The 57671-nt window shown below is 39.6% G+C and carries 51 protein-coding genes and 1 other annotated feature (1 of these 52 running past the window's edge); of the genes, 20 read left to right on the forward strand and 31 right to left on the reverse strand.

The features are described 5' to 3' along the window. Window positions 1–332 precede the first annotated feature (332 nt). The 4 genes from qoxA to qoxD are packed head-to-tail and all read left to right on the forward strand — an operon-like array spanning window position 333 to window position 4170. On the forward strand, window positions 333–1301 hold the full coding sequence (gene qoxA, locus V7266_RS08165) for a cytochrome aa3 quinol oxidase subunit II (protein ID WP_335467387.1): 969 nt from the start codon (window positions 333–335) through the stop codon (window positions 1299–1301). Beyond that, a complete protein-coding gene (gene qoxB / locus V7266_RS08170) occupies window positions 1301–3280 on the forward strand; it encodes a cytochrome aa3 quinol oxidase subunit I (protein ID WP_420491351.1) in 1980 nt (659 codons plus the stop codon). The genes qoxA and qoxB overlap by 1 nt, the downstream gene beginning before the upstream one ends. After that, window positions 3270–3875, forward strand: coding sequence for a cytochrome aa3 quinol oxidase subunit III (gene qoxC / locus V7266_RS08175; RefSeq protein ID WP_335467391.1), 606 nt, complete (start codon window positions 3270–3272; stop codon window positions 3873–3875). Before qoxB ends, qoxC begins: the two co-directional genes overlap by 11 nt. Window position 3876: 1 nt before the next feature. Continuing rightward, window positions 3877–4170: a cytochrome aa3 quinol oxidase subunit IV gene (qoxD, locus tag V7266_RS08180; protein WP_215046172.1), complete on the forward strand. Its 294-nt coding sequence runs from the start codon at window positions 3877–3879 to the stop codon at window positions 4168–4170. Window positions 4171–4263: 93 nt separating this feature from the next. Here the strand turns inward: qoxD and pssA are convergent, their stop codons facing one another. The 3 genes from pssA to V7266_RS08195 all read right to left on the reverse strand — a co-directional run bounded on the left by pssA (window position 4264) and on the right by V7266_RS08195 (window position 7768). Continuing rightward, window positions 4264–4965 carry a CDP-diacylglycerol--serine O-phosphatidyltransferase gene (gene pssA / locus V7266_RS08185; RefSeq protein ID WP_335467393.1) on the reverse strand — a complete coding sequence of 234 codons (702 nt, stop codon included), beginning with the start codon at window positions 4963–4965 and terminating at the stop codon, window positions 4264–4266. A 229-nt stretch (window positions 4966–5194) separates the two neighbouring features. After that, window positions 5195–5968 (reverse strand): TerC family protein, encoded by a 774-nt coding sequence (locus V7266_RS08190; RefSeq protein WP_335467395.1) that lies wholly within the window; start codon window positions 5966–5968, stop codon window positions 5195–5197. 255 nt (window positions 5969–6223) lie between these two features. Continuing rightward, window positions 6224–7768, reverse strand: coding sequence for a carboxypeptidase M32 (locus V7266_RS08195; protein ID WP_335467397.1), 1545 nt, complete (start codon window positions 7766–7768; stop codon window positions 6224–6226). 241 nt (window positions 7769–8009) lie between these two features. Here V7266_RS08195 and V7266_RS08200 point away from each other — a divergent pair, with 241 nt between their 5' ends. Continuing rightward, window positions 8010–10079 (forward strand): peptidoglycan D,D-transpeptidase FtsI family protein, encoded by a 2070-nt coding sequence (locus V7266_RS08200; protein ID WP_335467399.1) that lies wholly within the window; start codon window positions 8010–8012, stop codon window positions 10077–10079. 37 nt (window positions 10080–10116) lie between these two features. Here the strand turns inward: V7266_RS08200 and V7266_RS08205 are convergent, their stop codons facing one another. The 5 genes from V7266_RS08205 to V7266_RS08225 form a co-directional block, all read right to left on the reverse strand. After that, window positions 10117–10572 carry a (2Fe-2S)-binding protein gene (locus tag V7266_RS08205; RefSeq protein ID WP_335467401.1) on the reverse strand — a complete coding sequence of 152 codons (456 nt, stop codon included), beginning with the start codon at window positions 10570–10572 and terminating at the stop codon, window positions 10117–10119. Window positions 10573–10589: 17 nt separating this feature from the next. Beyond that, window positions 10590–11426 carry an FAD binding domain-containing protein gene (locus V7266_RS08210; RefSeq protein ID WP_335467403.1) on the reverse strand — a complete coding sequence of 279 codons (837 nt, stop codon included), beginning with the start codon at window positions 11424–11426 and terminating at the stop codon, window positions 10590–10592. A 2-nt stretch (window positions 11427–11428) separates the two neighbouring features. Beyond that, a complete protein-coding gene (locus V7266_RS08215; RefSeq protein ID WP_335467404.1) occupies window positions 11429–13744 on the reverse strand; it encodes a xanthine dehydrogenase family protein molybdopterin-binding subunit in 2316 nt (771 codons plus the stop codon). A gap of 23 nt (window positions 13745–13767) precedes the next feature. After that, window positions 13768–14784: an XdhC family protein gene (locus V7266_RS08220; protein ID WP_335467405.1), complete on the reverse strand. Its 1017-nt coding sequence runs from the start codon at window positions 14782–14784 to the stop codon at window positions 13768–13770. A gap of 357 nt (window positions 14785–15141) precedes the next feature. After that, window positions 15142–15750 carry a LysE/ArgO family amino acid transporter gene (locus tag V7266_RS08225; RefSeq protein WP_335467406.1) on the reverse strand — a complete coding sequence of 203 codons (609 nt, stop codon included), beginning with the start codon at window positions 15748–15750 and terminating at the stop codon, window positions 15142–15144. A gap of 91 nt (window positions 15751–15841) precedes the next feature. On the opposite strand from V7266_RS08225, the gene V7266_RS08230 reads away from it, so the two are divergent. Next, complete coding sequence (locus tag V7266_RS08230; RefSeq protein ID WP_335467407.1) at window positions 15842–16192, forward strand: hypothetical protein; 351 nt, start codon at window positions 15842–15844, stop codon at window positions 16190–16192. A 9-nt stretch (window positions 16193–16201) separates the two neighbouring features. Here V7266_RS08230 and V7266_RS08235 read toward each other — a convergent pair whose 3' ends face one another. Together V7266_RS08235 and V7266_RS08240 are read right to left on the reverse strand one after the other, a co-directional pair. Continuing rightward, entirely contained in the window at window positions 16202–17632 is a 1431-nt protein-coding gene (locus tag V7266_RS08235; protein ID WP_335467408.1) for a PAS domain S-box protein, read from the reverse strand. A 179-nt stretch (window positions 17633–17811) separates the two neighbouring features. Further along, window positions 17812–18561 carry a C40 family peptidase gene (locus V7266_RS08240; RefSeq protein ID WP_335467409.1) on the reverse strand — a complete coding sequence of 250 codons (750 nt, stop codon included), beginning with the start codon at window positions 18559–18561 and terminating at the stop codon, window positions 17812–17814. A gap of 365 nt (window positions 18562–18926) precedes the next feature. Here V7266_RS08240 and V7266_RS08245 point away from each other — a divergent pair, with 365 nt between their 5' ends. Continuing rightward, window positions 18927–20108 (forward strand): TIGR04053 family radical SAM/SPASM domain-containing protein, encoded by a 1182-nt coding sequence (locus tag V7266_RS08245; protein WP_335467410.1) that lies wholly within the window; start codon window positions 18927–18929, stop codon window positions 20106–20108. Window positions 20109–20142: 34 nt separating this feature from the next. On the opposite strand, the gene V7266_RS08250 is transcribed toward V7266_RS08245, so the two are convergent. Genes V7266_RS08250 through V7266_RS08260 form a run of 3 tightly spaced genes read right to left on the reverse strand, consistent with a single transcriptional unit; the run spans window position 20143 to window position 23665 of the window. After that, a complete protein-coding gene (locus tag V7266_RS08250; protein ID WP_335467411.1) occupies window positions 20143–21243 on the reverse strand; it encodes a Ger(x)C family spore germination protein in 1101 nt (366 codons plus the stop codon). Beyond that, complete coding sequence (locus V7266_RS08255) at window positions 21240–22337, reverse strand: GerAB/ArcD/ProY family transporter (RefSeq protein WP_335467412.1); 1098 nt, start codon at window positions 22335–22337, stop codon at window positions 21240–21242. Before V7266_RS08255 ends, V7266_RS08250 begins: the two co-directional genes overlap by 4 nt. After that, a complete protein-coding gene (locus tag V7266_RS08260) occupies window positions 22337–23665 on the reverse strand; it encodes a spore germination protein (protein WP_335467413.1) in 1329 nt (442 codons plus the stop codon). Before V7266_RS08260 ends, V7266_RS08255 begins: the two co-directional genes overlap by 1 nt. A gap of 146 nt (window positions 23666–23811) precedes the next feature. Between V7266_RS08260 and V7266_RS08265 the strand changes: the two genes are divergently transcribed. The 5 genes from V7266_RS08265 to V7266_RS08285 all read left to right on the forward strand — a co-directional run bounded on the left by V7266_RS08265 (window position 23812) and on the right by V7266_RS08285 (window position 28459). Then, window positions 23812–25245 carry a hypothetical protein gene (locus V7266_RS08265; protein ID WP_335467414.1) on the forward strand — a complete coding sequence of 478 codons (1434 nt, stop codon included), beginning with the start codon at window positions 23812–23814 and terminating at the stop codon, window positions 25243–25245. Window positions 25246–25322: 77 nt separating this feature from the next. Beyond that, complete coding sequence (corA, locus tag V7266_RS08270; protein ID WP_335467415.1) at window positions 25323–26273, forward strand: magnesium/cobalt transporter CorA; 951 nt, start codon at window positions 25323–25325, stop codon at window positions 26271–26273. Window positions 26274–26409: 136 nt separating this feature from the next. Beyond that, complete coding sequence (locus V7266_RS08275; RefSeq protein WP_420491352.1) at window positions 26410–27432, forward strand: M42 family metallopeptidase; 1023 nt, start codon at window positions 26410–26412, stop codon at window positions 27430–27432. Window positions 27433–27577: 145 nt separating this feature from the next. Next, window positions 27578–28162 carry a hypothetical protein gene (locus V7266_RS08280; protein ID WP_335467417.1) on the forward strand — a complete coding sequence of 195 codons (585 nt, stop codon included), beginning with the start codon at window positions 27578–27580 and terminating at the stop codon, window positions 28160–28162. A gap of 81 nt (window positions 28163–28243) precedes the next feature. Beyond that, window positions 28244–28459: a twin-arginine translocase TatA/TatE family subunit gene (locus V7266_RS08285; protein WP_335467418.1), complete on the forward strand. Its 216-nt coding sequence runs from the start codon at window positions 28244–28246 to the stop codon at window positions 28457–28459. 304 nt (window positions 28460–28763) lie between these two features. On the opposite strand, the gene V7266_RS08290 is transcribed toward V7266_RS08285, so the two are convergent. After that, on the reverse strand, window positions 28764–29309 hold the full coding sequence (locus V7266_RS08290) for a hypothetical protein (protein ID WP_335467419.1): 546 nt from the start codon (window positions 29307–29309) through the stop codon (window positions 28764–28766). Window positions 29310–29581: 272 nt separating this feature from the next. On the opposite strand from V7266_RS08290, the gene V7266_RS08295 reads away from it, so the two are divergent. Continuing rightward, window positions 29582–30814: an NAD(P)/FAD-dependent oxidoreductase gene (locus tag V7266_RS08295; protein ID WP_335467420.1), complete on the forward strand. Its 1233-nt coding sequence runs from the start codon at window positions 29582–29584 to the stop codon at window positions 30812–30814. Window positions 30815–31081: 267 nt separating this feature from the next. Here V7266_RS08295 and V7266_RS08300 read toward each other — a convergent pair whose 3' ends face one another. The 4 genes from V7266_RS08300 to hmpA all read right to left on the reverse strand — a co-directional run bounded on the left by V7266_RS08300 (window position 31082) and on the right by hmpA (window position 35421). Continuing rightward, complete coding sequence (locus V7266_RS08300; RefSeq protein ID WP_335467421.1) at window positions 31082–32062, reverse strand: ABC transporter permease; 981 nt, start codon at window positions 32060–32062, stop codon at window positions 31082–31084. Further along, a complete protein-coding gene (locus tag V7266_RS08305) occupies window positions 32055–32969 on the reverse strand; it encodes an ABC transporter ATP-binding protein (RefSeq protein WP_335467422.1) in 915 nt (304 codons plus the stop codon). Before V7266_RS08305 ends, V7266_RS08300 begins: the two co-directional genes overlap by 8 nt. A 12-nt stretch (window positions 32970–32981) precedes the next feature. Continuing rightward, window positions 32982–33758, reverse strand: a complete 777-nt coding sequence (locus tag V7266_RS08310) for an SGNH/GDSL hydrolase family protein (RefSeq protein ID WP_335467423.1) — start codon at window positions 33756–33758, stop codon at window positions 32982–32984. Between the two features lie 448 nt (window positions 33759–34206). After that, entirely contained in the window at window positions 34207–35421 is a 1215-nt protein-coding gene (gene hmpA / locus V7266_RS08315) for an NO-inducible flavohemoprotein (RefSeq protein WP_335467424.1), read from the reverse strand. Between the two features lie 233 nt (window positions 35422–35654). Here hmpA and V7266_RS08320 point away from each other — a divergent pair, with 233 nt between their 5' ends. Then, window positions 35655–36503: a DegV family protein gene (locus tag V7266_RS08320; RefSeq protein ID WP_335467425.1), complete on the forward strand. Its 849-nt coding sequence runs from the start codon at window positions 35655–35657 to the stop codon at window positions 36501–36503. Between the two features lie 32 nt (window positions 36504–36535). On the opposite strand, the gene V7266_RS08325 is transcribed toward V7266_RS08320, so the two are convergent. Further along, window positions 36536–37201, reverse strand: a complete 666-nt coding sequence (locus tag V7266_RS08325; RefSeq protein ID WP_335467426.1) for a vWA domain-containing protein — start codon at window positions 37199–37201, stop codon at window positions 36536–36538. 132 nt (window positions 37202–37333) lie between these two features. Here V7266_RS08325 and V7266_RS08330 point away from each other — a divergent pair, with 132 nt between their 5' ends. Continuing rightward, window positions 37334–37921, forward strand: a complete 588-nt coding sequence (locus tag V7266_RS08330) for a YdcF family protein (RefSeq protein ID WP_335467510.1) — start codon at window positions 37334–37336, stop codon at window positions 37919–37921. Window positions 37922–37954: 33 nt separating this feature from the next. Here V7266_RS08330 and V7266_RS08335 read toward each other — a convergent pair whose 3' ends face one another. Together V7266_RS08335 and proS are read right to left on the reverse strand one after the other, a co-directional pair. Then, on the reverse strand, window positions 37955–38515 hold the full coding sequence (locus V7266_RS08335; protein ID WP_335467511.1) for a GNAT family N-acetyltransferase: 561 nt from the start codon (window positions 38513–38515) through the stop codon (window positions 37955–37957). A 142-nt stretch (window positions 38516–38657) separates the two neighbouring features. Beyond that, a complete protein-coding gene (gene proS, locus V7266_RS08340; RefSeq protein ID WP_335467427.1) occupies window positions 38658–40088 on the reverse strand; it encodes a proline--tRNA ligase in 1431 nt (476 codons plus the stop codon). Window positions 40089–40189: 101 nt separating this feature from the next. After that, window positions 40190–40409: a binding site (T-box leader), on the reverse strand. Window positions 40410–40771: 362 nt separating this feature from the next. Here proS and V7266_RS08345 point away from each other — a divergent pair. Further along, a complete protein-coding gene (locus V7266_RS08345; RefSeq protein ID WP_335467428.1) occupies window positions 40772–41665 on the forward strand; it encodes a cupredoxin domain-containing protein in 894 nt (297 codons plus the stop codon). A 41-nt stretch (window positions 41666–41706) separates the two neighbouring features. Here the strand turns inward: V7266_RS08345 and V7266_RS08350 are convergent, their stop codons facing one another. The 6 genes from V7266_RS08350 to V7266_RS08375 form a co-directional block, all read right to left on the reverse strand. Further along, the gene (locus tag V7266_RS08350) at window positions 41707–42309 is read right to left on the reverse strand and encodes a PepSY-associated TM helix domain-containing protein (protein WP_335467429.1); all 603 of its coding nucleotides are present in this window, start codon (window positions 42307–42309) and stop codon (window positions 41707–41709) included. A 253-nt stretch (window positions 42310–42562) separates the two neighbouring features. Continuing rightward, complete coding sequence (locus tag V7266_RS08355) at window positions 42563–43828, reverse strand: sensor histidine kinase (protein WP_335467430.1); 1266 nt, start codon at window positions 43826–43828, stop codon at window positions 42563–42565. A 9-nt stretch (window positions 43829–43837) separates the two neighbouring features. Next, complete coding sequence (locus V7266_RS08360) at window positions 43838–44509, reverse strand: response regulator transcription factor (protein ID WP_335467431.1); 672 nt, start codon at window positions 44507–44509, stop codon at window positions 43838–43840. An 89-nt stretch (window positions 44510–44598) separates the two neighbouring features. Beyond that, complete coding sequence (locus V7266_RS08365) at window positions 44599–45765, reverse strand: ABC transporter permease (RefSeq protein WP_335467432.1); 1167 nt, start codon at window positions 45763–45765, stop codon at window positions 44599–44601. Then, window positions 45743–46453, reverse strand: coding sequence for an ABC transporter ATP-binding protein (locus tag V7266_RS08370; protein WP_335467433.1), 711 nt, complete (start codon window positions 46451–46453; stop codon window positions 45743–45745). Before V7266_RS08370 ends, V7266_RS08365 begins: the two co-directional genes overlap by 23 nt. Beyond that, complete coding sequence (locus V7266_RS08375) at window positions 46453–47403, reverse strand: efflux RND transporter periplasmic adaptor subunit (protein WP_335467434.1); 951 nt, start codon at window positions 47401–47403, stop codon at window positions 46453–46455. Before V7266_RS08375 ends, V7266_RS08370 begins: the two co-directional genes overlap by 1 nt. Window positions 47404–47854: 451 nt before the next feature. Here V7266_RS08375 and V7266_RS08380 point away from each other — a divergent pair, with 451 nt between their 5' ends. Beyond that, entirely contained in the window at window positions 47855–49318 is a 1464-nt protein-coding gene (locus V7266_RS08380) for a TerD family protein (RefSeq protein ID WP_335467435.1), read from the forward strand. Window positions 49319–49368: 50 nt separating this feature from the next. Here V7266_RS08380 and selB read toward each other — a convergent pair whose 3' ends face one another. After that, window positions 49369–51252: a selenocysteine-specific translation elongation factor gene (selB, locus tag V7266_RS08385; protein ID WP_335467436.1), complete on the reverse strand. Its 1884-nt coding sequence runs from the start codon at window positions 51250–51252 to the stop codon at window positions 49369–49371. A gap of 184 nt (window positions 51253–51436) precedes the next feature. Here selB and V7266_RS08390 point away from each other — a divergent pair, with 184 nt between their 5' ends. After that, a complete protein-coding gene (locus tag V7266_RS08390; RefSeq protein WP_335467437.1) occupies window positions 51437–51859 on the forward strand; it encodes a hypothetical protein in 423 nt (140 codons plus the stop codon). Window positions 51860–52055: 196 nt separating this feature from the next. Further along, a complete protein-coding gene (locus tag V7266_RS08395) occupies window positions 52056–53360 on the forward strand; it encodes an Nramp family divalent metal transporter (RefSeq protein ID WP_335467438.1) in 1305 nt (434 codons plus the stop codon). 153 nt (window positions 53361–53513) lie between these two features. Here V7266_RS08395 and V7266_RS08400 read toward each other — a convergent pair whose 3' ends face one another. Both V7266_RS08400 and V7266_RS08405 read right to left on the reverse strand, forming a co-directional pair. Beyond that, a complete protein-coding gene (locus V7266_RS08400; RefSeq protein ID WP_420491354.1) occupies window positions 53514–53897 on the reverse strand; it encodes a hypothetical protein in 384 nt (127 codons plus the stop codon). A 190-nt stretch (window positions 53898–54087) separates the two neighbouring features. Beyond that, window positions 54088–54600 carry a hypothetical protein gene (locus V7266_RS08405; protein WP_335467440.1) on the reverse strand — a complete coding sequence of 171 codons (513 nt, stop codon included), beginning with the start codon at window positions 54598–54600 and terminating at the stop codon, window positions 54088–54090. A gap of 195 nt (window positions 54601–54795) precedes the next feature. Between V7266_RS08405 and V7266_RS08410 the strand changes: the two genes are divergently transcribed. After that, complete coding sequence (locus V7266_RS08410; protein ID WP_335467441.1) at window positions 54796–56454, forward strand: FAD-binding dehydrogenase; 1659 nt, start codon at window positions 54796–54798, stop codon at window positions 56452–56454. Between the two features lie 66 nt (window positions 56455–56520). Here the strand turns inward: V7266_RS08410 and V7266_RS08415 are convergent, their stop codons facing one another. Beyond that, window positions 56521–57671, reverse strand: partial view of an SMC family ATPase gene (locus tag V7266_RS08415; RefSeq protein ID WP_335467442.1) — the 3' end only. The gene runs 1987 nt beyond the window's last position; the window shows 1151 of its 3138 coding nt (coding positions 1988–3138); the start codon falls outside the window, past its right edge — the gene reads right to left on this strand; its stop codon occupies window positions 56521–56523.

Consider the following 57671-nt stretch of genomic DNA (forward strand, 5'->3'; position numbering starts at 1 on the left):
CTAAAATAGACAGTGTAAAGTGTCTAACTCCCCCTTAGATTCAAGGGAAATCGGAGAATTCACTAACACGTTTCCAGTTCATTTCCATTTCAGCATTATAAATCCTTAACAAATTTGTCACAACTTTTTCAAAAAACCTATATAAACATCATGGCGTAATTGTTAATATTGTGATATCGAAATAAAGTTGCTAATGAATATTAGTTAATAATGAATTTAATATCAATTGCTTGTAATTTTAAAGTAAATGTATTATTCTAATGAAGTTTGTGAATACATTCACGTTAAAATTGTGAACAAATGAACAAATATTTTGGAGGGGAAATTCGAACATGTTTAGAAAGATCTTTATTGTTCCACTATTGGCTTTATTGCCCGTGCTGCTCCTTAGCGGTTGTGATTCAAAAATGGTTGTTTTTGATCCAAAAGGTCCGGCAGCAAGAGAAATTCTTGGCTTAATTAACTGGTCATTAGTCTTTATGGCACTTGTGGTAGTTGTGGTAGTTGGTTTATTCGGATATATCGTTTGGAAATACCGTGCCACAGATGCGAATAAAGACTATGAGCCCCCAGAGGAACACGGCAGTACAAAATTAGAGTTAATTTGGACCTTTATCCCAATTCTAATTGTCATTGCCCTCACGATTCCTACTGTCAAAACGATTTACAAGCTTGAAAAGGTTCCGGCTGGTTATGAAAATAAAAAGCCGATTACGATCAATGTGACCTCAGCTGATTGGAAGTGGATTTTTAGTTATCCGGAACAAGGTATTGAAACTGTCAATTATGTAAACATTCCTGCCGGCACACCAGTTAAATTCAAATTAACCTCTGCAGGCACGATGCAATCGTTCTGGGTTCCGCAATTAGGCGGGCAAAAGTACACCATGAATAAAATGGAAACAGAATTGTATTTAACTGCTGATGAAGTAGGAGAATACTTAGGCAGAAATACGAACTTTAACGGAAAAGGCTATGCGGATATGGAATTTACCGTAGAAGCTAAAAGCACAAAAGACTTTGAAAAATGGGTTAAAGATGTAAAATCTAAGGCTCCTAAATTAACAGAGAAAAAATACGACGAATTGTTGAATCCAACACATTTAGGTCGTGAAACTTACGTAGGTACACATTTGCAGTGGGTTGACCATGGAAAAATGAACTCAAAAACTTATACGAATCCAAAATTATATGAAGTTCATGGCGTGAAAGGTCAAATCTTTAAGGATGAAGAACCATCCACTGAAACTTCAAAAGACACATCGAATACGACTGATAAATCAAATGGAGGTGAACAATGATGAGCAGAATAAATTGGCATGATTTCTTTATCGTCGGCAACCCGCTCATCCTAGGTTCCCAGATTGCTATTTTACTAACGATGATTGGTATAGTAGCCGGAGTTACTTATTTAAAAAAATGGAAGTGGCTTTGGCGCGAATGGCTGACCACTGTAGACCATAAACGAATTGGGATTATGTACATCCTTTCGGGTGTGTTAATGTTTTTCCGCGGTGGTGTCGACGGACTATTAATGAAAGCCCAAACCTCACGTCCGGAATTAAAGTTTTTAGATGCACAGCATTACAATGAAATTTTTACAACACATGGCGTTATCATGATTCTTTTTGCAGCGATGCCATTATTAATTGGGATTATGAACGTTGTGGTTCCTTTACAAATTGGCGCACGTGACGTGGCGTTCCCTCAATTGAATGCACTAAGCTTTTGGTTATTCTTTGCAGGTGCAATGCTATTTAACATCTCATTTGTTATCGGCGGATCTCCTGATGCCGGTTGGACGGCTTACTTCCCTCTTGCGGGTAAGGAATTTACTCCAGGGATCGGGAACAACTATTATGCGATCGCCTTGCAGATTGCGGGGATCGGTACCCTGATGACAGGGATCAACTTTGTAGTAACAGTTTTAAAAATGAGAACAAAAGGCATGGGTCTTATGAAAATGCCAATGTTCACTTGGACCTCTTTTATTGCGTCTGTAATCATTGTATCAGCCTTCCCAATATTCACAGTTGCCCTTGCGTTGATGACTTTTGACCGTATTTTTGGTACTCACTTCTTCACGCTAAGCGCAGGCGGTATGGATATGATGTGGGTTAACCTATTCTGGTTATGGGGACACCCTGAGGTATACATCGTGGTACTACCAGCATTCGGTATGTTCTCTGAGATTATTTCAACTTTCTCTCATAAACAGCTTTTTGGTTACAAATCAATGGTATTTTCCATTGTCGGAATTGCTGCATTAAGTATGTTAGTTTGGGTTCACCACTTCTTCACAATGGGTTCAGGCCCTGCGGTAAACTCTGTATTTTCCATTACCACAATGATGATTGCGATCCCGACAGGGGTTAAGATGTTTAACTGGTTATTTACAATGAGAAAAGGTCGTATTCAATTTACGACAGCCATGCTTTGGGCTCTAGCGTTTGTTCCTTGCTTTATTATCGGTGGTGTCACAGGTGTCATGCTTGCCATGGGTGCAGCGGATTATCAATATCATAACACCCTATTCCTTGTTGCTCACTTCCACTATGTATTAATTCCTGGTGTCGTGTTTGCGGTATTCGGGGCGCTATATTACTGGTGGCCAAAAATGTTTGGACATATGTTAAATGAAAAGCTTGGTAAAATTCATTTCTGGTTATTCGTGATTGGTTTTAATGTTACATTTATGCCAATGTTCTTCCTTGGACTTGATGGTGCAGTACGTCGTGCGTACACCTTCTCTGCTGAATCAGGATTTGCTCCATTGTTCTTAGTATCTGCTATTGGTGCGGTTATTTTAGCCGCTGGTTTCGCGGTTCTTTGCTATAACATTTACTGGAGTGCTAGATATGCAGACCGCAATATTTCTAACGATCCATGGGATGCTAGAACACTAGAGTGGGCAACTGCTTCACCTGTTCAATTCTATAACTTTGCTAAACAACCAGAAGTAAAGTCAATCGATGCTTTCTGGTATATGAAAAAGAATAATGAAGGTCTTACTTTGAAAGAAGAAGAAATTGAAGAAATTCATATGCCTAGCAATTCGGGCTTGCCATTCTATATGGGCGTTATCTTCGGAATTGCCGGTTTCTTACTTGTCTTTGAATGGAAAATCGCTGCCCTTGTGGCAACGGTTGGAATCCTTGCAGGCTTAATCGTTCGATCTTTCGATTATAATGATGGCTTCCATGTAAAAGTAGATGAAATTAAACAAATTGAAAAGGCATGGCGCGGTAAAGATAAAGGGGTGAACAACCATGTCAGCTAATGTAAATACAGCTTTACCACTTGAATATCAAACAGAACAAAACCGTATGAACATTCTTGGCTTCTGGATTTTCCTAGGAGCTGAGATCATTCTCTTTGGAACACTTTTTGCAACATTCTCAGTTCTTAATGCCAGATATGCTGGCGGCCCTACTCCACATGACCTTTTTGAAATAAAGGGTGTCATGATTGAAACCATACTGCTATTAACAAGTAGTTTTACCATGGGTCTTGCTATTTTTGAAATGCGCCGGAGCAATCGTAATGGGTTAATTCTCTGGTTTGTCATTACCCTGCTGCTTGGTGCAGGCTTCGTATTCTTTGAAGTAACTGAATTTATTCAATATGTACATGAAGGTGCAACATGGACAACAAGTGCCTTCCTATCAAGCTTCTTTGTCTTGCTTGGAACCCACGGTCTTCACGTTAGTATGGGTATTGGCTGGGCAACAATGGTTATTATCCAATTACTGAGAAGAGGTTTAACACCTGTTACTGCACGAAAGACGTTTATTATCGGGCTATACTGGCACTTCTTGGATGTTGTTTGGATTTTTATCTTCACATTTGTGTATTTAGCAAGGATGGTGGCATAAGATGGCTAAAAATACAAAAGGATTTCCTTTAACTCACGTATTGGGCTTTATCGCTTCATTGGTACTCACCTTCGTAGCCCTTTTCGTAGCATTAAAAACATCCCTTTCCTTCAAAACGATTATTTGGGTGATTGGCAGCTTAGCCGTCATCCAAGCTGCCTTGCAGCTCTTCATGTTCATGCACTTAAACGAAGGTGAAGACGGCAAATCCAATATTATCAACATCGCTTCCGGAGTATTCATCGCATTCGTAGCGGTAGCCGGATCCATCTGGGTCATGTCATTTGGAATGTAAACATGACATTAGAATAATGTAAACAGTAATAAAGGTGACAGGCACCATGTGATTTATTCACATGGCGCCTGTCACCTTTTCTTATGCCTATATTTATTTTGTGGTGTGCTTTCTTTTTGTCCGGACCATTTGGTAACCGATGAAGGCTACATAAAGAGGTATTGCGACATAAATGAAGTATGGGAATCTGTGCTGTTCCTTTTTAAAGACAATGTAGAGTGCATATCCCAAGAATAGAGTGATAATAATTCCATACTTCGGCAGAGGTATTTCCTTTAAGCTTGGGATTTTAATGGTACTAACCATTAAAAGGCATAAGGCGAAAAAGGCAATCACAAAAACGAACCCTGGCATCTTTAATTGAAATAAGGTTAAAAGGGTTAATACCCCGCCTGCCGCAGTAATCGGAACACCAGTAAAATGTTTTAACGAAGATTTAACAGCGTTGATATTAAACCGGGCTAATCGATAGGCGCCAAATAACGGAAAAACTCCAGCAACAGCCATCCCAAGAATACCAAAAGATGAAAAGTACGAATAATAGGCCATCATCGCAGGTGCAACTCCAAAGGTTACAATGTCAGCCAAAGAGTCCAATTCCTTGCCTAGTTCACTGTCTGCCCGGAGCATTCTGGCAATTCGGCCGTCCATGCTGTCAAGCATCATTCCAATTAGAATTAAGATGGCAGCATTCTTGTAATCCCCTTCTGCAGAGTTCATGACTGATAAAAAACCAAAAAATAAATTTGCAAGCGTAAATAAGTTAGGAATACTGTTTCTGATAATATGTATCACTCCAAAAAAATTAAAAAATTTGGCAGAGCTCTGCCCTGTTTACTTCTTATTATAACGCTTTTCTTTGTAAATTTGGAAAAACAAAATGATAGTCCTACATCAGTCACTGAAAAGATACTTTTAATCCTATCTATAATATCTCTAATACCTTGAATAGTATGTGAAACAGAAACTGACACTAATATTGTGAATAAAGAAAAAACCCGCCAATTGGCGAGTCCTTCCTAGATTAGATATTGGCTTTTTTTGTTTGTTTCTGTTCTTTAGAAAAATACCATCCTGCTGCTGCAATCCCAACTAATACTAAATAGAAGCTTACCTTCCATTCGGTTGAATGCGCAAATTCTTCATTTAATATAGCCAATGATGGGTGTGAAAGTGTGTAAACGGTAAGCTTCACCCCTACCCAGCCAACAATCGTAAAGGCTGCAATTTCAAGACCGGGTCTTTTTTCCAAAAGTTTTACGAATTGATTGGCAGCAAAGCGCATAATCACCAAGCCGATGATTCCACCTGCAAAAATCACCAGGAATTTACCGCCATCGAGCCCACCGATATTTGGCAGCGGCGTATCCGGAAGAACCACCGCCATCGCTACTGCGGCCAAGATTGAATCAACAGCAAACGCAATATCGGCCAATTCCACCTTTAATACTGTTGTCCAAAATCCACTGCTCTTTTTAGATTCCATTTCATTCTTTTCTTCTGCTTTTCCTTTTATCACTTTCCGGAATATATGGTTAGCGGCCATAAAGATTAAATATAGTGCTCCAATCGCTTGAACCTGCCACACGTCTACGAGGAATGAAATCACAAATAAAGAGGCAAAACGGAACACAAACGCCCCGGCCAAGCCGTAGAATAAAGCTTTTTTTCGTTCTTCTTCCGGAAGATGTTTTACCATAATAGCGAGAACGAGGGCATTATCTGCTGCTAATAGGCCTTCTAAAGCCACCAAAATGAGTAGAACCCAGCCGTATTCCAGTAATAAAGTAAAATCCATGAAAAATTCCTCCTAAGTGATCGATTTTTTTAAAATACTCCCTCAGGCCATAAAAAAGGCCTTTACTGTTACAGTAAAGGCCAAAAAAACACAGAAAAGACCTTTACAGTAAAGTAAAGGTCTTGCTAACAACGTCCACGTTGCCAATAAAGCCGGAGAATACAATTCTCGAAATGACGACTTTATTGTAGCAGCTACTCCCCTTTAAAAGGAAATATTTAATTACTATTAGTATATTAAACCTCAATAAAAATGTCAACGTTTATCTAATTGGTAAACCTCTGCATATTTTTTCTCAAGATATTCTATCAGGTAATCTGCATTTAATGCCTCGCCTGTCACCATATGGATTAACTCATTTGGTCGATACAGCTTTCCATATTGATGAATATTCTCCTTCAACCAATCTTGAATGATTTCAAATTTACCATTTTCAATATGATGATAGAAATCTGGGATAGCCTTTTGAATGGTACGCAGGATTTGTGCAGCATAGAGGTTCCCTAAAGAGTATGAAGGAAAATATCCAATTCCACCGAATGACCAGTGAACATCCTGCAAGACTCCATCTGTATCGTTTCCTGGGGTTATACCCAGGTAATCCTTCATTTTTTGATTCCAAATGGCCGGTAAATCCCTCGCTTCAATCTCTCCGCCAATTAATGCTTTTTCAATTTCATAGCGCAGCATAATATGCAGATTATAGGTTAGTTCATCTGCCTCCACACGGATCATGGACGGCTGAACGGTATTAACCGCACGATAAAATTCCCCAACCGATACATCTTTCAATTGTTCTGGAAAATACTCTTTTAGTTTTGGAAAAAAGAAATGCCAAAATTCCTGGCTGCGTCCTATCATATTTTCTAAAAATCTTGATTGTGATTCGTGAATTCCAAAGGATGCACCGCTCTGCAGAACGGTTTCTTCATAAATAGGATTAACTTGCTGTTCATATATACCGTGTCCTGCTTCATGGATCGTCCCAAACAATGCCGAGCGAACATTTTTTTCTAAGTAGCGCGTTGTTAAACGGACATCGCCAATATTAACAGTTTGTGCAAACGGGTGAACAGTCTCATCAAGTCGCCCTGCCTGCATATCAAAACCAATTAGAGGTAAAATAAACCGATTAAAGTCCTTTTGTTTATCAATGTCAAAGGATTGCTCAAACACTTCTACTTTTGTAGGCAGTCCATGTTTTCTAATTCGATTTAAAAGTTCCACACTAGATTTACGTAATTTAGCAAATAAAGGATCCAGTCTTTTCACGGTTAATCCTGGCTCAAACTCATCGAGCAAGGCATCATATGGATGTTCATCATAGCCAAATATCTCAGCAAATTGCCGCTTGTAGTCAATAATCTTTTCTAAGTAGGGCAAATAACTGGCAAAATCATTTTTATCCCTAGCTTCTTCCCAAGCATCGTTTGCTTGTGCCGTTAAAATACTATAGTCCTTAAATAGATCAGCAGGTATAGCTTTCGATTTTTGATAATACTCCTTATACTCCCTGACCTTTGCCCGTGTCACTTGATCCAATTGTAGATAATGATTTTCAAGAGTAAGTGCTTCTAACAATTGACCCATTTCCTGTGAAACCGATAATTGAAAAATTTCAGTTCGTAAAGTTCCAGTTGCTTTGGAAAATATGTTCCTTCCTTTTTTGGGCGCCATCACCTTTTGGTCCCAGTCCACTAAACCCAGGATACTTGAATAGTGCGTAATTTTCTCGTCGAGCTGGATAAATTCTCCTAGTGCCTTCTGTAATAATGATGGTGAAACCATTTTCTGCTCCATTTTTAGACCCCCTGCCTGATCTTCAAGATCTCATTTATTATAAAGGAAAATTCCCAATAATGGTAAAGTTTTGTAAATTATATCTTTTTCTAATTTAGCATCCATCCACTCTCTCAGCTAGAAAAATAGTTGTCTTAAAAAATCAATTTTCCCTGTATTTTTAAAATCTAGTGTAGTACCAATATTTCAATTAGGCATAATAAGAAAAGAAAACTATTTAGGAAAAAGGTGTGTGACCAACTTGGACAAGCAGAAAAAGAAAAAGTCTCATTTTCCTTTTCGCTTAAATATTCTTTTTTTTAGTGTGTTTTTTTTATTTTCTATCTTGATTCTGCGACTTGGTTTTGTCCAAATTGTTTATGGAGAAAACTTTAAAAGAGATTTGGAAAGAAAAGAGGACATTACCGTAAGTAATCCTGTTCCAAGGGGAAAAATTTATGACCGAGATTACCGGGTGGTTGTTGATAATATTCCTAAAAGTGCCATTACCTTTACTAATGTAGGTTTTAGTCAGGTGGAAATGTTGCAAACAGCTAAAAAATTAGCGCATCTCATCGAGAAAAAAACAGATATGCTCACCGAAAGAGATAGGCGGGAGTATTGGATGATGAAATACCCTGAGCAGGTTAACGCTAAAATTACAGAGGAAGAAAAAGCTTTGTATCGTGCAAAAAAACTAACCGATAGTGACCTCTATCAATTAAAACTAGCTCGAATCACAGCGGCAGAATTAAACCAATTGACAGAAGAAGATCTTGAAATTTTAGCCATATATAGGGAATTCAGCAAAGGCGTTAAATTTATTCCGGTTATCGTCAAGAACGAAAGTGTTTCCGATAAGGAATTCGCTGTTGTAAGTGAGAATCTCCAATCCCTCCCTGGTGTTGAAACAACTACAGATTGGGACCGCTCCTATGCCTATGAAAATACGTTAAGATCTGTTTTAGGCAACGTGACCCGCTCAGGGGAAGGGCTCCCGGCAGATCAATTAGATTATTATCTAGCTCGAGGTTATAGCCGTAATGACCGGATTGGGAAGAGCCAGCTGGAGATGCAATATGAAGATGTCTTGCACGGAAATAAATCAAAGGTGAAAAATATTACCGATAAAGAAGGCAATGTGATTGAAACCGAAACCGTGTTACCAGGAAATAAAGGAAAAGACCTCGTTTTATCCATCGATATGGACTTACAGATGGCCGTAAACAAAATTATCGATGAAGAACTTTGGGCAGCTAAAAGATGGCCTGGTACCCGTTTCACCGACCGAGCCTATGTGGTGCTGATGGACCCTAAAACTGGAGATGTCCTAGCCATGTCAGGAAGGAAAATCGTCAAAGACGGTAAAACTGGAAAAGCTGTCATGATGGATGATGCCCTAGGTACGTTTACGACGACCTATAGTGCAGGGTCAACTGTAAAAGGAGCTACCATTTTAACCGGCTATAAAACTGGGGCCATTTCACCTAATACCTATTTTGATGATGCAGGTCTCAAGATCAAGGACACACCTATCAAAAAATCCTATGCCTATTTAGGCAGGTTAAATGAAATTAATGCCTTAAAGAAGTCATCTAATGTTTATATGTTCCATACCGCTATAAGAATTGGCAAGGGTCATTATGAATATGAAAAGCCCTTGAATTTTTCCAATAAAATGGCCTTTGAAACGATAAGGAATTCTTTTGCCTCATTCGGTTTAGGAACAAGAACCGGAATTGATTTGCCAAATGAGCAGACAGGTTTTAAGGGCCAAAGTAAGCTGCCTGGATACTTGCTTGACCTCGCAATTGGACAATATGATACCTATTCAGCCATGCAGCTTGCCCAGTACGTATCAACGATTGCCAACGGTGGTTACCGAATGCAGCCGCATATCGTGAAACAAATCCGAGAGCCTGCTCGTGATGGAGAGGCACTGGGTCCTGTATGGAATGATATTAACCCAAAAGTCCTAAACACGATAGATATGAAAAGAGATTGGCTGAAACGCGTACAAATAGGATTTAAAAAAGTCATGCAGGAACCTGGCGGAACCGCTTATAAGTTTTTCGAAAGTGCCCCTTACTCTCCTGCCGGAAAAACAGGAACAGCTCAAGCCTTTTATGATGGGCCACTGCGCAGTCGGTTTGGCAAAGAACCGCCGCCCGTGATGAATTTAAGCCTTGTTAGCTATGCTCCAAGCTATAATCCAGAGGTGGCGATGGCTGTTTTAGTTCCATGGGCATATGACGGTAAAGACGATAACCGAGCAAATCTTAAAATTGGCCGTCGAGTATTGGATACGTATTTTCAGATGAAAGGCAAATAGGGTGCGAAAACGCACCCTTTTGTATATCGTAAAAAGCTTACCGCTTTCGTAATACTGATTTTATAGCAATTTCAATCTCTGCATAACTCGTGCAGCGGCATATATTTGACTCCAGCCATTCCTTTATCACTTCATTATCAGCATCAGGATGCTGCTCGATTAACGAGTGGCAATTCATAATAAAGCCGGGCGTACAATAGCCGCATTGAAAGGCGAAATTTTCAATAAATTCTTTTTGTATCGCAGTACCTTGCAGCCCTTCAATCGTTGTCACTTTTTTCCCAACCGCTTCCACCGCCAGCATCAAACACGACTTCATCGGCCAGCCGTCAAGATTGACCGTACAAGCACCGCAATCTCCATTTAAACAACCAGGTTTTGCGCCGGTCAGGCCAAGATAGCTTCGAAGTGCATACAAAAGAGTATCAGCCGGCCTAACAGACAAAGTATGACTTTCACCATTTACATCCAGCGTTATAGAATAGGATTTCAAAGGCCCTCACCTCCCCATTACTGTACTTGGTCTAGGTACTCTAGAGCATCCAGCAGCAAATTCCTTAGGACAAATAAACGATATTCCTTGGAACCCTCGATATCATCTAAAATAGGCTGAGGTAATACAGAAATGGCTCCTTCTACTCTTTTTAGATTCGTTTGCCCCTGTGTATTAATCTTCTCCTCCACCGCCGCAGAACGGAAAGGAAACGGGCATAATCCGCTGACAGCAACCCGAATCGTTTGATCCATTTTTATAGCTGCCAGTGTAATCAGTGGATAACCGGTCTCCCACTGCTGCCTTCGTTTAATCGTAAAGAATGGGGCATGAATGCAGCGATAGTCTGTTGCCGTTTGTACTAAAAATTCTCCAGGTTTCAAACGTAAATGACCCTGAAACACATCATTAATGGGGACGGTTTTTTTTCCCTCAGCTCCAATAATCATGATCCTGCTATCGGTTAATAAAAATGGCAGGACCGCTTCCCGGTAAAATATACGTGCACAAATATTACCGCCTAACGTAATTTTCCCACGGGCTGTATGGTCTGCCACTTCACTAGCCGTCTTCGTTAATAAGGGAAATAGATTCGCTTCTTCAATAGCAGTTAAGGAGAGTGAACTGCCGAAGATTACTTGTTCACCACTGACCTGCATCAGACTGCACTCCGGTATCCCTTTCATGTCAATGACTGCTTCCGTATAGGCTAAATCAATTCTTCCAAGGGTTAATAATTCCGTCCCCCCAGAAAAATAAAAAGGCTCTTTGCCCTGTTGATTTAAATATTGGTATAAATCGACGGCCTCCTCTAATGTTTCTGGACGATAATACTCAAAATCAAAGGGGAGCATAATCAGCGGCCTCCTTTTGCCTTCCAGATTAACTCTGGGAGGAGCGGCAGATTCCGAAGTGAAACGCCAACGGCTAGTGATAAGGCATTCCCAAGCGCCCCTGGCATTCCCATCAAACCAAGCTCTCCTACACCGCGGGCTCCATATGGACCATCTAGCTGCGGCGTCTCGACAAAGCCTACGAGATATTCAGGATGCTCCCCGTATCGTAAAGGCCTATAGGTCCTGAGCTGAGGATTTAAGACCCTTCCTAACTCATCAAAATAAAAGGTTTCCCTGCCAGCAAAGGCCAATCCCATGCTCATCGCCCCCATCACCTGACCCAATGCAGCTTTTTCGTTCATCACTCTCCCAATGTCCACTACGGAACATGCTTTCAACAGCCGGTACGTATAATCCCTTCTATCTAATACGATTTCAACCCCATACGCTGCAACAGACCATTCTGGACCAGGCTTTCCTTCACCTGTTTCCGGATCCAAATGTGACAGGTGGCGTAATATAAACTTCCCTCTGCCAATGATTTGTCCTCCGATTGAATTTCCGTTTGGATATTGATAACCATATCCAACATCTTTAAAATCGAGACCAATGGAAGGGTCATCCCGCAAAAAGACACGGCTGTTGGCTACCTCAATATCCTCTTTCGGGGCTCGAAGGACACTTGAGGCAACCTCTTTTAACTGATTAATCACATCCTCCGCTGCATTTAGGACGGCTCTTCCTCCCATGTAAGTTCCGCGGCTGGCAACGGTCTTCCAATGCTCCGGTGTCGTTTGCGTATCCACTTCCATCCGAACATGAATTTTATCTACATCCATTTTCAGCCGTTCAGCAAGGATCTGCGCTAAGATGGTCTTAGTCCCCGTCCCTATCTCAATAACACCAGACATTAAATTTAAACTTCCATCGCGGTTGAAGGTAATGATTGCCCCTGATGGAGCGTTAGGATCGATGGTCGAGGTTTTCCAGCTGCAGCTCACTCCCTTTACCCTGACAAATCGTTCATCTATTTCCTTTATCGCGCCTTCATCCCAGTTAATCAATTCTCGTGCTTTCTCAATACATTTTTGCAGGTTACCCACATTGCTTTTATTCAGCTTGACCCTGGTCGGAGTGGTATGGCCTGGCATAATCGCATTGATATATCTAAGATTAAAGGGGTCCATATTTAATCTTTGTGCGAGGATATCCATGGTCCGTTCAATGCAAAATGACAGCTCGGAATGGCTGAATCCCCGGAACGGAGAGGCATATGGATGATTAGTATACATGCAGTAGGAATTACACCAAACATTTTCAATATTATAAGGACCGGTGCAATCGACCGCTCCTGACCGCGTTACATCGATTGCTTTATCCGAATACGCACCGCCATCCCATAAATATTGGATTTCAGCGGCTGTTATTTTTCCATTCCTGTCCGCCCCCAATTTAACCGTGGCATCGAGCCCAATATGACATGGGGAGGTGATAATATCTTGTTCCCTCTCATTTAATATTTTGACTGGCTTTCCGCCAACAGCCTTAGAAGCAAGGTAAGCAAGAACCTCTAACTGAACAGCTGCTTTCCCCCCATAGGCACCGCCAACCAACGGTGTATGAACAACAATCTTGCCCATATCCTCATGAAAGTATTTGGCGATTAGCTGTTTGACCATAAATGGAGCTTGTGATGAGGTCATAATCATAATGGTTCCATCTGCCTTGATTTCTGCTGTTGCACATCTCGTTTCCATAGCAGCATGGTCAGAAGGAGCAAAGGAAAAGCTCTCCTGGACCACGATGTCACTCGCTGCCCAGCCGCCTTCCATATTCCCTTTACGAATTTTAATTAGGGTTGCAATATTTGTTCCAGGGACAGGGTGTGAATCCTCATCTTTATCATAGTTTCCGAGCTCATCATGGACCAATGGTGCCCCCTCTTTAAATGCCTGGGTTGGCGAATTGACAACTGGAAGCAGTTCATATTGGACCTTAATTAGGTCTGCCGCCTTCTTTGCCTGAGATGGGGTATCTGCTACTACCAAAGCGACAGGTTCGCCATGGTAGCGAACTTTATCAACAGCAATTGGCGGCTTATCCCTGATTGCTTCACCCGTTAATGGAAAGTGCTGTCCAGCTAGGATAGCCCTGACACCTGGAACCTGTGCCGCGTCCAACGTGTTAATACTAACAATTTTGGCATGGCCATAAGGACTGATGACCATTTTTCCAGATAGCATTGGATTTGAATAGTAATCATTCGTAAACTTTGCCCTGCCTGTCACCTTGTCGAGGGCATCTTTACGGATTACACTTTTTCCAATTACCTCCACTGTTCAACCTCCTAACAATCATGCTAATCAGGAATGGTCCAATGCAGCTCTATTCTTTCGTGCACTGGTTTTCTCCAAACTTCAATCATTTGAGCTACTACACTAACGGCAATTTCGACAGGACCTTTTGCCCCTATTGAAACACCTATTGGTGAAAATACCCATCTAGGAATGTCCTCTCCATCTAGCAATCTCCTTGTTCGTTCTTTTGGCCCCAATATCCCTAGGTAGCGAATATTCTTATTTATGATCCTTTTCAACAGCTCTTGGTCTCTTCTAAATTGATGAGTCATAATGATAACAAAATCATAGGGAGAAAAAGAGATCTGTCGAAGCAGATGGTTAGGAGACCCTAGTAAAATGTTGGTTGAGGCGGGGAAGTGTTTTTTTTGGCCAAATTCTTCCCGCCAATCACAAATCAAAACTGAAAAGCCGGTGTCTGCTGCTAATGATACAAGGGGCCTTGCATCTGGTCCTGCACCAAAGATAATCAAACGCGGCTTAGGATGTATCGTTTGTTGAAAAACTGGCGATCCAGCACTTGTGATGATTCCGCTTTTAGAAGTAAACTCAATCGTCGGCAGTCTCCCCGACCAGTTTCCAAACGGCTCCCCATCTTCTTCGATAAAAACATATTCCCCGAGATCATCGAGTTTTTTTAAGGCAATGACAGGCTTATGCAGGCGAAGAAGTTCATTAACCATATGAAGGTCCTCTGTTAATTGCTCCGTAATTGGTTCAAGTAATATATTAATGGTTCCATTACAGCCAACCCCCTGCCCCCAATCCAGATCATCCTCGCTATACAAATCGTATTGGAGAATGATCGCCTCTTGTTTTTTAAAAACTTCCTTTACTTTTTCGGCCAGGTCCTCTTCCAAACAGCCGGCAGTTAACATTCCTCGGCGTGTTCCGTTAGAAAAAAATATCATCGAGGATCCTTCTTTTTTGTATGCAGAACCTTCGACGCCAATGATTGTTGCTAGGACTTTTTCCTCAGGGTAATGAAGACACTCTAAAATTTGATAAAAATCCTCCACACTTTTCCCCCACTCTTAGACTTAAAAATTCCCCATTGTTATTTATATTAAGAAGTGAGCTATTCTTAGAATGAAATCTTTATTTATTAATGACGGAAAAATTGTGAAGTTGGCCCCTTACATAATCTATAAAAAACCTTCTTAAACTATTAATTAATCCTTCATAGTTTGTTCATATCTATCTATTAAGATAAAAACAGGTTCTCGTTAAGAACCTTTTAACCTCCGCCCCCCTTAATATAGATTAGGTTTAAACCTGCCCGGCATTTGCCGGGTTATTTTTTTTCCAAAGAAAAAGCGTACACAAATGTGCACGCTTTTGACATCTAGCCACAGTGTTTGATAACCAACGGTCGATTATTTTAGTGAAAAAATAAGAAATATAGCTGTCCCCCACATAATGATTGCTGACACCTTGTTTAATAACAGAATGAATTTTCCTGATTGGTCAAGTGTACCAATCAATTTGCCGGCTACAGCCAAACTAAAAAACCAAATCCACGATACCAGAATACAAGAAATCATAAAGATTAATTTCAAGGTACCGGAATAGGTTAACGAAGTGGTTCCAATCACACCAATTGTATCCATGATGGCATGTGGATTTAATAACGACACGGATGCTGCAAATGCAATTTGCTTTCTAGGTGTAAACGAAACGGCTGAAGCTTCTTTTTGACCTGGCTTGCTTCGCCAAGTTGCATAACCCATATAAAGTAAAAAAACAACCCCGGCCACAAGAAGTGAGGACTTTATCCAAGTTACTCCCAATACAACTGCAGAAACACCAAAAACAGCTAATGAAATCAGCAGAGTATCACATATTGATGCTGTCAACACCACCGGAAGTACTCGCACCCATCCTTTTTGAATTGCTCCTTGATTAAAAACAAATACATTTTGGACGCCTAAGGGCAGTATGAGCCCTAACGCCAGTAAAAATCCATGAATCGCTGCACTTATCATGATGATCTCCTCTATCATTTTTCACTCTTTATGTATACATGTACCATTCTCTGTCCATAACATTACCAATTGGGGTGAGAGGATGGTAAAGATGAACGGATTATATTTTATTAATGAGCGCATTAGTATTGGCGGACGAACAAGGGAAGAAAGTATAACACTACAAGAACAATCCATTAAAAAATATCTGGCAGAACAAAATATTCAAGTGATTACTCTAAATCCTTATCAGTTAAAGGAGCATTACACCGTCCCCCATGCCTTACTTTACGATCTACGCCAAGAGAATACCTTGTTTGATTGTTTGATTTATTACTCTATGCAAGCAGTGGAAGATTTTATTTTTACTTATCCAGCAAAATGGCTTATTTTAAAAAGCTATTTTAATGAAGTCATCATGATTGATCAACTAAATGATTGGAATCAACCGTATGCGATTTAATAATATGCATTAGTTGCTTTTATCCATCTTATAGGGAAGCCAAATGGTCACAGTTGTCCCACTGCCTTCCTCACTTTCAATATGGATCCTTCCTTGATGAGCCTCTATAATCCTATAGCAGGTCATTAATCCAAGTCCTGTTCCTCTTTCCTTGGTTGAGTAGAACGGCTCGCCAAGCTTTGATAACCGATCCTTAGGGATGCCACACCCGTTGTCTTCAAATTTCACTGTCACACCCGTATTGTCAGACATGACGCTTATTTGAACTTGTCCCTCTTTCGAAAGTGACTCGAGGGCATTTTCGAGGATATTAAGAAACACCTCCGTTAACGAATGGGAATCACCCATGATCGAAAGGATAGGCTGGTAAACCTCTAAATATAACCCTTTTTGTTCCAGTTTGGCTTCCGACTGTACTTGTTTTACAATCTGTTTAACTAATTGGTCAACTAAAACGGTTCCTAATTTTTTTGTATGTGGTTTAGCCATTGTTAAAAATTCAGAAATAATCGTCTCCACTCGCTGTAATTCATCCAAAACAATTTTCAAATAAACCGGATTCATTTCTTTTTCCCCATCTAAAAGCTGCATAAAGCCCTTGATTGGTGTTAATGGATTACGAATTTCATGAGCCACAGCGGCGGCCATCTGTCCAACCACTGCTAATTTTTCAGATTTTCGGAGACGATCCTGCGTTTCCATTCGCTGCTCAATATCCCGTGATACCGTGACAATCTCCTTAACTTCTTCTGTATTTGAACACACAAGTGCCTTGACCGTTGATTCAATCCATACAAAAGAACCGTCCTTCTTGCGGCAACGGTAGGTAATAAGTTTCGTATTTTCAATATGGTCAAAAATTTGCTGTTTTTTTAATTCGATTAGGTCGTCAGGATGGATCAATTCTAGAGGACTCTTTCCAATCATTTCTTCGGGTTGATATCCCAGTACGGTATTAACTGAAGGAGAAATATAAAGGCAGGAAAAATCAACTTTATGTAACATGATGATATCAGATGAATTCTCGGCAAGGAGACGGTATTTCTTCTCTCTATATTTTAGCGTGTTCTCCATCTGTTTTTTCTCCGTGATGTCGAGCACTTGACCTAGCAAAAACTCCTCACCCGTCAATTGTTCATGGATTCTTGATACTGTCAGCACACCTGTTTTAATTTCACCTGATTTATGGATATACCTCTTTTCAAGTTGATATTCATCCCTTTGGTGATTTAATAACTCTCCAAATAATTGTGTGTCAACGGCCATATCATCAGGGTGAGATATCTCTTCCATAGACAATTTTTCCAGCTCAGCGGGCGAATATCCAACAAAGTCGCAAAAAGCTGGATTAAATTGGACCATCGTTAAATCTATTGAACTTATTAATTGCGGCATTCGGGATTGATAAAAAACCGCTCGAAAGAGTGTTAAATTAAACATCTAAACATCCAACCATTCCATTCCATTTTTTCAATATTTGAGGTCACCTGCCATTTAGAAAAAAAAGACACTTTATAAGTATATAGCGAATTGGCCAAATCATAAAGTCCTAATTTTGTAATTTTTAGAAAAATAAAAAGGATGCCACCGGTTTTACCGTAAAACATCCTTTTTTACTATTAATATATAGCCGTTCTAGCGCCTAGATATCTTGGTTTCCAATAACTGTTTGTCATATCTGCAATCGAAACGCCTGATGATCCCGCTTGAATAAATTTGTTATTTCCTAAATAAATACCAACATGTGTTGGCCCTGGGGCATAAGTTTCAAAGAATACGAGATCTCCCGGATTTGGGGTACTTACGGGTTTTAATCCTGACCACTGTGTTGCTGCGGTTCTTGGAATGGTGATACCTGCCTTAGCAAATACGTAGCTCGTATAGCCGCTGCAGTCAAATCCTGCAGGCGTGCTTCCTCCCCATAGGTATGGAGTGCCGATATATTTATTTGCCTCATTAATGACTATTTGCGCCTTTGAAACTGTGGTTTCAGGAGCAGTGGAAACCTTCAGTACTTGTCCCACTTTTATCGTATCTGTTGTTAAGTTATTCAATGATTTCAGCTCTGCAACCGTCATGTTAAAACGAATGCTAATTTTCCATAGCGTGTCCCCGCTTTGAACTGTATAGGTGGTATCATGGCTGTGTGGTGCCAATAATGATAGAGTTTGATTTACATAGAGGGTATCACTGGTCAGGTTGTTCCAAGCCTTTAAATCAGCTATGGAGATACTGTTAGCTTGTGAGATTTTCCAGAGGGTATCACCTGCTTTGACTGTGTAAATATTTTCATGTGCACTTGCAGTTCCACTAAAGGATGCAAACAAGATTCCCACAGTCGCCACAGCTGCTGCTAGTTGTTTTTTCATAGAGGGCTGCTCTCCTTCATATCGTTCTTTGATAATCCTATCTTAATAGAGAGCTTTATATGGTTAAAATACCAAAGATATGGTTTTCAATTAAGAAATCTCCAAGTTTGGAAAAAAAATCATTATTTGTTACAACTACTCGTATAGGAAAATCCTTATCTATAGAGGCTTATTCTCTTCCTTAGATGAAATTCAGTCTATTTCATTCATAAAATTGTAACATTGTTGTAACAATTCGATTGCCCAGGAATGAATGTAGAAATATTGTAACAAACCCTTCCGCCAAAGCTGAATGGCTTATCTATAATAAAACTATAGAAACACTTCATATGGTAAGAAAATAATAATGAATTCTGGTGATAAAAATGCAAGGTATTAGTAAAGGACATCCACACTCAATGGGACATTCACATGGAGCAGGTAAGAAAATAGATTATGACGTAAACCCTTTTATCGTCATTTGGGAAGTAACCAGAGCATGCCAGCTTAAATGTGTTCATTGCCGGGCAGACGCACAGCTTACTCCTGACCCAAGGGAATTATCACATGAAGAAGGAATAAATCTTATTGATCAAATCTATGAAATGGATAATCCAATGCTCGTTTTTACCGGCGGGGATTGTATGATGAGGGAAGATTTATATGAACTTGCTGATTATGCCATAAAAAAAGGAATGCGTGTCTCGATGACGCCAAGCGCCACCGCTAATGTTACTAAGGAAAAAATGAAGCTATTTAAAGAAGTTGGGCTTTCTCGCTGGGGATTTAGCTTAGATGGACCGACTCCAGCAATCCATGACCACTTTCGGGGAACTCCAGGGTCATTTGATTTAACTGTTGAAAAAATAAAATACTTAAATGAGCTTGATATGCCGTTACAAATTAACACGGTGATTTCTCGTTATAATTATGACTCACTTGAGGAAATGTCAAAATTAGTCGCCGAGCTAGGTGCAGTGATGTGGTATATCTTCCTCCTTGTTCCAACAGGAAGAGGACAAATGGATGCCTGTATCTCACCTGCCGAACATGAAAAGGTATTCAGATGGCTTTATGAATTAAGTAAAACGGCACCCTATGATATTAAAACAACGGCTGCCCAGCACTACCGCCGCGTTGTTCTTCAGCAGAAAACCCGTGATCACTTAATCGAAAAAGGCGAAATCCACTATGAAGATTCAATTACAACAGATTTTGCCTCTATGCACGATGGCTTAAAACGTGCTCCAAAAGGAGTGAACGATGGGAATGGCTTTGCCTTTGTTTCTCATATTGGCGATGTGATGCCAAGCGGCTTACTCCCAATTGTCGGCGGGAATATCCGTGAAATTCCGCTTGCGGAAATTTATCGTGAAGCAAAAGTATTTAAAGAGCTCCGGCAGCCTGATCACTATAAAGGTAAATGCGGTGTGTGTGAATATAATAAAATTTGCGGCGGCTCCCGTTCACGGACCTATGCGGTAACCGGTGATTATCTAGAAAGCGAGCCATTCTGCGTCTATATTCCACAGGCAATGCGCAGTAAAGAAACTGCCCCAACTGTATAATTTAATTAAAGGCATTCCTAATCGAATGCCTTTTCTATTCAATTAATCCCGTATCCTCAATTTGCACTTTTGATTCAACCTTAAATACAACGTTTGAATACATGCTTTTCCATTGCTCCCAATCATCCTCATTAAAATGCCGTGAACGATAGCGCAAACCGAATCCGATTGGATCAAGGTTTGACTTTTGAAACTTGACTAGTAGTTTTTCAATCCGCTTGTTTATCGATTTTTCTGCTGCAGCCTCATAGGTGGATAGTTTTGCAATCGGCACCCGTTTAGAAGCTTCTTCCAAATTACCTTCCATCAATACATTTACCTTTACAAAGGGTGTCCTGCCCTGAGGTGTGAATAGTTTATAATTTGTTTTTACTTTATTTGTATTGATGACAATGGTTGTGTCTCCCTTCTCGACTCGAATGGCACTCTTTTCTTCACGATTCCTAAGGAAGTTCAACATTTTGGTTTCTTCTGGCTCAAGGGACAGTTTCAAAGTACTTTTATTAAATAGCCCAACACGATTTATTTCAAATAAATCATTCTTTGCCTTCACAATCGGCATGATGGGATCTATTCCTCTTTCAATTAACCTGTACTTGAAATCAAATAAAAATTCCGAGGTTATGTAAGGAGTCTCTGACCCCTCCTTCCCTAAAGCTAGAAATAGGGCATCGGAAGGGATATGTTCTGATTTTGGTTTTACTTTTAAAACAGCCAATGCAGTGGGCTCAGCAATATTCACCCAGGCAATTTTTTGTATGTCCCTGCGCCGTGAAAACCAGTAATACATGCCTGCATTTCCTTTTCTTCCCACAATATCATCACTGAATAGTAACACTTTGGCATGGCTGAAATCAATTTCCTTATCCACTTTTGTTTTGATAATTCTTACGGCTTCGGACAAAGAATTAGCCTCTTGCGAAACAATTTGATATTCACTTGGACTCTCCTTGGAAGCACCGGGTACGGCAAACTTTAAGCTTACTAAATATTTTTTCGAACTATCCTTTGCTGCATCCACACCAATACTAACAACAAAAAATCGCTTATCAATGTCTTTGAACCCACAACCATTTAAAACAAAGCATGTCAACAGTAAAAGGAGCGCGCATCTCCATTTGATTTGGGTTTTCACGCTATTCTCCTCCTAGCCCAAATAAAGAAACCGATTACAACCAGAATTTCGAATACTAGTCGAATGATTAACCAATAAACAGCTAGTTTCATTAAAAGGATCGAATTTAAATAATTGATTCCCCATATCGAGATTCCCGTGAAAACACTGAGAATCACCCAACTTTTTCTCCTGCTGATCTGTTTTTTAAGCGTTCCCTTTATTAATTCAAGAGCTACATGCCAATGAATTGAAATACTTATTAGTGAAATGCTCATATAAAACATAATAAATAAGAAGATAACCCGTTCAATCGGACTGTAGACTAATCTTAGCGAATCCGCAGTGCTGACCCATGGATAAAGATATTCTTGGACCCCGTCTGAACCGTGAAAACCAATCGGAATAAAGAAGGTGGTAAAAGCGTTTATTATTCCTAAGAAAATGATAATTATAAAATTCCAGACTTTAAGTTTTCCCTTTATAACTCGATTAAATATTATTAAATTTCCATAACCCGAAAAACAATAAGTGGCTGCCGCAAATGCCTTTAAACTTGGCCATTTAAAAATATGGGTACCTACTTCGAGAATGGAGTCCCAGTTAAGAAATTCATTTGTATATGCCTTAAAAATAATAAACAAAATCAGTGGTGTGTTAATAAACAGAATGATCTCCAATAAATACATAACCCTTTCAGTGGGCATTTGAATGATTAAAAAAATTGCTGCTAAATAAATGAGGAGCAGCAAGAATTTAGGCATTTCAGGATTGACAAAACGGGATAAGATATCAATAAAGCCCACAAGAGTAAGGAGTCCAGCTGAAAACCATATTAGTTGAATACTTCCTAGATGGAGTGTCTTCAGCCAGCGATGTTTTGCAGTTCCTAGAATTTCTGGCAGCCCTCGTTCCGAGAATTTGGTTATTGCCGTACTATAGCAGTAAGCCAGGCCGACACCTATCGGGATAGAGAGAATTGTGGCCATAACCGCCCCTTCATACCGATACATTATTAGAATCTTTGGTACAAAAATGATCACATTAATAAACATGTTTAAGAATACTAAATAAAGAAAATACCGATTCAGTTCCCTCCCCTCCTCTACTCTCACTACTCTTTATTTGGTTTACTCTGGACTAAGGTAAGAAACGGTGTTCCAAAACTATCTAGCTTAACCATGTAGGCTACAATCATCATAAACCCTACTACGACTCCGACTAACCCGAAAATCGTAGCAAATGCTAACACTACGTATTTCAAAATCCGTAGTGTAAAACTAAAAGCATTAATCGGGACTACAAAGTTTGAGATAGCCACAGCAGATGTGATGATAATCATAATATTACTGACCAGACCTGCCTCTGTTGCTGCCTGACCTAAAATCAAGCCGCCTACGGTAGTAGCAGTCGGTCCAATTGCCTTTGGCAGTCGGATACTGGCTTCTGTCAGCATCTCCATCATAATTAACATGATTGTTACCTCAATGAAGGAGGGATAGGGTACACCGGTGCGGCTGCCTGCAATACTTATGGCTAATTGAACTCTAAATAACTCCGGATTATAACTAGTAACTGCCACATACAATCCTGGAAGAATAAGACTAGTAAAAAAGCCGATATACCTTAATAGCTGGAGAAACTTTGTCACCCAAAAGGTCTGGTAAATGTCTTCCATTGATGACATAAAGTCCTTCAATACAGTTGGTAAAACAACGGCAAAAGGACTTCCACTAACTAGCAGAATAATTTTTCCGGCCGCTAAATTTACGACGACTCGATCGGGCCGTTCAGTGACCAGCATCACCGGAACAAGAGCTCGATTACTCTTTTTGATTAAATCAAGAAGCTGCTCCCCAGTTTCAAACATCTGAACATCGACTTGAGATAAAAAATCCTTAATTCTACTTAGTGTATCAGGGTCGGCAAGCTTTGAATCATGAACGATCATCACTTTTGTTTTTGAAAGTTTACCTACTGTTGTTGATTCAATCTGTAAACTAGGTTCAGGATAGCGCTGGCGGATTAACCCTAGATTGGTAGGCAAACTTTCGCTAAATCCAGATTGCGGGCCCTGAATGGTTGTTTCAACTGTAGTATCTAAAACAGAATTGTTTCGGTCAGCTTTCGTATCGAGGAGATATACTTCCTCCATGTAAAAAAGGATCGTCATCCCCCTAAGTAACTCTTCTTGTGCAGCTTCTTGACTATCAAACGGTTTTATTGCCGGGTGCGATTTGAGATAGTCTAAGAAATGAACAGGGTCCTCTATTTCATAGAATGGAATGATTAACTTTTGATGAAAAACTTTCTCATCACTTATCGTTTTAATATATAGTGCTTCGATTGTTTTTTTCTTTGTATGGAGTTTTTTTAGTAATACATCCTCTGAACTGGACAAGCTTTCCTTAAGACAATCTCTGATGGATTTACTTGACTTCATTTTTCTTCCTCTCCGGGCTTCTTTCTTCTAAATTTTCCTCTGGATTGCCATTTTATTCTAAAAATTGATATCCCATAGTCTTTGGTTAAGTTTGCTCGATATGGGGAAAGTTGTTTTTAGACTATTTAGGAAGGGATATCCAACAGATGCAGCCCATCAACTTGAAAGAAAAACACATTTCTACCGGTATTTTCCAATCCATCTTTCCTTTATCCTTAAAAGCTAGTGCCTCCCGTACAGTCATTGAATATTTGCAGGAGGTTAATTTTACCCTTTTTCAATTAGATAATCTGGACATGGAAAATGCTTTTTACGGAGGATTCCGTTTGAACCATAGCCATATCGCTCAATATTTTCTACCCTTAACAGCCAATATTCTTTTCCCTAATGCACAGCTTGACAAGGGGTTTCAACGATATTCTAAAAATATAAATGTTGAGGGCCGATTTATTAGGGAACAAGCTATTATTCCTTTCACAATTCATTCTATAGATATTATTGCATGCCCGTTCAGTGTCGCTTTTCTCTCAATACGCACGGAAATAAGAAATATTTCGTTCACACAAGCAATTGAATTTACCGACTTCCTAAGAAAAATTAAAGGGAAAACTCCCAATGTGGAGATTAGTTTTGACGGAAGTGCTTATCCATCCATCATCAGCTTCCTAGTTAATCGTTTTTGTCCAAAGCTGCCCAGCTTTTATAACAATGACGAAGTTCTATTTTTAGAAAGAGAAAATATGTTTGTTCATTCCTTACTGTCTACTAAAGACTCAGATCCTATAGAACTAGTGGACCTTTATCGATTTGGCAATCTATGCGGATATGATTCAACTGGAAAACCTTATGTAAATACCAATAACTTAGAATTTATTTCGAAAAGTCTTCATGAATGGACATATGATCGATTTGCACCAACTACAAATTATCTAATTCAACAAGATTGTCTTGTTGGTTTGACGACAACAGAAATAATGAGTGATGAATGTTCTAAAACCCAGCGTTTTTACGGTTTTTATTATTATGCTGTGCTGCTCAGCCTATTTCATAAAACGGTATTATTAAAAATTTCATATAGCTACTCTGTCATTCATATTGAGCAGGATAAACAAAAGATTGAAAGCTTGCTCTATCAAGTAAACTCCTTTATGTCGAATTACTTTTATACGTTCTACCCGATTACTTCTGAAGGTCAAGAGATATTTCAATTGATAAGGAAAGGTTTTGGTATTGAACAGCTGTATGCAAATACAAAAGAAATTCTATTTAGCTTGGTTAAGTACGAAGACAATAATGTAGCAAAAAAAGACAGTTTGTTATTATTGGTGTTAACTCTTTATACAGTGATTTGTGGAATTTTCAGTATGAATCTGTTCACCCATGACTTGCAAGGAAATATTAAGTGGGACCATTTTAAGTCCTATAACCCATTTGAATATTTTGCTGTATTTATTGTTTTTAGCGGCATGATTGTTGTGTTCACTCTTGCGATTCAAGGGCTGACTCAAGAAATTAATAACCGTAAAAATCGTAAAAAATGGGTCCGAAAAACGGTCTGGTCCTCAAAGCGGAAATTATAGGACCAATTAGTCTTTTCTTTTTTAGACATTTCTATATAGTAAAGATATAGATGTTTATAAGGAGATTAACTGATTTTATGATAAGAACGATTGCAGTCAATCAGCAAAACCAACTGATTCAAGATGTAGAAATTGAAAAATTAGTGAACGGGGATTATCGCTGGTACTGGGTTGATTTTCACCAGCCTACCGAAGAAGAGAGTAATTATTTGCGAACTCCCTTCTCTTTTCATCCTTTAGCAATTGAGGATTGTATGCATCACCTGCAGCGTCCCAAACTCGATTATTATGAAGGTTATACTTTTTTTGTCACCCAGACCTTAAATCCCGTACCAACAATGAAAGAGGAAGTTGACTTTTTCCTGGGTAAGGACTATATCATTACCTTTCACCATCAGCCTTGTTCGGAGATTGATGAAGTTTGGAAGCGGTTGGTACTTGATAAAAACAATGAGAAATGGGATGCATCCCATGTATTTTACTTTGTCTTGGATAAAATGGTCGATAATTATTTTCCACTTGTTTACCAAATTGAAGACATGTTAAATGAAATTGATGAAAATTCGAAAGGGAGATCAATGGAAGCTTTACTTGAGGATTTATTTGATACGAGGCACCGTCTTTTGTCGTTAAGGCATACCGTTTCGCCGATGCGGGATCTTTTATACAGGATTCTTAACTCCCAAAGGGAAACCTACATAAAAGGAAAGACCGAATACTTTTCAGACATTCATGACCATTTACTAAAATTGACTGAAATGATCGAAGCCAATCGGGAATTAACTACAGATATTCGCGACAGCTACATATCATTAAATTCCCATCAGACTAATCACGTGATGACGGTGTTAACGGTCATCACTACAATTTTCATGCCAATCACCTTTATAGCGGGCTTATACGGAATGAATTTCCGCTATATGCCGGAGTTAACCTGGAAATATGGTTACCCCCTTGTATTAATTATCATGGCCGTTATTACAATTGGGATGTCATTATGGTTTAAAAAGAAAGGCTGGTTCAAATAAAAAAGAGCGCAAGTTTTTTAAACACTTGCGCTCTTTTTTCATTAGAACCACTTCTTTAGACAAGATTAGGTATAATAAAAGAGAGCACAAACTGAAAGGGGTATTCAAATTGGTTCAAATACATTCCGAAGAAACAATGAAATTGATTGCTGATTTAGCAGCCATTCCAAGTCCATCTGGAAATACAAATGAGGTAGTTACATTTGTCGAGAATTTTCTAAAAGAACTACAGGTTCATACATATCGGAATCGAAAAGGGGGACTAATTGCCACAATCGATGGACAGGATAACAGTAAACATCGAATGCTGACTGCGCATGTGGATACCCTTGGAGCTATGGTGAAGGAAGTAAAAGCAAATGGAAGATTAAAAATTGACTTAATTGGCGGTTTTAGATACAACTCCATCGAGGGTGAATACTGTCAAATTGAAACTCAGAATGGTAAGAAATATACCGGAACCATTCTGATGCACCAAACTTCTGTCCATGTTTATAAAGATGCAGGCAAGCTTGAGCGGAATCAAGAGAATATCGAAATACGCATTGATGAAAAAGTACATTCGGCAGCTGAAGTACGGGCACTTGGAATTGAAGTCGGTGATTTCGTTTCGTTTGACCCACGCGTTGAAATTACACCTAGCGGCTATATCAAATCCCGCCATTTGGATGACAAGGCAAGTGTAGGAATTCTACTTCAATTGATTAAACAAATCAAAAGTGAAGGAATTACGCTGCCATATACGACTCATTTCTTAATATCTAACAATGAGGAAATTGGCTATGGCGGAAATTCCAATATTACTCCAGAAACAGTGGAATATTTAGCAGTTGACATGGGGGCGATGGGTGACGGCCAGTCAACAGATGAATATACGGTTTCTATTTGCGTAAAGGATTCTAGTGGTCCCTATCACTATGAATTGCGTAAACATTTGGTTCGTCTTGCTGAAGAAAATAAAATTGGCTACAAGCTCGACATCTATCCCTTCTATGGTTCCGATGCTTCTGCAGCCATTCGTTCAGGTCATGATATCGTCCATGGATTAATCGGCCCGGGAATTGATTCATCTCATGCTTTTGAACGAACACATGTTTCATCGATTGAAAATACAGCCAAGCTATTATATTTTTACGTCCAATCTAATCTAGTGATTTAATGCTGTGATCATAAAACATCGGTCGGAGAGCATTTGTCCGGCTGATGCATCCTACCATTCCTTTCATTAAAATCCTCTTAAAATTAAACATTTTTTATAATTGTCATTTATAATCAAAGTAAAGATGAATAAAGGTGTGATCTACATGAAACAAGGTTCCCTTTCGCAGAGAAAAACCGGCTACTTAGCGAAATTCATAGTAAATCCAAAAGAAAGAAGAAGAACCAATTTATTTTTAGTGATTATGTTAGGTCTAATTTTGGTTGAAGTATTGTTTGTTTATTTCAATCGACAACAGTTGATGACCCAAGATTTTCGTCAATACAAGGGTACGTTTAAGCAGTTTGGTTCCATTGCACAGATAGGTTTCTATGCTGCGCTGTCTATTTATCCGATTTTACTATTATTAAAAAATAAACAAATTAAAGGGATTAAATGGGGAACAATCGAGTTAAAAACTATCTTACAATTTGTTGGTAAATTGGTCCGTACTTGGCATGTTCCTATAGCATTACTATCGACAGGAATCGTTTTTCTCCATGTGTATATGGCCTTTTTGAGAGGATTTAAATTGGACTTCACCTATATTTCAGGAGTTGTAACAGTTCTTTTTCTTCTCCCATTAATGTTTATGGGTCTTTTGCGCTTTAAGAGAAATGATCGCAATTGGCATTTAAAGCTTGCCATCACTTTCTTGATTTTATTTTTTATCCATGCAAACTTCTCTTAATTATTCTTCACTAGTACTATAAGAGAAAAAACGTTATAATATCGTTGAATTTGTTATAACTCATCACTAGGAGATGAAGAAATGTTTTCTAATATTGGTGTACCTGGGTTAATCTTAATCCTAATTGTAGCTTTAGTGATCTTTGGACCAAACAAACTTCCTGAAATTGGACGAGCATTTGGTAAATCGATTCGCGAATTCAAAAAAGCAACGGAAGGAATTGCTGATGATATAAAAGAAGAAATTAAAGAGGATATTATTGAGGCAAAGAAAGACCCAATCAACTTAAAGAAATAAGAATATACATCAGGCATCCCCATTCATAAGGGGATGCCTATGTTGTTTACCTTTTTTTTGTCATGGCTTGGAATTGACCGATTAATTTTTTTCTAGAACTGGGATTGCGCAGCAAATATGCAGCACCTAAACCAATGGTTGTCATCATCAATGTCTTTCTTTTCATTTCCATCATCCTCCTCGGCATTGCCATCTTTCATTAATTTTTCCTTAGAGCGACAATATTAGTACTTATAAAAAAGAAAAGTTAATTCCAATTAGAAAATTCGAACACATTGATCCCATGACGCTCCTCAACGTTTTGTTACTTTGCCAGTTTTTCTTTCATTCGCTGATTATGCTGTTTGGTTTGTTCTAACAGCTGATTTAAAAGCATCGCTGCTTGTTTGCTGTCCTTTTTATCAACCGCTATTCTTAACTCATGGAAGGTTTTCCAGTGCCCCATTTCTTTCCCGCCATGTGCTTGTTTGATAAACTCCTCTTTTGAAATCTTACCTGATTCTAATTGCTTTTTAAGAGCTTCCATTTTAGCTATTTTCTCTTTTTTCCATTGCTCACGTTTAGCAGAGTTTTCCGGGCTCATCCATTGGCTTCGAAGATTTTTCTTCTCCTTAAGAACCTCTGTCCATTCTGCTTTTTTCTCAGGGGTATATTGATTTACCCATCCGAGAAGCTTTTGCTCTCTTTCCGCCATCATCGCCTGCCAATCTTTATGGCTCATACCGTGGTGTTTACCTTCTTTGCAATCACACGGTTTATTCTCATGATTTGCGGGGATCGTATCATTTGCCCATGCACCAGTAGGGAATACTAACAAGGCTATTGTAAAAGCTAATCCTCGTAACTTCATATAAACTCTCCTTCCAACTGTATTAATGATTTTCTTAAAGCATGGAAATATCATGCCCCATTTCTTAAAAAAAATTTACCAATTTGACATATTTTTGGGTAAATAACACTTGAGATATCAAAAAGATTAGCGTATGCTAAAATCATAAATCAATTGTGAAAAATTTCACAATAAGTAAAAAAGAGCATTGCTCTATTTTTTGAGTCTTATAATGTGAAAACTTTCACAAAAACATAAATAGATAAAAATATGGGTTTGGAGTGGGAAGTTAAATGAATAAGCCAAAAATTGTAATCTTAGGTGCCGGATATGGCGGAATCATTACAAGTAGAAGTCTTGAAAAACTATTAAAATCAGAAGAAGCAGATGTTACCCTGATTAATAAGCATGAATATCATTATATTACTACTCAGCTTCATAAAACAGTAGTAGGAACAGCAGCCGATCGGCAAATTGCAATGTCCATACCTGAATTAATTAATCCAAGTAAAACACGTTTCTTACAGGCAGCTGTATCATCTGTCGATATTCATAAACAGGAAGTGCACCTTGAAGGCGGCGACACAGTTCCATATGACTATCTATTAATTGCGCTGGGATTTGAAGTTGAAACATACGGAACACCTGGTATAAAGGAAAATGCTTTCCAGATAAGAAGTTTTAGAAGTTCAAAAGCTATTTATCATCAAATTATTAAACAGTTTAATTTATATAAACAAGATCAAGACCCTTCTCGCTTAACCTTTGTGGTTGCTGGCGGAGGTTTTACTGGAGTCGAATTGCTAGGAGAGTTTGCTGACGGACTGCCAAAACTATGTAAAGAACACAATATACCATTTGATAAAGTAAAAATTGTGGCGATTGAAGCTGCACCTTCTGTGATTCCCTTCTTCCCTAAGCAATCGATTGAGTACACAACTGAAGTCTTAGAAAAAATGAATATTGAATTAATAACAAACAGAAAGATCCTTCAATGTACACCTGAAAAGGTTGTTATAGAACCGAATTGCGAAATACGAACACGGACATTAATTTGGTCCTGCGGTGTAAAAGGAAATACGATTGTTCACAAATGGGGCTTGCCAATTGAAAGAGGAAAAATTGCGATTGATTCTTATCTTCGTGTTAAAAACATGAAGAACGTCTTTAGTCTTGGTGATTGTTCCCTATTGATGAAAGATGAAAAGAATGCACTGGCTCCAACTGCTCAGGTAGCCCTTCAGCAAGCACCCGTATGTGCGAAGAATATGATTGCAACTATTCGCGGAGAATCCTTAAAAGCATTCGAATACCATCATAAGGGATCAGTTGCTTCGATCGGACTTAAGGCAGGTGTTGGTAAGGTAGGAAGTGTCCGCTTATCCGGATTAATTGGAGCCTTTATGAAATTAGTGATAGAAGCCCGCTACCTCTTTAATCTAGGAGGCCCATCATTAATCATTAAGCAGCATTTTGGTGTTGATCGGGCACCGATGAAAACAGCAGCAAAAAGTAAAACTAATTAATATCCATCTTCAAAGGGCCGAGGATCACTCTTCCTCACTGCCATTAATTGATAAAACCTAATGTTCACACTAAAAAGCAATTCCAACTAGGAATAGCTTTTAAATTTAAGGCTTCAGTCGCTCGCTTTCCGCGGGCGTGCCGGGAAGCCTCCTCGGCGCTAAAGCGCCTGTGGGGTCTCCCCTGCCCCGTACTCCCGCAGGAGTCGAGCTTATCCGATCCAATCAACATTGTGTCAAAATCAACAGTAACCTTTAACTCAGCCAAATTTAATAAACATCTTTTTTTGTAAACACCACAAAGGAAACCACTAAAGCCAAGGCCCACCAAATCAATAAAACCATTAGGGAGAAGGAGAGATCCATTCCCGCAATGGGAGGAGCGGTTCCATTCATGTAATCCGTTAAACGTAAATTTACCATAAAAAAGTATTTAGCTGATTCCCATGAAGAGACCATATTACTTAGAATGGCACCAGAGATAAGTGCTGCGAGCATAACCCCCATCCCGGCGGCGGTACTCCGGATCAGAACTGACAGCATGAATGATAACGTACCGACGACAATGGCAACGAACCAAACTAATCCAAAATCCATCAATAGAAACTTCCAAAGGCTGATTAATTTTACATCAGTGGTGTTCAATCCAGTGTCAGTCACATTAAACCCCGTCAATATTGGCGCACTCCATCCTTTGTAACCAAAGACCAATCCAGAGAACACATACGAGAGGATTCCAGCTATGGCGATAATTAGCGAAACGGCTAAGCAAAGTGTGATATATTTGCTTAAAAGTACCTTCCACCTTTTAACCGGCCTCGTCAACAACAGCTTAATAGATCCAAGGCTATGTTCTGAGGAAACCAAATCACTCGCAATGACCATCACCATCAGCGGGATAAATAAATCAATGGAATTCTCTAAAAAGATGCGCATGAACGTTGGTGCACCTGGCTCTGATGGGTTAATATCATGATCCAAATAGTATTGCTGCTGCTGTAATGAGATTTGCAGCTGCTTTTTCCATTCATCTGAAATTCGGCTGCTGCTCAATCTGTTGGTCGTATCGACAATCTGCTGTTGTAGAATGGTACGCCAATCACTTGTTCCTAATTTTTTACGCTGTGTCTCGACTTGCTTATATTGAGCATATGTAAATAATAGGACTAAAACCCCGATAATCAATGCAATGACTACAAGCCTCTTCTTGGCGATCAGCTTCATCATTTCATTTTGGATTAATTTATTCAATTAAGTCACCCCCGGTTAGTTCGAGGAATAAATCTTCCAACACTGGCATTTTCCGATTAATTTCCTTAACGGAAACTCCTGCCGAAACAAGCTGTTTATTCCACTCCGGAATTTTTTGTTCGTCATATTCAGTAACAAATGTTCCATCGTCACATCCTTCAATCGCCGTTAATTCACCTAAAACCTGTTTCCCCTTTTCTAGGGGGAATAGCCGCCAGACGGCTCGTTCACGATTGGAGAGAAGTTTCTCTACTGTATCGATTCTTATAATTGTTCCTTTTGAAATTATCGCAACACGGTCGCACAATAATTGAATTTCGCTTAATAAATGACTCGAAACCAGAACACTTAATCCTTCCTGTTCTGCTAGAAAGCGGATAAATTGGCGCATCTCCCGAATCCCGGCTGGGTCTAACCCATTTGTCGGTTCATCAAGAATTAATACCTTAGGCCGGCCTAATAATGCTTGAGCAATCCCAAGACGCTGGCGCATTCCTAACGAATAAGTTTTCACTTTATCATGAATTCGATCTGTCAATCCGACAAGCTCTGTCACTTCTTTAATGCGCTCTTCCCCTATCCCGTCAAGCATGCGAGCAAAATGAAGCAAGTTGTTATAGCCTGATAAGTAAGGATATAATTCTGGGTTTTCTACAATGCATCCTAGGTTACTCATCGCCTTTTGAAATTGATCCGCTGCATTGTATCCGCAAATCTGGATGTTTCCCTCCGTCGGTTTGATGAGCCCGACCAGCATTCGGATAGTAGTCGTTTTTCCGGCGCCATTTGGTCCCAGAAACCCAAATACTTCCCCTTCTCGCAGCTCAAATGTCAATCCTTTAATGATTTCTCTTTTTCCGATGACCTTTTTTAAATTTTCTACAGCTAAGGTTATTTTTTTCTCCATTTATTCTTCTCCTTACCAGGTAAGCAGTGAGGCTACGCGTTCTGCAATTAAACGATACCCTTTTGAGTTTGGATGAAACTTGTCTGAATATAGATAATCATTCACCTTTAATTCAAACAGATCAAAGGTTGGAACAAAGACGATTTTCGGAAATGCGGCACTCACCTCAGCACTATCATAGTTCCAATGACGGACTACCTTTGACATCTCTTTTCCCTGATCTAATTCTATAAATGGATTGTATAATCCAATGAAAAACACATTGGCTGTTTGATTGTTCTTGCGGATTTGTTCTAAAATAAACTTTAAATTAGACAAATATTTTTTTTCGATTGAAGCTATATTAGCTGATGAATAATCAGTTAATCCTTGGCCGCCGCGAAACAAATCATTTCCACCAATCGTGACTAGCACTATATCAGCCTTTTGTATTTGCCTTCCGACTTCTGTTTGTTGAACCTGTTTACGCAGCTGGGCTGATGTTTGCCCATTGATACCTAAATTGGTGAGCTGAACCGGCTTTTTTGTTTTTTCTTTGATTTCATCGGTCAAGTCTCCTACGTACCCTTTTCCAGTCTCATCCCCGGTTCCCCTCGTTAACGAGTCACCTAAAGCGACTATTGTGAGACCTTTTTTGTTTTCCACTTGTTTGTTAACGGTATTTTTTACAGGGACCTTGTCTGGTTGTCCTGCATAATACTGCCCAACTGCCCAGCCAAGTCCAATCAACCAAAGGAGACAAAACAATACCCCAATGGCCGTGATGGAACGGATGGTATTCTTACCCATGCGTGACACCCTTTCTGGCCTTTTTCTTTTATTAAAACATAGTTGTGTACCGAATCAAACTTTTGGCATAGGCGGTTTAGATTAAAAAAACATTAAATTCATTTTTTGTTAACTTTTTAAGAAAAGCGTAAGGCGCCCGCTTATCGGCGACAAGCACAAGACGAGCCGGCCGAAAGGTTGTTCTTTAACCTTTTGGACGGATTGATCTAAATGTGGAGGCGACTGTTCTGGGACTCTAGGCTAAGACGCACCCTGTAAGAAGGCGTTCTTTGCCTTCTTCAGGGGGTGGATTAGACTTCGAGTCACAAGGAGCCGTAACTGGATAAGCTTGTGACCTCGAGCCGATGGCGCCTGGAGCTGGACAATTCTCGAAGTCAAAAACTTTTATACTTTCTTATCTCATAAAAAAATAGCCGATTTCCCATTTGGAAACCGGCTAATCTACTCTTTATTCTTCTAAATTTCCCATTGGGCCAAAGAACTCAAAGTGAATTCTGCTCTCTTTGACACCTAATTCTTTTAAAGAACGGTTGATGGCCTTCATAAAAGGAACTGGTCCACAGAAATAAAAGTCTGCTTCCTCCATCAATACATTTTCCTTTAGCCACTCACGAGTGACATAACCTTCAACATCAAACCTTTTGTTTAGACGGTCTTCTTCTGTAGGGGCATCATAGAACACAAATGAATTTACATGATCAAGATCAGATAATGCTTTAACCTCATCGCCTAGGGCATGAACATTGCTATTTGCTGCTGCATGGACAAACGTTACTTGGCGTCCTGGCTGAACTTCTACAACAGTCTTCAACATACTCATCATTGGTGTTAAGCCAACCCCGCCGCTTAATAACACAACTGGAGTGGTTTTTTTGGTATCTAAAATAAAATCACCTGCTGGTGCACTGACTCTAAGAATGTCTCCTTCGCTCACTTTGTCATGCAAGTAATTAGAGACCATTCCATCTGGGTTTGCTGTTCCCGCCTCTTTTTTCACACTTATACGGTAATAATCTTTACCAGGGGCATCAGAAAGACTATATTGACGAATGTGAGTAAACTTTTCTCCCTCTATTTCTAGTTTTATACTAATATACTGACCAGGGATGAAACCGGCGATTTCGCGATTATCTTCAGGTTTTAAATAGAAAGATGTAATAACGTCACTTTCGATTACTTTACGGTCTACAATAAAATTCCGGAAGCCGCTCCAGCCCCCTTGTTGATGGGTAGCTTCATCATACATTTCTGCTTCCACACTGATAAAGGCGTCAGCAATTAAATTGTAAGCTTGTGCCCAAGCGTCGATAATTTCGTCAGTTGCAGCATCACCCAAAACATCCTTTATAGCCATTAATAAATGTTTTCCGACAATTGGGTAGTGTTCAGGCTTGATGCCAAGACTTCTATGTTTATGCGCAATTTGTTTTACTACTGGAAGGATCGCTTCAAGGTTATCAATATACATAGCCGCAGCATATACCGTACCAGCAAGAGCTTTTTGCTGTCTTCCCTGTTTTTGATTGGCATGATTGAAGATATTTAATAATTCTGGGTGGTTTCCAAACATTAATTGATAAAAGCGAGTTGTTATGGTTTCTCCATGTTTTTCTAATACAGGTACTGTTGATTTGATAATATCGATTGTTTTTTGATCTAACACAATGAAACACTCCTTATTTAGTTATCACTATATCCATAGTGATTATATGATATAAATCAATGTGATTAAGTGATTCAAATCACACATTTTTATTTTTAAATATCAATTTCCGGGAAAATTTAACCTTTTCACAAAATGTTCAAAGGTTTATATGACAAATATAACTAGTGTAACTGTTTTCAATATAGTAATGTGAAATATATTGAAAGTATCTACCGGAGGAAAAGAGTACAATGGGCAAAGCAAAAATTGCATGGATTACAGACACAACTGCATCTCTTAGCAAAGAATTTATTGAGAAACATCATATATATGTCATTCCCTTACACGTAGTCATTAACGATGAATTTTATAAAGAAACGATTGATATAACAGAACAAGAATTTTATGAACGGATGAAAAACGAGGAAGGGAAATTCCAGTCTTCCCAGCCCTCCATTAACGACTTTGTTGAATTATATAGGAAATTAAAGAAGGAATATGACTTTGGAATTGCCATTCATGCCTCCAGTACTTTAACAGGGACCTATCAGTCCTCTATTATGGCCGCTAATATGGAAGATTTTAAGTTATTCGCGATTGATTCTAAAATTGGTTCCTATCCTCTTTCGTTTTTAATAAAAAAAGGGATTGACCTTATCGAGCAGGGTTTGGACGCTGAGGAAGTAGTAGAACGGCTAAATGCTTTACGCAGCAATACTCGATTATATTTGGTCCCATCGAATTTGGATCAGCTTCATAAAAGCGGCCGGGTATCTGGCGGCCAAAAAATCTTGGCCTCTCTTTTTAATATAAAACCTATTTTGGCCATAGAAGACGGTTCTGCACAGATTAAAGACAAAGTTCGTACCGATAAAAAGGCGGTACTCTGGCTGGCTTCTCAATTAAGAGAAGATCTTGAAACGAAAACAGTAAAAAAGGTGGCGGTTGTTCATGCGAACGATCCGAAAAAAGCTGCTGACATTGAAAATTATATTAACGATAACTTCCATGGTATTGAAACTGAGGTTTTGATGCTTATTACCGTTGCGGGTGTCCATACTGGTGTTGGAACAATGGGGCTTTCGTGGGTGTGTGAATAAAGGACTGATTCTTATCAGTCCTTTTGTTCGTTCTATAAAATTCCATTTGTTTTGGCTTCCGTTATCCATCCCGGAAACTCGTTTAATAACTGATTGTACAAGTCTTCATCTGTAGTTTTTTCAATATCTTTTATATGAAAAAAATTTGCATTATCGACAAAACGCCCTTCCATTGTATCTAATCTCTCTAGTACCTCAAAGTTAGAATCTCCTATTCCAACAAATTGCCAGAAGATTGGCTTTGTTGATGATTCAACTACTGGTTTCTTAATGGTTCTTTTACATCCTCCATCGTTAATAAAAACGATAAAAGCTGGCTCAGATGAAGGTGATTCAATGGTGTATCTTTTTATTACATCTTCCATGACTGGTGGTTCATCATTTCTGCCAAATTTATGTATAAGTTCATTGTTTAAAATATACTCTTCAACATAATTGACGAAATCCTGCTCGGTAACTGATTTTAAACGGGAAAATTCATTATCATACACCCACACATCCAAAGTACCATCATCATCAAATTGACTGGCAACAGCAAGGATTCTCTCCACCACTTTCTGCACAGTTCCATTTTTATATAGTCCTCGCATCGACCCCGAAATATCCAGCACTAATCCAACTCTAGCAACAACATTCGTAAGCTTCTTTTTTTCTAGTACAATTCCTGCTTTTTGTTTCAATAAACTGATGGATGACATTTTATATTCCTCCCATTTAAAGATGGTGCCATTTCTAAAGTATCAACATCTTCTATTATTATACTTCATTTCAAAAATATGTTAGATTATTTTATATAATAATGATAAATAATATTAAGAGGATTTGACTTGATGAGGAACAAAAGAAGGTTTTGGCTAATCTATTTCTTTATGATAATAGGTCTACTTTATATTGGCGTTTTACAAGTTAAGATTAGTCAATATAGTGATCTAAAAGCGCCTAGGAAGGCAGATTATCTAATTGTCCTTGGGGCGAGGGTAAAAGGTGAGATTCCTTCTTCTGTGTTAGCAAGCAGAATTAAAACTGCCGCTAGGTATCTAACAGAAAACAAGGATACCATTGTGATTGCTTCCGGCGGTCAAGGGCCTGGCGAGGCAATTTCTGAAGCGGAAGCAATAAGAAGAGAACTCATTAAGCAAGGGATTAATGAGTCTCGGATTCTATTGGAAAATCGCTCCACAAATACATATGAAAATATTAAGTTCTCTAATAGACTTATTCCACCCAAGGCGAAACTTGGCATTGTAGTTACGAATACTTTCCATCTGTATCGTGCCCTTTCGATTGCCGATTACCAGGGGTTATCTGTAAAAGGTCTGCCTGCGGTTACACCTTGGTCGGCCGTTCTAAAGTCATACTCTCGTGAATATTTGGCGATTACAAAATTCTATTTAGAAAGATATATGTTCGGTTTCTAGTAAAAAACTCGACGACGTCGAGTTTTTTGTTCATTATTTGATTTTTGCATAGATACAAGTATCGCGGAGTTCTTGTCGATCTGTAGAGATTCCGTCATTTTTTAATATACCCTCTAATGTAAATCCTAATTTCTCAGGGATTCGACGGCTTTTTATATTTTTACTATCACAACGGATTTCTACTCGCTTTGCCTTTAGTTCTTGAAATGCATATTCCGTAATAGCCTGAGTTGCTTCAAGGATATAACCATTCCCACTATGTTTAGTATCTATCCAGTACCCGATTTCAAATTTTGGAACCTCCCAATTCATCCGATGCAAACCTGAGGCACCAATAAACTCACCTGTTTTCCGGTCGAAAATATGTAATCTTAGGTCTTCTCTGATTAAAAACTTCGCATGTGCCTCACGTATGTTTGCCTCTACCTCTTGCTCGGTTTGCTCCCTATTGGCCCAAGGCATCCACAGCTTTAGCTCATTTAGGGAGCCCTGAATGGCTTCATATACCATCTTCCCCTCCCCTGGCATCGGCTTACGAATCAATAGTCTTTTAGAATAAATTTCTTCTGGAAATTCTATTAAAATTGGTTTCATCATGATTCTTCCCCCTTCTGACTGTCTATAATTCGCTTTCGTCTTTTAATTTTCCTTTATGTATTACTTTTTTCACATATTTTCTTGGTTGCTGCACAAAACAAAAAAAGGCCCTCCCACACTGGAAGAGCCTTCACTGGTCTTAATAAGCCTTTGCCCAATAAACCATCTTATCTGTTTCTTTTCCGCAGCACACACATTTATCCGCCACTTTTTCTTGCTCAAATGGAATACAACGAGAAGTCGCGCCTGTTTCCTCTTTAATTTTTTCTTCACAAGCTAAATCACCGCACCACATAGCTTTAATGAACCCTGGTTTAGCTTCAAGGGTTTCTTTTAACTCCCCTAAAGTAGTCGCAACCGAAGTTCTCTCTTCACGATGATTTAACGCCTTATTATAAAGGTTTGATTGAATATCTTCTAGTAATTCAACAAGCTTTGTTTCTAACTCGTCTAAAGGAACAACAACTTTTTCTAATGTATCCCTGCGAACTAACACAACCTGCTTGTTTTCGATATCCTTAGGTCCTACTTCAAGACGAACAGGAATACCCTTCATTTCATACTCATTGAACTTCCAGCCTGGTTTCTTATCGCTGGCATCAATATCCACACGAGCAACAGCACCTAATGACTTCTTCAAGTCATAAGCAAAATCAAGCACGCCTTCCTTATGCTGTGCAATAGGAACAATCATGACCTGTGTTGGAGCTGCTTTTGGCGGAATGACTAAACCACGGTCGTCGCCGTGAACCATGATTAATGCACCAATGATTCGAGTTGTAAAGCCCCATGAAGTTTGATGAACGTATTGCAGCTTACCTTCTTTATCTGTGTACTGAATGTTAAACGCCTCAGCAAACCCAGTTCCAAAGTGATGAGAAGTTCCAGATTGTAGTGCTTTACCATCGTGCATTAAGCTTTCAATGGTAAACGTGGCTTTTGCTCCAGCGAACTTTTCCTTCTCTGTTTTCTGGCCCTTTACAACAGGAATCGCAAGTATTTCTTCACATATTGCCGCATAGACATTCAGCATCTTAATGGTTTCTTCCATAGCGTCTTCGTCTGTAGCATGGGCAGTATGACCTTCTTGCCATAAGAATTCTAATGTACGTAAGAATGGACGGGTTGTTTTTTCCCATCGGACTACGTTAGCCCATTGGTTATACAGTTTTGGAAGGTCCCGGTAAGAGTGAATGATATTGCTGTAGTGCTCACAGAATAATACTTCTGATGTTGGGCGGACCACTAAACGTTCTGTTAATGGCTCAGAACCACCGTGCGTTACCCATGCCACTTCAGGAGCAAATCCCTCAACATGGTCTTTTTCCTTTTGAAGCAGGCTCTCTGGGATGAATAGTGGCATATATACATTTTCATGCCCAGTTTCTTTAATACGGCGGTCCAGCTCGTTTTTAATATTATCCCATAATGCATAACCATATGGGCGAATAATCATCGAACCGCGGACGCTTGAGTAATCAATTAAATCTGCTTTTGTCACAACATCTGTATACCACTGGGCGAAATCCTCGTCCATGCTGGTTACATCTTTTACGAATTCCTTTGCCATTTTGACACCTCATTATTTTATTAAATACTAAAAGAGCTGGTTAGCTTAAACCGCTTTAAGGCAATGATACTTTTATGAATGCAAAAAGACCCTGATCCTAAAAAAGGGACCAAGGCCTGGCGGTACCACCCTAAATTCATAAAGCAATTGCTTTAAACTCTCTTATATGATAACGGATTTTATCCGCATGTATCTTCAATAAAAATCCGATACAGAACTCGGGAGGCAGGTTCAATTGATTGTCTTAAGAAACCTCACACCACTGGTTTCCTCTCTTGGTAAGACCCGAATCAATTTACTAATCCCCGTCATCGTTTCAATTAGTATTTTTGAAAAAATTATATATTTCTCTATAATAAAAGTCAAATCATTTATGGAATATCTAAACTTTATGAACTAAAATCAAGAAAAAAAGAGGTGCCCAAATGATCAAGGAAGAGGATGAGTTTGAAATAGAAGAAGCAGAAAAAGAAATATTACTGGAATACATGAAACTCCAAAATGAAACCCTAAAAAGAATTATAAGAACACGATAGATAAAAACAAAGACAAAGACAAAGACAAGCAACAAGAGTCATAAAACGTTCATAGATATCACGGAATCTACAAATTTCAAGCTATTATTTATATTTATAATACTCTTATGTTGTTTAATTATTAAGGCACATAAGAGGAGACGAAACATGAGTATATTTTCGATTATATCAGCAGTATTTGTGGCTATCGGTACGGGCTATTCTATTTTTCTTGTATACCGGAATAAAAACAAATTTAACAATACACCGGGAATCCTGATTAGTATGGTAATCGCTGTGATCACGGGTTTACTTGCCGGAAGTATCATGGGGATTCTATCAGGTGAGACCTTCCTGACTGTAGGGATCAGCATGATTATTGGTTTTGTGGTTGGTTTCTTGGCGGGGCATCCGGCCGGCATTTTAGCTATCTTATTGGGAGCCATATTTGGGTTAATAGGCGGGATAAATGGGGCCATTCTTGGCCTATTCCTCCAATATATCAACCCCACGATTTTACTAGGGATATTATTAGGCTTTTACGTTGTCATCATCGGCTTTGTCATTATTTATATCCATGTGGCAACGAACACGAAATTTTCATTAAACACGGAAGAACTTTCACCTTTTGCAATTATCGCAGGTGGCATTGTCCTTGTTTCATTATTCTTATTTATGTACAGCAGTGATTTGATAAAAATTCCAGGTAAAAACGAAACAGCTCAAACACAAAGTGTACAAGAGACCAGTAGTCAATCGGCAGACACAACCGAAGTAGATGTATCCGGAGAAAGTGCACCAAAAGTCAAAATGCTTGTCACCACTCAAGGATATTCACCGAACGTCATCCGGGTCAAAAAAGGGGTTCCAGTAGTGCTTGAAATTACTAACCCTTTAGATAGCAGCAACTGCTTATCGAGCTTCATGATTCCAGATTTCAATATTAATAATGTAACCCTAAAAACTGGCACCACCAAATTATCTTTTACCCCAGATCACACGGGAGAATATACATTTAGTTGTGGAATGCAAATGTTTACTGGAAAAATCATTGTGGAGTAAGACAAAAAGCACACGAGCCGTGACTCGTGTGCTTTTGTTTATTAGATATCGCTAAACATATCTGTTTCTCGTTTTTTCCGTTTCGCTTCTGCACCTAGTACCTTAATGGATAAATAGATTCCCGTACCTGTTAAAGCCATCATGGCAAGCGCAATTAAATCAATTAGCCATTTAATATTGGTATTGCCAATTCTGCCTTCGTGCAGCCCACGAATGATCCCCATAGCTGAGGTTTGTCCCATACCTTGTCTGTTCATCATCATTCCAGCTGGAAAATTTCCATTCCCGCCGAAATTACCACGTCTTTGAAATTGGCCATTTCCATTAAATCTTTGGGTTTGATTGCCATTTTGCCCTTGTGTTTGACCGGCCGTTTGTCCAGAGTTCTGGGTCATCTCTTGCCCTGCTTGTCCCTGATTGGTTTGACCGTTGTTCATTTGGCCTTGATTCATTTGACCTTGATTCATTTGACCTGCTGGAAAATTGCCTCTTCCACCTTCCATCGATGTTTGTCCAATTAACCATGGTTCATTCATCAATAGACCTGTAAGCGACTCCATAAAGATAAAAATTGACGCAATTAATCCAATCCAAAGGTGAGCTTTTCTGGTGTTCTTCATCTGTTTTTCTCCCTTCAAAATCATGAAGCTTATTTAATTAGATAAGGACATTATGAAGAGGTTTCCTTAAGATTTTCTTAAGATTTTAGGTATCTAAAAAATGATGGTTGATTTCCGCTACAGGCGCTTCGCTTTCCGCGGGCGGTCCGTGGAGCCTCCTCGGCGCTAAAGCGCCTGNNGCCCCTTACTCCCGCAGGAGTCTTCGCGCCTTCCGCTCCAATCAACCTGCATAAAATCATAAATTACCTTTAACACAGCGTTAAAGAAGCCCCAAAAATTATTTTTGGGACTTTGGAAAGGTGATTTCAATTTTTGTTCCTTGACCAAGAGCACTTTGAACCTTTGTCTTACCATGATGTTTTTCAATAATCCATTTGGCAATCGATAACCCCAGCCCGGTACCTTCTGCTTCAGTCCGTGCTTTATCACTTTGGTAAAAACGGTCAAAAATCTTGGGAATGTCCTCTTCAGGAATCCCAATCCCCGTATCATTTACTTTGAGGAAGATCGAGGAATGGCTTTGGGTACATGACAGTAAGATTTCTCCGCCCTCTTTGGTATACTTTATGGCGTTGTCTAGTAATATGACAATCAATTGATGGATTCTTTCTTTATCTGCAAAGAATGTCACGGGCTCAACGGCCTCTATTTTCAGGGTTTTATCTTGATACATGGCAATATCTTCAAACTGCTGAATAATTTCTTTAAACAGCTCATCTAATTGGAAATTGGACTTCTTCATTTCAATTTGATCGGAATCAGATCTAGCCAATGTGAGTAAATTCGTTACCAGTTTTGATAACCGCCTTGATTCCTTTGAAATGGTTGAAATATCCAATATTTTTTCCTGGATGGTCGCCGACGGTGAACGGAACAGGATATCCGTTTTAGCCTGAATAACTGCTAATGGCGTTCTTAATTCATGTGATGCATCGGAAACAAACTCTTGCTGCTTTTTCCAAGATTTTTTAATGGGAACCAAAGCTCTTCCTGCTAAGAAATAGCCAGAAACAACAGCACAAATGATTCCCACCCCACAGCCAATTAACATGATTAATAGTAGTCTACTTAATAGATTTTTTTCAGAATCCACATTCCGAATTACTTGGACTGTAATTTTTCCTATTTGAGGCAGTTCCGTCTTGAAAGCCATATATCGAAACGTAAAGTTTTCAACTTCAACATCCTCTAGGGTGCCGTATTTTTTCGGGCGGATCAGCTTTTCATTATCCTGAAATAACGCTGATCCACGATCTTGTCCTGCCAATAGCTGGCCCTTTTCATCCCAAACCAGCGTGATAATCCTTGGATCTCGGCGCATAAATTTAGGTTCTGCGTCATTACCGTCCATATTATCATCTTGCTTATTCTCCGTCCCAATCGGCTGCTGAAAATGGTCGACAGATTCCATTAATGATTGGTTAACATCCTGATATAGTTTATTTTCTGTATAAAAATAGATAATGCTCCCTAGTATGCTAATTAAAACGATAAAAACGATCGAATTAATCAAAGTAAGTCGAATATGTGTTTGACGAAACATTTGCCTCCCCTATTCTTCATTCAGCATGTAGCCGACACCGCGGATCGTTTTGATATCTGAATGATAGCCGAACGGCTCTAATTTTTTGCGGAGATGGTGCATAAATACCTCAACAATTGCTACCGTTGTATCGGAGTCAAACCCCCATACACGATCATAAATTTGTTCTTTTGTTAAGATAGCACCCTTATTTTGGATTAAATATTCTAAAAGCTCATATTGCTTAGCTGTAAGTTTGATGGATTCTCCATTCACAAGGATGTCGCGTTCCTTGCCTAATAATTCTATACCACGATATTTAATCGTTTGATCTGTCGTTAAGCTGCCGCTTCTTCTTAGTAACGCCCTAATTCTCGCCTTTAATTCGGCAGCTTGAAACGGTTTGACTAAATAATCATCACCGCCAAAATCAAGTCCTTTGACGCGATCTTCTAAAGAGTCTCTTGCTGTCAAAAATAAGACCGGAATTTTTAATCCTTCCTTGCGGATGGTCTGAAGCACTTCAAAGCCATCGATTTCAGGTATCATGACATCCAAAACAATGACATCATGGATGTTTTGCATGGCTAAAAATAAAGCATCTTCCCCGTTTGAGGCTTGATCAACCTCAAATTCATCGGATAATAGTTGAACGATGGATTCTAATAAAGAAAGGTTATCCTCTACCACCAATAATCGCATTTCTATCTCTCCTTAAAATAAATAACATTCATTTCATTATATAGGAAACGAAGCGGACGCAACAGTAGCGTACCGCTTCATTTTCCCAATTATTCATACCTTAATGCTTGAATTGGATTTAACTTGGAAGCTTTATTTGCTGGGAATACCCCAAATACTACGCCAACTACTAACGAGAACAAGAATGAGAACAAGATCACGTTTGAAGAGAAGGAGACGCTTAAGCTGAATAGGGATGATACTAATTTTCCGATACCTAACCCTGAAATAATCCCTATTAGGCCGCCGACACCGCTCAATACAACCGCTTCAATTAAAAATTGAACGAGGACATCCCGCCTTTTGGCTCCGATCGCTTTACGTATACCGATTTCCTTTGTTCGTTCGGAAACAGATACAAGCATAATATTCATAATACCTATTCCGCCAACAAGTAAGGAAATACTTGCAATACCGCCCAGCATCAACGTCATGGTGTCCGTTACAGAGCTCATGGTATCCATGACATCCTGTTGATTTGTAACACTATAAGAATCCGTTTGACCAGGGAAAAGGGAAGCCATTTTCGTTTCAACCAAACTCATGACGGCATCCATTTGGTCTTCGCTTTCTCCTTTTAGGTACACTGTGCTAATCGTGGTACTTCCAACTAAACGTTGGCCCGTGCTAAGCGGAACAATTATGGTATTGTCTCCGCCTTGTCCCATTGAGCTTCCTTTTGAAACAAGTACTCCGACAACTTTATAAGAAGTTCCTTCAATTTGCAGATATTGACCAACAGGGTCTTCGGTCCCAAAGAAGGTTGTAGCCGTAGTCGTACCGATGACCGCCACTTTTTGCCTATATTCAATATCCAGATCCGTGATAAATCGACCTGCACTTACTTTTGTATCACGCACATCCGAATAGGCGGCATTCGTTCCTGTCAGGGTCACTTGAGAAGTTGTCCGGTCCTTTTTAACGTTTACTCGTCCCGTTACAACCGGTGATACTTCTTTTACACCATCTACTTTACTAAGTTCATTAATTTTGTCATCTGTTAATGTCACATTTGTGTCAAAAGTACTTACAGTTAATAGGTTAGTCCCTAATTGGTTGATTTGACTCGTCACATTTTTAGAAGAACCTTGAGCAATGGAAACCAAAACAATTACGGATGATACCCCGATAATCATGCCCAGCATGGTAAGAACCGATCTTAGTTTATTTCCCTTTATACTTTTGAGAGCCATTTTAATGGATTGCAAGATGCCCAATGAGTTCACCTCCATTTTCCTGTAATTGTCCATCCTGGATGCTGACCATTCGTTTTGCTTGTTTCGCAATGTCTAGGTCATGGGTAATAAGGATAATGGTATGGCCCAATTCATTTAATTGTTTCATAATCTGCATGATTTCCTTACTTGTTTTACTATCAAGTGCTCCGGTTGGTTCATCGGCAAGAAGGATGGCAGGATTACCTGCAAGTGCTCTGGCAATCGCAACCCTTTGCTGCTGTCCGCCAGACAGCTGTGTTGGCAAATGGCCTGCCCGATCCCTTAATCCGACTTTCTCTAAGGCCTCGATGGCTCTCTCCCTTCGTTCCTTCGTGTTTACCCCTGCATATAATAACGGGAGCTCCACATTTTCAATTGCAGTTAATTTGGTTAACAGGTTGAAGTTTTGGAAAATAAAGCCGATTTTTTGATTCCTGATCGTCGCTAACTCATTGTCATCCATTTTAAAAATATCCTTACCATCAAGGAGATATTTTCCAGACTGTGGTTTGTCAAGACATCCTATCATATTCATTAACGTTGATTTACCTGAACCAGATGGGCCAATAATCGCGAGAAATTCCCCTTTCTGAATTTCAATGGACACATCATTTAATGCATGGACGATTTCGCCACCCAGCCTATAGGCTTTCTTTAGATTACTAATTTGCATAATCAGTTTCGCCATTATTGTCCACTCCTTCCGGTACCAGTGCCACGATACATTGATCTCATAGCGCCCGTTCCCCCCATGCCGCTTAAGCTGCTTTGTAATGTATTTGTTTGTGTTGTAGAGGTCGTTGTGCTTGCTTTAGCCAATTTTGGCAATTGAACGGTTTCTCCCTCTGAAAGTCCTTTAGTGATTTCTACATAATCTTCATTTGCTATGCCAGTTGTTACAGTTTTCTTTGTAATGATTGAAGAGTCATCTGATGAAACGACATAGACATATTTTTTTCCATTGGATATATGGACGGCATCTAGTGGAACATATACGGCATTTTGTTTACTTTCCGTTAAAATACTTGCCTCCACACTCATCCCCACTTTAAGGTTCGCAATTTTATCAATTGTAATGGTTACGGTAAAAGTAGAAATACCATTAGAAGAAGTACCTTCTTTGGATATATCCGTTACTTTTCCTGTATACTTCTCATCCGGGAATGCACTTACCTTCAAGTTGACCGATTGCCCTTTTTGGATTTTAGATATATCTAGTTCATCAATTTGTACAGCTGTTTGTAACCCACTATAGTCCGTTACATGGGCGACGACTTGTCCGGAAGTAACGCTATCCCCTGCAGCTACAGATACCGTTGTTATCTTTCCTGCGGCTGCTGTTGTAATCGGATCACTGCCATCTGTAAAGGTAATCAGTTCGTCCCCTGCATTTACCTTCTCACCGCTAGCAACCAATACTTCATCAATTTCATCATTATTAAATGTGGCCATGATATCTTGACTGGTCACAGCCTGAACAGCTCCGGATCCGCTGATGTTAACATCTAATGTGCCTTTTTTAGCAACTGCAGTCCGCACCTCTGATGTTGTCTCGGCACTTGTTTTCGATGCGTACCACTGATAACCGGCAATACAAATTACTACTGCAGCCACCGCTATTATCATCCATTTTTTCATTTGTGCTGGCTCCTTTTCTCATACGTTTCATTTGAATAAGCCTATTATTATCTTTGTTTCTTAACTTTTCCTTAAAGGAAATAATGGATGAAGAATTTCCGGACCGTTTGCTTTTTCTTTTACTTGCTTGAAACTTTTCCTTTCTTCATTCGTACTAATAGAGCGGCTATCTAAAAAAGCTATACTTGAAATTTTTCCCTTTTTAGAATTACCGGTATAATGAACATAAAAGCAAAAGTGGAAGCGCCCGTTTAGCGGCGTATGGCCTGGAGCGTTTCGACTGAGATAAAGGAAAATCGAAAAGCGGAGGCGCCTTGACCAGGGGCTATAGCTAGACAACACGAAGAGCGTTAGCGATTCGATGTTGACTTATCGTAGGGAGAAGCGCGAAGGACACTAGCCGTTGGGCGCTGAAGCTGGACGTGCCAAATTTGGATAAGGAGTGAAAATAGTGGGTGTAACACTTAGCAAGGGGCAAAAGGTGGATTTAACGAAATCACACCCTGGCCTGAAAAATGTAGTTGTCGGACTTGGCTGGAATATTAGCCAGCTTGGTTCTAATTTTGACTTAGATGCCTCAGCCTTTTTATTAGGACCATCGGGGAAAGTAAACAGCGACCAAGACTTCGTTTTTTACAATAACCCTTCTGGAGGTAATGGTTCCATTATTTACAGCGGAGATAACCGAATTGGTTCGGGTGTACGTGATGATGAACAAATAAAAATAGATTTAAAGAAAGTCCCTGACCACATACATAGGATTGCTTTTACGATCACAATCCATGACGCACAAGTAAAACGGCAAAATTTTGGCCAAATCTCAGATTCTTATGTTCGTATTTTTAATGAACTGACTAATGAAGAATTATTGCGGTTTAACCTCGGCAGAGATTTTACCGTTGAAACTGCAATTGTTGCGGCAGAATTATACCGTCATAACGGGGAATGGAAATTTAATGCGATTGCCAGCGGTTTTCAGGGCGGATTAGCAGCATTATGTCACAATTTCGGGGTTACAGTTGATGACCCACCGCAAAATGCACAGGTTCAGCAGCCCAATTACCAGCAGAATGTTAGAAATCAAGCCAATAACACGAGTCAAATCAATCCATATCAACAAAGCCAAACAAACTATGATCCCTATCAGCAGAGCCAGTTAAACCAAAATGGTAATCAACAGCGGGTACATCTACAACCTGATTCGACACACCGTCAGCCTGCCTATGGATATCCGCAGTCGACACAGTCTGCTCCCCCTATTTCCAGCCATTCTTCTTACGGTGGAGATGAGATTATGTGTCCGCGCTGCCATTCAGCTAATGTGAGAACAGGAAAAAAAGGGTTTGGTTTGGGCAAAGCCGCAATCGGCGGGTTAATTCTTGGTCCTGTTGGGTTACTTGGCGGTTTTATTGGTAAAAACCAATTAAAATTCACTTGTAATCATTGTGGCAATGCGTGGTCACCTTCACAAACAGATTATGTAGAGTGGGCCAATAATCAGAAACGAAGGGCTCAAGAATTGTTTAATCGCTATAAAAGTCAAGACCTTCTTGATGCAGTGACAGCTGCCTGTGCTTTAGTAGCCATGGCTGATGGTTATTTAGATCCAGCAGAGCGGCAAAAAATGATTGAATTTGTTCATCAAAGTGAGGAATTACGCGTTTTTGACACCAATAAGGTCATTCAAAAATTCAATCTCTTTGTATCAAGAATGGAAAACGACCGGATGATGGGGCGTGCAGAAGCTTTTCGTGCCCTCGGGAAAATTAGGTCAAAGCCTGAAGTAGCTCGACTAGTAGCCCGCTACTGTATAGCCATCGGGTATGCAGATGGAAATTTTGATCAAAATGAACAGCAAATGGTTTCCGATATTTGCCGAGAGCTCGGTTTAAACCCAGCTGAGTTTCTTTCGTAGACGATAAAGGAAGAAAAGCCTCCAATCAATATGATGGAGGCTTTTCCAGATTATTTTTTCCACACCCGCTTATTTTCGACACGCTTAGTAAGACCTTTTGCGTCTAATCTTTCTAAAAATGGGATCATATATTTTCTCGAAAGGTCGAGAACATCCTTTGCCACTCCTACATCGAATTCTGCTCCCGTTTCGTTTTGAAGTTTTTCAACTGCTCCCGTAAAGACATCACCATGGTAAGCAAACTGGTCGTCTAGCTGAACCAGTAAATTTTGGTCTTCTAGAAATCTTCTTAAATCATTTTCGATCGAATCAGGTATACCTGCTGCAGAAAAATAATCTTTCAGATAGCGTACCTTCAGTCCATCCTCCTTCAAATCATCAAGAAGATTGTCTGTCCTCTTTGCCCAGCTTTTAGGCACATGCGGCACAAATGCTGCCAGTGATACAAATTGTTCTTTCCTCTTAAACACTCCATTGATAATTGCATTTTCGACAACAAAATCCAGTAACGATTTAGGGAACCGCTTTTGAAGAGACTGTAAGAGTTCCGCTTTATTAATCCCCGCCTTCATCGAATGGATTTGATGAAAGTCTTGAAGTTGGTCAAAAATATCTTCTTCGATTGAATTGATTAAAAGTGTATGTGTATACTCCTTGCTATTGTATAAAACAAATTCCGGATCAGCTAAATAATCAGATAAGGTCGTTTCATCCAGTGCTGTCCGCTTTATTAATTCGTTTAGTGTCAGGCTTTTTGCCTCCATCAGTGCCGCCATCAAACGTTCCTTCGGTGATCCTACTTTCTTTTTTTCCAGCTCTTCTATGGTTTCATTTCCGAAACGATACTTATTAGCCCGCGGGTCGATCACCCAGCCTCCGCCTATCGTTTCTTGAGGACTTGGTCGTCGCAGGATAAACCTGTCCCCACGTTTTGTTAGGATTTCTTCTTCAAGCCGAAGCTGACAGAGAATTTCTCCATTTTCTTCTTTAATCTCATTACGGTCAAAGAAAACAATTCGGCCCATTACCTCGGAAGTTCCAATATGAAGCTTTATAGGCATCCTCTGTTTAACGATATGGTCAAGATCCTCGACAAATCGAATCGCGACATCTATAGTTTTTGTGACAATGAAATGCTCGGAAGAAACTAAAACATCACCTCGTTCAAGCTCTTCTTTCGAAACATTTGACAGGTTTATCGCTGCCCTTTGCCCCGCATAGGCCTTTTGTGCCGGATGATGATGGACCTGAATTTGCCTCGCCCTTACTTCAAGCCCTTTAGGCATGATTTTTACTACTTGTCCCTCTTCCACCGTTCCTTCATAAACAGTCCCGCGTACAACAGTCCCTTGCCCTTTTACAGTAAACACCTGATCAATCGGCAGTCGAAAGGCCCCCTTCGCATCTCGCATCTCTTGATTTTTTAACGTTTTTATAATTAATTCTTTTATTTCATGAATGCCCTTTTTGGATAAACTATCAACTAAAACAAAGGGGGAATCCTCAAAAACAGTCCCAGTAAGTTCTCCTAAAATGTCATCTTTCACCAATTCAATAAACTCTTCGTCTACCCGGTCTATTTTTGAAATAGCGATTATCCCATTTTTCACACCTAAAAATTTTAAAATGTCGAGATGCTCCTTTGTTTGCGGCATAACTCCTTCATCTGCTGCAACCACAAGAACAACTAAATCAATCCCCGCTACTCCAGCAATCATTTGACGGATAAAACGTTCATGACCTGGAACATCAATAACAGATATTTGAATTTCTTGGTCTTCATAAAGGGGAGCAAAGCCCAGCTCAATGGAAATTTGCCGTTCCTTCTCTTCCTTTAAACGGTCCGTATCAACATTGGTTAATGCTTTCGTTAATGAGGTTTTCCCGTGGTCAATATGGCCGGCCATCCCAATCGTAAAATAACGTTTTTCCAAGATAAACACCTTCTTAATCGTTCTACCATTCTACTGTAGCTTTAAACAGACATTTGTACAAGCGAACTTTTTTAGACAGTTGCATACTTCTTTTTCACGAATCCTCCACAATATCAGCGTTCATTATTCATGAGGATGTGCTATGTTGAAGACAAGACATACAAACAACAAGGGAAGAAGACAAATGAAAAAAATCATGGTTACAATGCTTACTTCACTCTCTCTGTTAACAGGCTGTCAAAGCCATAACATGAAGGCAAGTGAGCCAAAAACGCCCCAACCGCATGAAGAGAAAACAATTTTATCGAAATCTGACCTAGCTTTTCCGTATCCTAATTTGCTTGCACAAAATAATCAGACATATTCTCTATTAGTAGTCGGGGCAAATGATGAACAATCTCCTATTGAAAAAAATCAAAAGGTTACTGAACATGTAAAAAATATCTTGAGCCTGCCTACACTTGAAATCGTCCAACAAGCGTATCCAGAACTTGAGATCCGTAAAACTGTTTCCTACATTTTGTTCAATCAATCTGGGATGGTTCATCAATCCACAAACATAACTGAACTAACCAAATTTTTACAAGAAAATCCCCCAACAAATTAAACCAGAAGCTTTCTGGTTTTTTATTTATATTCAGGGTAGCAGATTTTAAAAAAAAAACACTATCGAAATAGGCAAAAATATACACAAAGTTTATAAAATTTATTATAATAAAACTATAGAATTTGCACGAGTGCAACTTTTGTTGATTAGCGAACAAACCTTGTACCTATGAAAAAAAGAGAAAGGATGGTGTCTTATGAGTCAAACAAATTCGATAGCAGTTGATAAGGCTCGAGCTGCAGAACTAAAAACCGTTTCTGCCGCTAGAGATGCCATAAATGGAAAAGTAAAAGGGATTCGGGCATTATTGCCATTCCTTGGTCCAGCCTTTATCGCATCGATTGCTTATGTAGATCCGGGAAACTTTGCAACCAATATACAAAGTGGTGCCCGTTTTGGATATAACATGCTATGGGTTATCGTTTTAGCCAATCTCATGGCGATGCTTCTGCAAAACATGTCAGGTAAACTGGGGATTGCTACTGGAAAAAGTTTACCAGAGATATGTCGAGATCGAATGCCAAAATGGCTGACGATTATTATGTGGATTGTTTCCGAGCTTGCCGCCATGGCTACTGACCTGGCTGAATTTTTAGGGGCAACTCTTGCTTTAAATTTACTAGCAGGGATTCCCATGCTATACGCCACTGTTATTACAGGTATTGTCACCTATTTAATTTTAATGCTTGAAAGATTTGGCTTTCGGCCGTTAGAAAAGTTTATCGCTGCTTTCGCGATGTTAATTGGCTTATGTTACTTAGTAGAAACAATACTTTCTCAGCCGGATTTTTCGCAGATTGCCTATCATAGTGTCGTTCCATGGCTCGGTAACAATGAGAGTATCATGCTTGCGGTTGGTGTGATTGGAGCTACCGTTATGCCCCATGCGATCTATTTACACTCAAGTTTAACCCAGAATCGGATTGTACCTAGAAATGATACGGAAAAGATTAAAATACAAAAGTTTAGTACGAAAGAGATTATTATTGCGATGACACTTGCTGGCTTTGTTAACCTTGCCATGATGTATATGGCTGCCTCCGTGTTTCATACAACCGGGCAAAGTCATGTTGCCGATTTAACAACAGCCTACCATACGCTAACACCTCTTTTAGGATCGGCGGCTGCTAGTGTTTTCTTAATATCTTTGCTTGCCTCGGGTATCTCGAGCTCAGTGGTCGGAACGATGGCTGGTCAAGTGATCATGCAGGGGTTTGTCGGCTTTAGCATTCCGTTATGGATTCGTCGGTTAGTAACTATGCTTCCAACTGTTATTATTGTTGCGCTTGGCGTTGATCCAACCCAAACACTTATTATTAGCCAGATCATTCTAAGTATTGTCCTGCCGTTTCCAATCATTGCGCTGATTTACTTTACTCAGAAGAAGGAAGTAATGGGCGTATTAACAAACAAAAGAATGACCACTGTTCTTTCCTCACTATTTGCCTTAATCATCCTAGGCTTAAACATTTGGATGGTTGTGCAAATTTTAATGGGATAAACGGAATAAAAAAGCAAAACACCAGCTAAACAGGGCTAGGTGTTTTGTTATTTTTTATGACAAATATATAAACCAGGTGACCTCTATATCAGATGCAGCATCCCTCCTCCCCAACTAAAAAAATCCCTCATATCGTGAGGGATTCTATTTTTATTAAGCCACTTTAATCGCTTTACCAAATGGGACGCGAGGTAAGAAGTCACCTGGTACAAGCCAAAATAATTCAAAATCGACCTTCTCCATTTCTTCAGAAAAAAAGCCGGTGACATCGGTTATATAAAATAAGGTATCAATTTTTTCCTCTTTTGCCCACTCTAAAACTAATGTATATGAAGATTTCCCGTGAGTTTGATACTTAATTGTATCGCTTTGAACCGGAGAAATGCTTCTAATTTTAAAATCTGCTTGAACTAACAAGGTATCGGGTTTTAGCTGTTCAAACAGTTTCACTATGTTATTAATAAGAATTACTGGTGCTTCATTTGTGGAGGTATCTACTGCTAATGCCATCCTTTTATCCTGACGCTGCTGAATCATAGAAAGTATCGTTTTATGCCATCTCAACCCCAACAACCCCTTTGTTCTGAATGAGTGAACTATCTTATTTTGGATTTTAGTGAAAGGGATTATGATTGGTTAATTGCGGGAAAAGTGACATTTATGTTGAGACATATTGTTTACAGGTTAAATTTCTCAAGAGAGTTATTGGGTTTGACAGCTAATAATATCACTGATGATCTAAATACTCTCGTTTTTTCTTTAAGTATTCTTTTTCGCACTTTAACAGCTTGTATGGAACAGAATTTCCTTCCTTCTTGTCTTTCTCCATTACTACCCATTTTAAGTCCGTTAGTTTTAAATGAACAGATACGTTCATATTATCAGGCTGTTTATAAAGTAAATAGGCTTCTCTTGGTTTTATATAAAGGGTGGGTTTTCCTCGAGAAGCAACGATAAATTGATCATGTAAGGATTGATAATTTTCATCCACCTCTTTTCCTCCGTAAATAAGATGGGCCGCATCCAAATCTTTATCTGACACTTCTATGTAATTCTGATTATCAATATTCAGGTCCAGTCCAGAAATGATGTCTTTCATGATGGCTTTATTAAATTCTACATCACGATTTTTCATTTCCTCAAGACAATCCGCAGATAAACTAGGAAGTTCATCTGCCTGGGTATTTAGTGGAAAAATTAAGATGATTAAGCCCCAGATAATTATTGTTATTTTTTTCATAAAAAACCTCCTAACCATAGTTGAACATATTATTCGGCATTTTCTAAGTATCTATTCTTTTCCATTTAATTGTCGATTTATAGAAGCATGTAAGTATAGAATTTGACAGTTTCAAAGGCTCATCCATGTTACAATTTAAATATTGACTTTTCAGAAAACATACGCAGTTAAACAGTATAAATGGGGGGAATTGTTTTGAAATACGACGTGATCGTGGTTGGCGCTGGACTTGCTGGCTTAGTAGCTGTTGCGGAACTAGCTGATGCCGGAAAGAAGGTTCTTCTTTTAGATCAAGAACCTGAGGCATCACTTGGCGGGCAGGCATGGTGGTCATTTGGGGGGCTGTTTCTAGTGGACACTCCGGAACAAAGAAGAATGGGGATAAAGGATTCGCGGGAGCTTGCCTGGCAGGACTGGTTAGGTTCTGCCGGCTTTGATCGTGAGGACGATGAAGATTACTGGGGCAAAAAGTGGGCGGAAGCATATGTCGATTTTGCTGCCGGAGAAAAACGTCAATGGCTCTATGATATGGGGGTCCGTTTTTTCCCAGTAGTGGGCTGGGCAGAGCGCGGAGGTTATACAGCGGAAGGCCATGGGAATTCCGTGCCCCGTTTCCATATAGTTTGGGGAACAGGCCCAGGAATCGTCAGGCCATTTGAAGAACGAGTTCGTCAAGCGATGGCGAAAGATCTTGTTGACTATCGTCCCCGCCACCGAGTTCATGAATTAATCAAAGACAATGGGGCGATCTGTGGTGTGAGAGGAGATATTCTTATAGCTAGTTCCGCTGCCCGTGGTGAGGCAAGCTCCCGTGAAGTTGTGGGAGATTTTGAATTTAACGCTTATGCTGTAATGGTGACAAGCGGGGGCATTGGCGGAAACCATGAGATGATTCGGAAAAATTGGCCTTCCCGGTTAGGTAAGGCGCCAAAACATATGATTTCAGGTGTGCCTGAGCATGTCGATGGCAGAATGCTTACCATTACGGAAAAAACGGGCGGCCGAATCGTGAATCGTGATCGGATGTGGCATTATACAGAAGGCATTAAAAACTGGAATCCGATTTGGCCAAACCATGGGATTCGTATTCTCCCTGGTCCCTCCTCCCTTTGGCTGGACGCAAAGGGAAACCGTTTCCCAGCACCAAACTTCCCTGGCTTTGACACACTTGGTACTCTTGAAGCAATAATGAAATCTGGTTACGATTATTCGTGGTTTATTTTAACACAGAAAATAATTGAAAAAGAATTTGCCCTATCTGGCTCAGAGCAAAATCCGGATATGACAGAAAAGAGTATTAAAAAAGTACTGGCCCGTGTGCTTCCTGGTCCAACCGCACCTGTTAAAGCGTTTATGGACAAAGGGGAGGATTTTGTTATTGCTAAAACGCTGGATGAACTGGTTGCTGGAATGAACAAGCTAACGGGTGATCATCTTCTAAATGTTGAAGCAATTAAACGCCAAATTCAAGCGCGCGATCGGGAAATCGACAATAAATTTACAAAAGATTTACAAATCACCGCCATGCGCGGGGCCCGAAATTATTTAGGCGATAAGCTGATCCGGGTGGCAGTGCCACATAAAATCCTTGATCCAAAAATGGGGCCTTTGATCGCTGTCCGCTTAAATATAGTCAGCCGGAAAACGCTTGGCGGTCTGCAAACCGATTTATCTGGAAAAGTCCTTGATGCTTCAGGTAACCCAATATCCGGGCTATACGCAGCCGGAGAAGTATCAGGCTTTGGCGGCGGAGGAATTCACGGCTACCGCTCACTTGAAGGAACATTTGTCGGAGGCTGCTTATTTACCGGCAGGCAAGCAGCGCGTGCACTTGCAGAGGAGTTAAAGGACTGAAGCAAGGGGACGGTTCTTATGCTTCCGAAGCATAAGAACCGTCCCCCTGCTTTTCTTGCTTTTCTATTAACTTGTGAACATAAACTCTGTCCGGCTGCCGGTTTGTCCAGCAATTACTTCAAGTCTCACATCGATTCTCTCTTTTAGCTCCGGCACGTGTGAGATAATTCCCACTAACCTGCCGCTGCTTTGAATATCCATCAATGCCTCTATCGCTTGGTCAAGTGATTCTGGGTCAAGTGTACCAAACCCTTCATCAATAAACATTGTCTCCAATGAAACACCGCCTGCATAATTTTGCACTACATCAGCTAGTCCCAATGCCAACGACAACGAAGCTTTAAAGCTTTCTCCACCGGATAAAGTTTTTACATGGCGCTCCTGACCCGTATACTGGTCAAACACCAATAATTCCAATCCGCTCTGAGCATTTCCTTTTGACCGATCTGTTTTCCGCTGTAACAAATAGCGTCCAGAGGTCATCTTTCGTAACCGGATATTTGCTTCTCGTAATATATCATCTAAAAAGGCGGCAAGAACATACCGTTCAAAGGTAATCCGTAAATGATTCTGCCCTCTGGCGATATCAGAAAGATCGCCGATCATGCTGTATCGTTCCTCTAACGCTTTTACCTCGTTATTAAGACTCTCGACATGGCTATAAATTTCCTCATTATCCCGTTTTTTAACAAATAAATCTGTTCGTTCTTGGGTCAGCATATCGAGTTCACTATTAAATTTTGCTAACTCCAACTTAATACCCTCTACATCCGGCGTTTTCACATCAGCTAGAAGCTCGGTTACTTCCTTCAACCGGTCCGAAACAGAACGTAACTCCTCACGATAGCTGCGAATTTCATCCTGAAGACCCTGAATTTCTTCTTCTGTCTTTTTAGAAGCAGCATAAATCCCGTATTTTTCAAAACCCTGTTCGGATAATTTAGTTAAGAAGATACCCCGTTCTGTTTCGAGTTCCTGCAGTTTTGCCACGTGATGTTTCTGGGCGTCTTGTAATCTAGCTGTTTCACTCGAAAGCTTTTCATTTAAAACTTGGAGGCGTTTCTGTGCCTCTTCCAGCTGTTTCACCAACTGATCATAACGATTTCGACAGGTTGTGAGTGTCCTCTCATATTCTACCTCCGAGCGAAGATTTTCAGGAATCACTTTCATCATCCTAGTAAGATCCGTTTTCTTTTCAGTAAACTGGACCGTTAAAT

The sequence above is a fragment of the Neobacillus drentensis genome, from assembly GCF_036965645.1.
GTDB classification, from domain to species: Bacteria; Bacillota; Bacilli; order Bacillales; family Cytobacillaceae; genus Neobacillus; species Neobacillus drentensis_D.

What these genes read in the sequence shown, in the direction of transcription:
- qoxA (WP_335467387.1), top strand. Translation starts at nt 333, where the DNA reads ATGTTTAGAAAGATCTTTATTGTTCCACTATTGGCTTTATTGCCCGTG.
- qoxB (WP_420491351.1), top strand. Translation starts at nt 1,301, where the DNA reads ATGAGCAGAATAAATTGGCATGATTTCTTTATCGTCGGCAACCCGCTC.
- qoxC (WP_335467391.1), top strand. Translation starts at nt 3,270, where the DNA reads ATGTCAGCTAATGTAAATACAGCTTTACCACTTGAATATCAAACAGAA.
- qoxD (WP_215046172.1), top strand. Translation starts at nt 3,877, where the DNA reads ATGGCTAAAAATACAAAAGGATTTCCTTTAACTCACGTATTGGGCTTT.
- V7266_RS08190 (WP_335467395.1), bottom strand. Translation starts at nt 5,968, where the DNA reads ATGGATTTTACTTTATTACTGGAATACGGCTGGGTTCTACTCATTTTG.
- V7266_RS08195 (WP_335467397.1), bottom strand. Translation starts at nt 7,768, where the DNA reads ATGGAGCAGAAAATGGTTTCACCATCATTATTACAGAAGGCACTAGGA.
- V7266_RS08210 (WP_335467403.1), bottom strand. Translation starts at nt 11,426, where the DNA reads ATGCTCCCCTTTGATTTTGAGTATTATCGTCCAGAAACATTAGAGGAG.
- V7266_RS08225 (WP_335467406.1), bottom strand. Translation starts at nt 15,750, where the DNA reads ATGATAAGTGCAGCGATTCATGGATTTTTACTGGCGTTAGGGCTCATA.
- V7266_RS08230 (WP_335467407.1), top strand. Translation starts at nt 15,842, where the DNA reads ATGAACGGATTATATTTTATTAATGAGCGCATTAGTATTGGCGGACGA.
- V7266_RS08235 (WP_335467408.1), bottom strand. Translation starts at nt 17,632, where the DNA reads ATGTTTAATTTAACACTCTTTCGAGCGGTTTTTTATCAATCCCGAATG.
- V7266_RS08240 (WP_335467409.1), bottom strand. Translation starts at nt 18,561, where the DNA reads ATGAAAAAACAACTAGCAGCAGCTGTGGCGACTGTGGGAATCTTGTTT.
- V7266_RS08245 (WP_335467410.1), top strand. Translation starts at nt 18,927, where the DNA reads ATGCAAGGTATTAGTAAAGGACATCCACACTCAATGGGACATTCACAT.
- V7266_RS08260 (WP_335467413.1), bottom strand. Translation starts at nt 23,665, where the DNA reads ATGAAGTCAAGTAAATCCATCAGAGATTGTCTTAAGGAAAGCTTGTCC.
- V7266_RS08265 (WP_335467414.1), top strand. Translation starts at nt 23,812, where the DNA reads ATGCAGCCCATCAACTTGAAAGAAAAACACATTTCTACCGGTATTTTC.
- corA (WP_335467415.1), top strand. Translation starts at nt 25,323, where the DNA reads ATGATAAGAACGATTGCAGTCAATCAGCAAAACCAACTGATTCAAGAT.
- V7266_RS08275 (WP_420491352.1), top strand. Translation starts at nt 26,410, where the DNA reads ATGAAATTGATTGCTGATTTAGCAGCCATTCCAAGTCCATCTGGAAAT.
- V7266_RS08280 (WP_335467417.1), top strand. Translation starts at nt 27,578, where the DNA reads ATGAAACAAGGTTCCCTTTCGCAGAGAAAAACCGGCTACTTAGCGAAA.
- V7266_RS08285 (WP_335467418.1), top strand. Translation starts at nt 28,244, where the DNA reads ATGTTTTCTAATATTGGTGTACCTGGGTTAATCTTAATCCTAATTGTA.
- V7266_RS08290 (WP_335467419.1), bottom strand. Translation starts at nt 29,309, where the DNA reads ATGAAGTTACGAGGATTAGCTTTTACAATAGCCTTGTTAGTATTCCCT.
- V7266_RS08295 (WP_335467420.1), top strand. Translation starts at nt 29,582, where the DNA reads ATGAATAAGCCAAAAATTGTAATCTTAGGTGCCGGATATGGCGGAATC.
- V7266_RS08305 (WP_335467422.1), bottom strand. Translation starts at nt 32,969, where the DNA reads ATGGAGAAAAAAATAACCTTAGCTGTAGAAAATTTAAAAAAGGTCATC.
- V7266_RS08310 (WP_335467423.1), bottom strand. Translation starts at nt 33,758, where the DNA reads ATGGGTAAGAATACCATCCGTTCCATCACGGCCATTGGGGTATTGTTT.
- V7266_RS08320 (WP_335467425.1), top strand. Translation starts at nt 35,655, where the DNA reads ATGGGCAAAGCAAAAATTGCATGGATTACAGACACAACTGCATCTCTT.
- V7266_RS08325 (WP_335467426.1), bottom strand. Translation starts at nt 37,201, where the DNA reads ATGTCATCCATCAGTTTATTGAAACAAAAAGCAGGAATTGTACTAGAA.
- V7266_RS08330 (WP_335467510.1), top strand. Translation starts at nt 37,334, where the DNA reads ATGAGGAACAAAAGAAGGTTTTGGCTAATCTATTTCTTTATGATAATA.
- V7266_RS08335 (WP_335467511.1), bottom strand. Translation starts at nt 38,515, where the DNA reads ATGAAACCAATTTTAATAGAATTTCCAGAAGAAATTTATTCTAAAAGA.
- proS (WP_335467427.1), bottom strand. Translation starts at nt 40,088, where the DNA reads ATGGCAAAGGAATTCGTAAAAGATGTAACCAGCATGGACGAGGATTTC.
- V7266_RS08345 (WP_335467428.1), top strand. Translation starts at nt 40,772, where the DNA reads ATGAGTATATTTTCGATTATATCAGCAGTATTTGTGGCTATCGGTACG.
- V7266_RS08350 (WP_335467429.1), bottom strand. Translation starts at nt 42,309, where the DNA reads ATGATTTTGAAGGGAGAAAAACAGATGAAGAACACCAGAAAAGCTCAC.
- V7266_RS08355 (WP_335467430.1), bottom strand. Translation starts at nt 43,828, where the DNA reads ATGTTTCGTCAAACACATATTCGACTTACTTTGATTAATTCGATCGTT.
- V7266_RS08360 (WP_335467431.1), bottom strand. Translation starts at nt 44,509, where the DNA reads ATGCGATTATTGGTGGTAGAGGATAACCTTTCTTTATTAGAATCCATC.
- V7266_RS08370 (WP_335467433.1), bottom strand. Translation starts at nt 46,453, where the DNA reads ATGGCGAAACTGATTATGCAAATTAGTAATCTAAAGAAAGCCTATAGG.
- V7266_RS08375 (WP_335467434.1), bottom strand. Translation starts at nt 47,403, where the DNA reads ATGAAAAAATGGATGATAATAGCGGTGGCTGCAGTAGTAATTTGTATT.
- V7266_RS08390 (WP_335467437.1), top strand. Translation starts at nt 51,437, where the DNA reads ATGAAAAAAATCATGGTTACAATGCTTACTTCACTCTCTCTGTTAACA.
- V7266_RS08395 (WP_335467438.1), top strand. Translation starts at nt 52,056, where the DNA reads ATGAGTCAAACAAATTCGATAGCAGTTGATAAGGCTCGAGCTGCAGAA.
- V7266_RS08400 (WP_420491354.1), bottom strand. Translation starts at nt 53,897, where the DNA reads ATGATTCAGCAGCGTCAGGATAAAAGGATGGCATTAGCAGTAGATACC.
- V7266_RS08405 (WP_335467440.1), bottom strand. Translation starts at nt 54,600, where the DNA reads ATGAAAAAAATAACAATAATTATCTGGGGCTTAATCATCTTAATTTTT.